60 protein-coding genes, 2 tRNA genes and 2 riboswitches (1 of these 64 running past the window's edge) are annotated in these 57,671 nt (G+C 32.5%); of the genes, 15 read left to right on the top strand and 47 right to left on the bottom strand.

The window, feature by feature from the left end:
- From CN946_RS05220 to CN946_RS05185, 8 genes are all read right to left on the bottom strand, one after another.
- A protein-coding gene (locus tag CN946_RS05220; protein WP_098860188.1) for a hypothetical protein crosses the window boundary here: on the bottom strand, positions 1–481 show its 5' portion. 503 nt of this gene lie to the left of the window's left edge; only the first 481 of its 984 coding nucleotides appear in the window; its start codon is at positions 479–481; its stop codon lies off the left edge, out of view.
- A 117-nt stretch (positions 482–598) separates the two neighbouring features.
- Complete coding sequence (locus tag CN946_RS05215; RefSeq protein ID WP_098860187.1) at positions 599–1,156, bottom strand: DUF4240 domain-containing protein; 558 nt, start codon at positions 1,154–1,156, stop codon at positions 599–601.
- A 196-nt stretch (positions 1,157–1,352) separates the two neighbouring features.
- Positions 1,353–1,426 (bottom strand) — tRNA-Arg (locus tag CN946_RS05210).
- A 3-nt stretch (positions 1,427–1,429) separates the two neighbouring features.
- Positions 1,430–1,503 (bottom strand) — tRNA-Gly (locus tag CN946_RS05205).
- A 235-nt stretch (positions 1,504–1,738) separates the two neighbouring features.
- Complete coding sequence (locus CN946_RS05200) at positions 1,739–2,242, bottom strand: metallophosphoesterase family protein (RefSeq protein WP_098860186.1); 504 nt, start codon at positions 2,240–2,242, stop codon at positions 1,739–1,741.
- Positions 2,242–2,862: an XTP/dITP diphosphatase gene (locus CN946_RS05195; protein ID WP_098860185.1), complete on the bottom strand. Its 621-nt coding sequence runs from the start codon at positions 2,860–2,862 to the stop codon at positions 2,242–2,244. Before CN946_RS05195 ends, CN946_RS05200 begins: the two co-directional genes overlap by 1 nt.
- A gap of 24 nt (positions 2,863–2,886) precedes the next feature.
- Entirely contained in the window at positions 2,887–3,627 is a 741-nt protein-coding gene (rph, locus tag CN946_RS05190; protein ID WP_098860184.1) for a ribonuclease PH, read from the bottom strand.
- Positions 3,628–3,813: 186 nt separating this feature from the next.
- Positions 3,814–4,857, bottom strand: coding sequence for a GerMN domain-containing protein (locus CN946_RS05185; protein WP_098860183.1), 1,044 nt, complete (start codon positions 4,855–4,857; stop codon positions 3,814–3,816).
- A gap of 200 nt (positions 4,858–5,057) precedes the next feature.
- Between CN946_RS05185 and CN946_RS05180 the strand changes: the two genes are divergently transcribed.
- Entirely contained in the window at positions 5,058–5,282 is a 225-nt protein-coding gene (locus tag CN946_RS05180; RefSeq protein WP_056472461.1) for a helix-turn-helix domain-containing protein, read from the top strand.
- 302 nt (positions 5,283–5,584) lie between these two features.
- Here the strand turns inward: CN946_RS05180 and CN946_RS05175 are convergent, their stop codons facing one another.
- From CN946_RS05175 to CN946_RS05155, 5 genes are read right to left on the bottom strand one after another with little or no spacing between them, the layout of a single operon-like run.
- The gene (locus CN946_RS05175) at positions 5,585–6,352 is read right to left on the bottom strand and encodes a TatD family hydrolase (RefSeq protein WP_286133821.1); all 768 of its coding nucleotides are present in this window, start codon (positions 6,350–6,352) and stop codon (positions 5,585–5,587) included.
- Between the two features lie 4 nt (positions 6,353–6,356).
- Positions 6,357–7,088, bottom strand: a complete 732-nt coding sequence (locus tag CN946_RS05170; RefSeq protein WP_098860182.1) for an ABC transporter ATP-binding protein — start codon at positions 7,086–7,088, stop codon at positions 6,357–6,359.
- Positions 7,085–7,852 (bottom strand): ABC transporter permease, encoded by a 768-nt coding sequence (locus CN946_RS05165; protein ID WP_098860181.1) that lies wholly within the window; start codon positions 7,850–7,852, stop codon positions 7,085–7,087. Before CN946_RS05165 ends, CN946_RS05170 begins: the two co-directional genes overlap by 4 nt.
- Complete coding sequence (locus tag CN946_RS05160) at positions 7,852–8,142, bottom strand: thiamine-binding protein (protein WP_098428277.1); 291 nt, start codon at positions 8,140–8,142, stop codon at positions 7,852–7,854. The genes CN946_RS05165 and CN946_RS05160 overlap by 1 nt, the downstream gene beginning before the upstream one ends.
- A gap of 12 nt (positions 8,143–8,154) precedes the next feature.
- Positions 8,155–9,147 carry an ABC transporter substrate-binding protein gene (locus tag CN946_RS05155; RefSeq protein WP_098860180.1) on the bottom strand — a complete coding sequence of 331 codons (993 nt, stop codon included), beginning with the start codon at positions 9,145–9,147 and terminating at the stop codon, positions 8,155–8,157.
- A gap of 88 nt (positions 9,148–9,235) precedes the next feature.
- Positions 9,236–9,345: riboswitch (TPP riboswitch) on the bottom strand.
- A 228-nt stretch (positions 9,346–9,573) separates the two neighbouring features.
- Between CN946_RS05155 and racE the strand changes: the two genes are divergently transcribed.
- A complete protein-coding gene (gene racE / locus CN946_RS05150) occupies positions 9,574–10,365 on the top strand; it encodes a glutamate racemase (RefSeq protein ID WP_098428275.1) in 792 nt (263 codons plus the stop codon).
- Between the two features lie 97 nt (positions 10,366–10,462).
- Here the strand turns inward: racE and CN946_RS05145 are convergent, their stop codons facing one another.
- Positions 10,463–10,906, bottom strand: coding sequence for an RrF2 family transcriptional regulator (locus tag CN946_RS05145; protein ID WP_098428274.1), 444 nt, complete (start codon positions 10,904–10,906; stop codon positions 10,463–10,465).
- A 186-nt stretch (positions 10,907–11,092) separates the two neighbouring features.
- Between CN946_RS05145 and hmpA the strand changes: the two genes are divergently transcribed.
- Entirely contained in the window at positions 11,093–12,337 is a 1,245-nt protein-coding gene (hmpA, locus tag CN946_RS05140; protein ID WP_098860179.1) for an NO-inducible flavohemoprotein, read from the top strand.
- A 790-nt stretch (positions 12,338–13,127) separates the two neighbouring features.
- Here hmpA and CN946_RS05135 read toward each other — a convergent pair.
- The 8 genes from CN946_RS05135 to CN946_RS05100 all read right to left on the bottom strand — a co-directional run bounded on the left by CN946_RS05135 (position 13,128) and on the right by CN946_RS05100 (position 22,925).
- A complete protein-coding gene (locus tag CN946_RS05135; protein ID WP_098860178.1) occupies positions 13,128–13,634 on the bottom strand; it encodes a GNAT family N-acetyltransferase in 507 nt (168 codons plus the stop codon).
- A 17-nt stretch (positions 13,635–13,651) separates the two neighbouring features.
- Positions 13,652–15,331, bottom strand: coding sequence for a DUF2339 domain-containing protein (locus CN946_RS05130; protein WP_176547213.1), 1,680 nt, complete (start codon positions 15,329–15,331; stop codon positions 13,652–13,654).
- Between the two features lie 247 nt (positions 15,332–15,578).
- Positions 15,579–17,495 (bottom strand): threonine--tRNA ligase, encoded by a 1,917-nt coding sequence (gene thrS / locus CN946_RS05125; protein ID WP_098860176.1) that lies wholly within the window; start codon positions 17,493–17,495, stop codon positions 15,579–15,581.
- 407 nt (positions 17,496–17,902) lie between these two features.
- The gene (locus tag CN946_RS05120) at positions 17,903–18,376 is read right to left on the bottom strand and encodes an acyl-CoA thioesterase (RefSeq protein WP_098860175.1); all 474 of its coding nucleotides are present in this window, start codon (positions 18,374–18,376) and stop codon (positions 17,903–17,905) included.
- 223 nt (positions 18,377–18,599) lie between these two features.
- A complete protein-coding gene (locus CN946_RS05115; RefSeq protein ID WP_098860174.1) occupies positions 18,600–19,307 on the bottom strand; it encodes a hypothetical protein in 708 nt (235 codons plus the stop codon).
- 434 nt (positions 19,308–19,741) lie between these two features.
- Positions 19,742–20,503, bottom strand: a complete 762-nt coding sequence (sdhB, locus tag CN946_RS05110; protein ID WP_056473098.1) for a succinate dehydrogenase iron-sulfur subunit — start codon at positions 20,501–20,503, stop codon at positions 19,742–19,744.
- A gap of 7 nt (positions 20,504–20,510) precedes the next feature.
- The gene (sdhA, locus tag CN946_RS05105; protein ID WP_098860173.1) at positions 20,511–22,277 is read right to left on the bottom strand and encodes a succinate dehydrogenase flavoprotein subunit; all 1,767 of its coding nucleotides are present in this window, start codon (positions 22,275–22,277) and stop codon (positions 20,511–20,513) included.
- Between the two features lie 12 nt (positions 22,278–22,289).
- Positions 22,290–22,925, bottom strand: a complete 636-nt coding sequence (locus tag CN946_RS05100; protein ID WP_098429407.1) for a succinate dehydrogenase cytochrome b558 subunit — start codon at positions 22,923–22,925, stop codon at positions 22,290–22,292.
- Positions 22,926–23,221: 296 nt separating this feature from the next.
- Here CN946_RS05100 and CN946_RS05095 point away from each other — a divergent pair, with 296 nt between their 5' ends.
- Positions 23,222–23,668, top strand: a complete 447-nt coding sequence (locus tag CN946_RS05095) for a YslB family protein (RefSeq protein WP_098860172.1) — start codon at positions 23,222–23,224, stop codon at positions 23,666–23,668.
- 592 nt (positions 23,669–24,260) lie between these two features.
- Here the strand turns inward: CN946_RS05095 and CN946_RS05085 are convergent.
- Positions 24,261–25,502, bottom strand: coding sequence for an aspartate kinase (locus tag CN946_RS05085; protein WP_098860170.1), 1,242 nt, complete (start codon positions 25,500–25,502; stop codon positions 24,261–24,263).
- Positions 25,503–25,606: 104 nt separating this feature from the next.
- A riboswitch (Lysine riboswitch) is annotated at positions 25,607–25,788 on the bottom strand.
- Positions 25,789–25,862: 74 nt separating this feature from the next.
- The gene (uvrC, locus tag CN946_RS05080) at positions 25,863–27,638 is read right to left on the bottom strand and encodes an excinuclease ABC subunit UvrC (RefSeq protein WP_098860169.1); all 1,776 of its coding nucleotides are present in this window, start codon (positions 27,636–27,638) and stop codon (positions 25,863–25,865) included.
- A 147-nt stretch (positions 27,639–27,785) separates the two neighbouring features.
- Between uvrC and CN946_RS05075 the strand changes: the two genes are divergently transcribed.
- Positions 27,786–28,217 carry a PepSY domain-containing protein gene (locus CN946_RS05075; RefSeq protein WP_098860168.1) on the top strand — a complete coding sequence of 144 codons (432 nt, stop codon included), beginning with the start codon at positions 27,786–27,788 and terminating at the stop codon, positions 28,215–28,217.
- A 148-nt stretch (positions 28,218–28,365) separates the two neighbouring features.
- Here CN946_RS05075 and CN946_RS05070 read toward each other — a convergent pair.
- The 4 genes from CN946_RS05070 to trxA all read right to left on the bottom strand — a co-directional run bounded on the left by CN946_RS05070 (position 28,366) and on the right by trxA (position 32,564).
- A protein-coding gene (locus tag CN946_RS05070; RefSeq protein WP_098860167.1) for an IS3 family transposase occupies positions 28,366–29,717 on the bottom strand; the annotation gives its coding sequence in 2 pieces (ribosomal slippage) (positions 28,366–29,270 and positions 29,270–29,717; 1,353 coding nt in all).
- A 98-nt stretch (positions 29,718–29,815) separates the two neighbouring features.
- Positions 29,816–31,450, bottom strand: coding sequence for an MDR family MFS transporter (locus CN946_RS05065; protein ID WP_483295370.1), 1,635 nt, complete (start codon positions 31,448–31,450; stop codon positions 29,816–29,818).
- Positions 31,451–31,531: 81 nt separating this feature from the next.
- A complete protein-coding gene (locus tag CN946_RS05060; RefSeq protein ID WP_098860166.1) occupies positions 31,532–31,969 on the bottom strand; it encodes a MarR family winged helix-turn-helix transcriptional regulator in 438 nt (145 codons plus the stop codon).
- Between the two features lie 277 nt (positions 31,970–32,246).
- Positions 32,247–32,564, bottom strand: a complete 318-nt coding sequence (gene trxA, locus CN946_RS05055; RefSeq protein ID WP_056472391.1) for a thioredoxin — start codon at positions 32,562–32,564, stop codon at positions 32,247–32,249.
- A 170-nt stretch (positions 32,565–32,734) separates the two neighbouring features.
- Here trxA and CN946_RS05050 point away from each other — a divergent pair, with 170 nt between their 5' ends.
- The 3 genes from CN946_RS05050 to CN946_RS05040 all read left to right on the top strand — a co-directional run bounded on the left by CN946_RS05050 (position 32,735) and on the right by CN946_RS05040 (position 34,128).
- A complete protein-coding gene (locus CN946_RS05050; RefSeq protein ID WP_098860165.1) occupies positions 32,735–33,205 on the top strand; it encodes a GNAT family N-acetyltransferase in 471 nt (156 codons plus the stop codon).
- Between the two features lie 206 nt (positions 33,206–33,411).
- Entirely contained in the window at positions 33,412–33,570 is a 159-nt protein-coding gene (locus CN946_RS05045; RefSeq protein ID WP_098860164.1) for an FbpB family small basic protein, read from the top strand.
- 318 nt (positions 33,571–33,888) lie between these two features.
- Positions 33,889–34,128 (top strand): hypothetical protein, encoded by a 240-nt coding sequence (locus tag CN946_RS05040; protein ID WP_098860163.1) that lies wholly within the window; start codon positions 33,889–33,891, stop codon positions 34,126–34,128.
- Between the two features lie 154 nt (positions 34,129–34,282).
- Here the strand turns inward: CN946_RS05040 and CN946_RS05035 are convergent, their stop codons facing one another.
- From CN946_RS05035 to CN946_RS05010, 6 genes are all read right to left on the bottom strand, one after another.
- The gene (locus CN946_RS05035; RefSeq protein ID WP_098860162.1) at positions 34,283–35,260 is read right to left on the bottom strand and encodes an electron transfer flavoprotein subunit alpha/FixB family protein; all 978 of its coding nucleotides are present in this window, start codon (positions 35,258–35,260) and stop codon (positions 34,283–34,285) included.
- 66 nt (positions 35,261–35,326) lie between these two features.
- Complete coding sequence (locus CN946_RS05030; protein WP_098860161.1) at positions 35,327–36,100, bottom strand: electron transfer flavoprotein subunit beta/FixA family protein; 774 nt, start codon at positions 36,098–36,100, stop codon at positions 35,327–35,329.
- 56 nt (positions 36,101–36,156) lie between these two features.
- On the bottom strand, positions 36,157–36,927 hold the full coding sequence (locus CN946_RS05025) for an enoyl-CoA hydratase (protein ID WP_286133820.1): 771 nt from the start codon (positions 36,925–36,927) through the stop codon (positions 36,157–36,159).
- A 37-nt stretch (positions 36,928–36,964) separates the two neighbouring features.
- Positions 36,965–37,552 (bottom strand): fatty acid metabolism transcriptional regulator FadR, encoded by a 588-nt coding sequence (locus CN946_RS05020; RefSeq protein ID WP_056472373.1) that lies wholly within the window; start codon positions 37,550–37,552, stop codon positions 36,965–36,967.
- 266 nt (positions 37,553–37,818) lie between these two features.
- Positions 37,819–39,525: an AMP-binding protein gene (locus CN946_RS05015; protein ID WP_098860160.1), complete on the bottom strand. Its 1,707-nt coding sequence runs from the start codon at positions 39,523–39,525 to the stop codon at positions 37,819–37,821.
- 126 nt (positions 39,526–39,651) lie between these two features.
- The gene (locus CN946_RS05010; protein WP_176547212.1) at positions 39,652–40,461 is read right to left on the bottom strand and encodes a sugar nucleotide-binding protein; all 810 of its coding nucleotides are present in this window, start codon (positions 40,459–40,461) and stop codon (positions 39,652–39,654) included.
- A gap of 154 nt (positions 40,462–40,615) precedes the next feature.
- Here CN946_RS05010 and dat point away from each other — a divergent pair, with 154 nt between their 5' ends.
- The 3 genes from dat (at position 40,616) to CN946_RS04995 (ending at position 42,976) form a co-directional block, all read left to right on the top strand.
- Positions 40,616–41,500, top strand: a complete 885-nt coding sequence (gene dat, locus CN946_RS05005) for a D-amino-acid transaminase (RefSeq protein WP_176547211.1) — start codon at positions 40,616–40,618, stop codon at positions 41,498–41,500.
- Between the two features lie 69 nt (positions 41,501–41,569).
- Positions 41,570–41,869 (top strand): hypothetical protein, encoded by a 300-nt coding sequence (locus tag CN946_RS05000; RefSeq protein ID WP_098860157.1) that lies wholly within the window; start codon positions 41,570–41,572, stop codon positions 41,867–41,869.
- Between the two features lie 270 nt (positions 41,870–42,139).
- A complete protein-coding gene (locus CN946_RS04995) occupies positions 42,140–42,976 on the top strand; it encodes an SGNH/GDSL hydrolase family protein (RefSeq protein WP_098860156.1) in 837 nt (278 codons plus the stop codon).
- A 58-nt stretch (positions 42,977–43,034) separates the two neighbouring features.
- Here the strand turns inward: CN946_RS04995 and CN946_RS04990 are convergent, their stop codons facing one another.
- The 6 genes from CN946_RS04990 to CN946_RS04965 form a co-directional block, all read right to left on the bottom strand.
- Positions 43,035–44,264 (bottom strand): ABC transporter permease, encoded by a 1,230-nt coding sequence (locus tag CN946_RS04990; RefSeq protein WP_098860155.1) that lies wholly within the window; start codon positions 44,262–44,264, stop codon positions 43,035–43,037.
- Positions 44,265–45,149, bottom strand: coding sequence for an ABC transporter ATP-binding protein (locus tag CN946_RS04985; RefSeq protein WP_098860154.1), 885 nt, complete (start codon positions 45,147–45,149; stop codon positions 44,265–44,267).
- Positions 45,150–45,323: 174 nt separating this feature from the next.
- On the bottom strand, positions 45,324–45,725 hold the full coding sequence (locus tag CN946_RS04980; RefSeq protein ID WP_069034569.1) for a DUF350 domain-containing protein: 402 nt from the start codon (positions 45,723–45,725) through the stop codon (positions 45,324–45,326).
- 23 nt (positions 45,726–45,748) lie between these two features.
- Positions 45,749–46,993: a glutathionylspermidine synthase family protein gene (locus tag CN946_RS04975; RefSeq protein ID WP_098860153.1), complete on the bottom strand. Its 1,245-nt coding sequence runs from the start codon at positions 46,991–46,993 to the stop codon at positions 45,749–45,751.
- Positions 46,994–46,995: 2 nt separating this feature from the next.
- Complete coding sequence (locus CN946_RS04970; RefSeq protein ID WP_098860152.1) at positions 46,996–47,352, bottom strand: hypothetical protein; 357 nt, start codon at positions 47,350–47,352, stop codon at positions 46,996–46,998.
- Positions 47,353–47,458: 106 nt separating this feature from the next.
- On the bottom strand, positions 47,459–47,974 hold the full coding sequence (locus CN946_RS04965) for a hypothetical protein (RefSeq protein WP_098860151.1): 516 nt from the start codon (positions 47,972–47,974) through the stop codon (positions 47,459–47,461).
- A 94-nt stretch (positions 47,975–48,068) separates the two neighbouring features.
- Between CN946_RS04965 and CN946_RS04960 the strand changes: the two genes are divergently transcribed.
- A complete protein-coding gene (locus CN946_RS04960) occupies positions 48,069–48,509 on the top strand; it encodes a hypothetical protein (RefSeq protein WP_098860150.1) in 441 nt (146 codons plus the stop codon).
- 71 nt (positions 48,510–48,580) lie between these two features.
- Here the strand turns inward: CN946_RS04960 and CN946_RS04955 are convergent, their stop codons facing one another.
- The 6 genes from CN946_RS04955 to zapA form a co-directional block, all read right to left on the bottom strand.
- Positions 48,581–49,036, bottom strand: coding sequence for a GNAT family N-acetyltransferase (locus CN946_RS04955; RefSeq protein WP_098860149.1), 456 nt, complete (start codon positions 49,034–49,036; stop codon positions 48,581–48,583).
- A gap of 9 nt (positions 49,037–49,045) precedes the next feature.
- A complete protein-coding gene (locus tag CN946_RS04950; protein WP_176547210.1) occupies positions 49,046–49,915 on the bottom strand; it encodes an alpha/beta hydrolase in 870 nt (289 codons plus the stop codon).
- Positions 49,916–50,143: 228 nt separating this feature from the next.
- Positions 50,144–52,498: an endonuclease MutS2 gene (locus CN946_RS04945; RefSeq protein WP_098860147.1), complete on the bottom strand. Its 2,355-nt coding sequence runs from the start codon at positions 52,496–52,498 to the stop codon at positions 50,144–50,146.
- A 16-nt stretch (positions 52,499–52,514) separates the two neighbouring features.
- Positions 52,515–54,239, bottom strand: coding sequence for a DNA polymerase/3'-5' exonuclease PolX (gene polX / locus CN946_RS04940; RefSeq protein WP_098860146.1), 1,725 nt, complete (start codon positions 54,237–54,239; stop codon positions 52,515–52,517).
- Between the two features lie 49 nt (positions 54,240–54,288).
- Complete coding sequence (locus tag CN946_RS04935; RefSeq protein ID WP_098860145.1) at positions 54,289–54,822, bottom strand: CvpA family protein; 534 nt, start codon at positions 54,820–54,822, stop codon at positions 54,289–54,291.
- On the bottom strand, positions 54,815–55,105 hold the full coding sequence (gene zapA / locus CN946_RS04930) for a cell division protein ZapA (protein ID WP_056472333.1): 291 nt from the start codon (positions 55,103–55,105) through the stop codon (positions 54,815–54,817). The genes CN946_RS04935 and zapA overlap by 8 nt, the downstream gene beginning before the upstream one ends.
- Positions 55,106–55,202: 97 nt before the next feature.
- On the opposite strand from zapA, the gene rnhC reads away from it, so the two are divergent.
- A complete protein-coding gene (rnhC, locus tag CN946_RS04925) occupies positions 55,203–56,135 on the top strand; it encodes a ribonuclease HIII (protein WP_098860144.1) in 933 nt (310 codons plus the stop codon).
- 34 nt (positions 56,136–56,169) lie between these two features.
- Here rnhC and CN946_RS04920 read toward each other — a convergent pair whose 3' ends face one another.
- Entirely contained in the window at positions 56,170–56,442 is a 273-nt protein-coding gene (locus tag CN946_RS04920; RefSeq protein WP_098860143.1) for a hypothetical protein, read from the bottom strand.
- A 119-nt stretch (positions 56,443–56,561) separates the two neighbouring features.
- On the opposite strand from CN946_RS04920, the gene CN946_RS04915 reads away from it, so the two are divergent.
- Positions 56,562–57,002 carry a DinB family protein gene (locus CN946_RS04915; protein WP_098860142.1) on the top strand — a complete coding sequence of 147 codons (441 nt, stop codon included), beginning with the start codon at positions 56,562–56,564 and terminating at the stop codon, positions 57,000–57,002.
- Between the two features lie 15 nt (positions 57,003–57,017).
- Positions 57,018–57,485, top strand: coding sequence for a PH domain-containing protein (locus tag CN946_RS04910; protein WP_098860141.1), 468 nt, complete (start codon positions 57,018–57,020; stop codon positions 57,483–57,485).
- Positions 57,486–57,671 lie beyond the last annotated feature (186 nt).

Raw genomic sequence — 57,671 nt, 5'->3', positions numbered from 1 at the left:
TTAATTCAAGTTGCTTATCAATCGGCTCAGAATTTTCAACGATCATATGTAAATTAAGAATTTCACCCTTGATGCCTTCACGATCTGAAATTACTTTCTTTGATAATGAGAGCATCGCCTGAAACTTATCCATCTGATTTTCATCAATCCGTTTTTGGGTGAGTAGTCTTTTTATATTTTTTTGTAATTCTTCATATTCTTTTAATTGAAATAAAATGCTTATGTATACTTCAATTGCTTCATCACTCTCAAATGGCCCGAAAACTAAATCCTCACATCTTTCCTTAGCTTCCCTGGCCCGATTCCCTTCTAAAAGACACGCGACTGCAGCAAGCTCTGTTTGAGAATTATGCTCATTCATTTCTTTTAATTGATCACATAACATTAAAGCTTTACTAAAATTTTTTTCTTCTAATGCTTTTTTACCTAAATTTATTATCCGATCCTTCAGTTTAGGAAAAAAGACAATATTGTCTTCCATGTTACTCTCCCCTAACATTTGTTATTTCCTGCACAAACTAGTTATGAAAAAGTGTATCATGAATTAAAATTAATTAAAATATTAAAGATACAAGTATGCATGAAACAGTTTTTAACTTTAGCACCCTAATGGTTTATTACCAAATCTTTTCCATAGCTTTGGAAACTTAGGTTTTAATTCGTCTTTTGACTTCCAATCGATCGTTAATTGTTGTTCAGGATAATCATAGCCTTTGCTTTCAATTAGTGAATTGAACTCATTCCACAACTGATCATCCCAATCATCATCGCCCTTACGCTTGATTGTATACGCTTGTAAAGCTAGATCTAACATATCTTCCAATTCTGGCGTAAGTCCTTCTTCTTCATAAATAGGAAAGATGTATTCAGCTAAATAATCTGGGTCATTTAACGTTTTCTTGTAAACTTGTTCTCCTTGACCGATTAACCAAGCTCTAAAATGTGCAAATGAATCCTCAGAACAGCCATCCATAATGATCCATGCAGCTCCTAAAAGATTTGCGGTATACGCTTTGGAAAAAAAAGTTTCAAAATGAATTTCAAAACTAGCTATCTCTTCCTCTGATTGTTTTGCTAAATGATTTATTACCCATTCATACGGTTCTTCAACAATATGCATTTTAGATATTAAGCTCCAAAATTCTTTTTCGTTCATTTATATCACTCCACTCTTTTATTTATATTAGAATAACATATCTAGTATAAATTTTATGATGATCTAAGATTTCTATTAAATGATAGGAATCCATCCTAATTTATATAGTAAACGTAATTCATCATTTTATTTCTAAGTAGTTAAAACACAAAAAAAGACACTTATTTTACATTTCGTAAAACAAGTGTCTTTTGGACGTCCTGAGAGGGATTCGAACCCCCGACCGACGGCTTAGAAGGCCGTTGCTCTATCCTGCTGAGCTACCAGGACATATGGAGCGGGTGATGGGAATCGAACCCACGACCGAAGCTTGGAAGGCTTCTATTTTACCATTAAACTACACCCGCATATTTGTTATTTTTTTATTTCTTTGCGACATCACCCTGTCGACATATTTTATTATAGTCACTATACAAATTAAAGTCAACACTATTTTAAAACTTTTTTTCCAAAATAAAGGAAAAAATTTAAAAGTTGTATAATTACCTTAGTTTATTAGGGTTTTCCGGCTTTTAGTACTCCAAATTTTTTTGTTTTTAGATAAGGTTAGTAGCATATAAGCTACTAACCTCCTGTTATTCATTATAATTCAAATGAAGTTGTTATAAGCTCCGTTCCATCTGTATTATAAAAAGTAACATTAGCTTTCTTACCAAATATTTCAAGAATAGCATAAGTCTTTTCTTTTCGCATTCTCGGTAATAAAATGCTGCCAGGGTTAATAAAAAGCACACCATCAATTACTTCGGCTCCTAATACATGTGAGTGACCGAAACAAGCAATTGTTGCTCCAACTTCTTTACAACGATAATACAGCTTTTGTAATGACTGTTTTATTCCATGTAAATGACCATGTGTTGCATAGATTGTATATTCATTCCCACGGTGAATAAATTCTTCAGGGAATTCTCCTCTGAAATCACAATTTCCTCTTACAACATTATAATCCTCTAGTTCCTTAGCATTCACTTCTAATTCTGAATCTCCACAGTGAATCATTAAATCTACACTGTCACGATATCGGTCGGCGATTTCTTGCAATGGTTTTGTCAATCCATGGCTATCACTTACAATTAGTACTTTCATTAATTTGATCCTCTTAGTAAAAAGTCTTTATCTTCTTTATTTATTACACTCATTAATGATTTAATTGCATTAGCGCGATGACTTAAGCCACCTTTTTCATCTGTTGTTAATTCAGCCATCGTTTTATCTAATTCTGGCAAAAAGAATATTGGATCGTAGCCAAAACCATTTGTTCCTCTTTTTTCATTGGCAATATACCCTTCAACTGTACCATAAACAGTGATTGTTTCTTTGCCTGGAACCGCTAAAGCTAAAGCACAATAAAATCGCGCAGTTCTTTTTCCAGGAAAAACTCCTACTAGTTCACTTAAAACTTTTTGTAAATTATCTTCATCACTTTTATGTAATCCGGCATATCGAGCAGAATAAACACCTGGTCTACCTTCAAGTGCATCCACTATTAAACCAGAGTCATCTGCAATGACTGGCGTATGTAACTCACTCGCTAAATACTCAGCTTTTAAAATCGCATTTTCTTCAAATGTAGTTCCTGTTTCTTCAACTTCTTGAATATCAGGAAAGTCTTTTAAAGACTTAATTTGAAATCCCATCGGGTTAAAAAGTGCTTCAAAATCCTTCACTTTACCTTGATTATTTGTCGCAATAATGATTGTTTCCATCCTTAAAGTCTCTCCTCGAAATGATTATTGAAATTTAATACCTTCTTGTAATAACACTTCTTTTTGTTTTTCAATTAGAGATTTAATTCCTAATTCACCTAAAGATAGTAACTCATTTAATTCTTCTCTTGAAAATGTTGCTTCTTCACCAGTTCCTTGAAGTTCAACAAACTGTCCTTTTCCAGTCATAATAATATTCATATCAACACTTGCAGCAGAATCTTCTACATAATATAAATCTAGTACTGGTCCAAGGTCATCTAAAATACCAACCGAAGTTGCTGCTAAATAATCTTTTACAGGATACGATTTCAATTTATCCATTTTAATTAATTTATCAAAAGCAAGCATCATCGCAACAAATGCACCAGTAATTGAAGTAGTTCTTGTTCCTCCATCTGCTTGAATTACATCACAATCGATCCAAATTGTCTTTTCACCAAGTGCTTCTAAATCAACTACTGCTCTTAACGCTCTTCCTATTAAACGTTGAATTTCCATTGTTCGACCAGTAACTTTACCTTTAGATGATTCACGTATTGTACGCTCTTGAGTAGCCCTAGGTAACATTGAATATTCAGCTGAAATCCAACCTTTTCCACTATTTCTCAAAAATGGCGGTACACGGTCCTCAACTGTTGCATTACAAATTACCTTCGTATCACCAATACTGATCAGCACAGAACCTTCTGCATGCTTTGTATAGTGAGTAATAATCTCTATGGGTCTAAGTTCATTATTTAATCTTCCATCTGTTCTTTTCATGATCGTTCCTCCTACAAAATCTTCCAAATACTAGTATAGACAAAAATGTGATTTCATTTCTACTTATTAAGTGTAATTTATAGATAAAATTAAAAACCTTGTACAAAAATCATCACAATTTTTGTACAAGGTTTAAATTTAAAACATTTTTTTAAAGTTAAATATTATCTTTCCCTAACCACTGGCTTACAATTTTTTTGTATTTACATCCTTAGGTCTAGAAACAGGTTGGCTTAAAGGCTTGCCTTGTTGGTCTAGCGCAGTTAATTTTCCATTGATTTGAATTTCAATAGACTTAACTCCTTTTTGCTCAGTTAAAGAAAGTACAAGTGGCTGTAGTACATCATTATTGATCATATTTTTTGCAATATTTCCATAGATACCATCGTTAAAATTAAGTACTAGTTTACCGCCTTTGAAAACAGGTTGACTAACTAGTTTCGTATCAGTTCCAAAATCGGAAACTAAATTCGAATATTCAGATGGACCTTTTACAAGTTCATTTACGATTGCTGAATATGAATCTGTTTCAGCATTTGAAATCCTAGTCGTTACAGGTACATAATAAGTGTCTCCCATTTCCCCTTGAGAAACATAATATAACGTAACTGGTCTGGAGTTCATAATATCTACAATATCACCTTTATCAAAGTTAATTCCATCATCTCTTGTTAACCCATCACCAATTTGAGCTTTATTTACTGGCATCGATGCAAGCTCTTTTCCGTTTACTCGAATTTTCACCTTTGTCACATTATCAAATTGAGTTAACGTCCAAGTAACAGCTTGAAACACTTTTAATTCATCTTCAGCACGGTATTGCTTAAATTCTGGTGAAAAATCAGCAATAATCGTACCATCCTTTTGAGTTTGAACACCTAAAACTTCAGTATTCGGAGGTAAAACTGCTTGGAAACCATTCGGTAATTCATCTGTAACAGGACCATCTTTTACTAAGTACTCTAACGCTTGTTTAGCCAAGCTAGTAGACTTAGGTAATTGGAACGTTTGCGGTACAATATACCCGTTACGATCAATTAAATATAATTCCCTTTTTACAGTTTCCTCTTTCTTTGCTACTTCTTTTGAAGGTTGATCACTTTTATAAACTACAGTTTTAGGTGGATCAATGTCAGTTGAAGATTTCGTTGGAAGTAAACTACATCCACTCATTGTTGCAATTCCACATACCGCTGCCGCTGTTACTAACAATCTTTTTTTCATCACCATACTCCCCCCACGCTTTTTTACTATTTATACGAGCCTGTACATTTTTTAGAACAAGCTAAATAGAAAAAAATAAATAATTTAAATCTAGCTCTAAATTTACTGGAAATATTCACCTAAAAGACCTATCGTTCATATGATAAAAAGACTAAATGAATACCCATCCGAAGAACAGCTCGGTCAAGCAAGGAGGGTTAGCACAGTTGAAGGATAGAGACTATCAAACAAAGCACACACTCACAAAGCGTGAAAAAGAAGTATTCGAGCTTCTTGTTCAAGATAAGACTACAAGAGAAATTGCTGAAGAACTTTTTATAAGTGAAAAAACTGTGAGAAATCATATTTCAAATGCAATGCAGAAGCTTGGGGTTAAGGGGCGATCACAAGCAGTTATAGAGCTTCTTCGTATGGGAGAGCTTGAACTGTAGTTATTTTGTAGAAACACTTCTACAAACCAACATACTGCCGGCATTCTAATCACATGCCGGTTTTGGTATTTACATTGAAACTTAAGTTTTACATTTCACTATTTTCTTGCTTGTAAAGAATCTGATTATCTAAATTGAAAGTTTAACTTTATATCCTACTTATAGTAGATAAAAAAGCCTATCCGTAAATTAGGATAGATGCTCTGCTATAGGGGGATTTTATTTTAGCTCTTTTTACCTACCTAAAACTAAACTAATTAAAATAAAAAAATCGTTTCCTGTTGGATAACGATTTTCTTATTTTATATACTATAAAATTTCTTAGTATTTTCATATAAAGTTTTATATGCATTTGATAGATCTATCTCTTTTAACTCAGCTATCTTTGCAACCGATTGATGCATAAATTTTGGATGTGTCCACTCATTCTCAAAAGGCCCTTCAAATGGCCAAGGACCATCTGTTTCTATCATCATTAATTCTAAAGGATACTTTTTTACTAAGTCTTGAATCTCATTTTCATATAATACATCTGGTGTAATTGAGATAAAATACTCATTTTGCATCATCCGTTTAATTGTAAGTTCGTCCCCTTTAAACCAATGAAAATGGGCTTTTTTAATAAAATATTTTTCTAATAGATTACAGACGGTTTCGGCGTCCTCATACACCGCATGTAATATAATCGGTTTATTTAACTCTTTTGCAAGTGAGATAAATTTTTCTAGTAATTGAATATAAGGTACGTAATCAATCTGTTCTTCTAAATTCTTATAATATGGTAAACCAACTTCCCCAATTGCGACCATTTCATCCTGATTATTCTTAATCCATTCAATTAATTGATTAACCTCTTCATCAGATGGGATTTGTTGTTCAGGATGAAATCCGAATGCTGGATATACACTATTATTTTGATTTTTTAACTCTAAATTTTTCTTACTAGATTTTAAATCCATCGATACCGAAATGAGCGCCTCGATTTCGTGTGTTTCTAAATTAGCTAATATTTCTTCTCTTTGACTAATATCATAAGAATCTAAATGAATATGAGCATCTATCATTTTCATCGTATTACTCCTTCTCTAAAGCCAAATAGATTTTTCTTTTATATTCCGTAAATTCATCACTCAATAATAATTCTTTTTTACGTGGTCTTGGAAATGGAACAATGATTTCTTCTTTGATTTTTGCGGGTTTGTCAGAAAATATATATATTCGATCAGACATTAACAACGCTTCATCAATATTATGCGTTACTAATAAAATTGATCGTCGTTGCTCCTCCCATATTGATAAGAGCCATTGTTGCATTTCAAGTCTAGTGAACTCATCTAAAGCTGAAAAAGGCTCATCCATACACATGAACGACTGCGGTGCTAGTAGAGACCTTAAAAATGAAACTCTTTGTTTCATACCACCAGATAATTCATGAGGGTAAGCATTCTCATAGTTTTCTAAACCAGTTTTTTTAAGCCAGTCTCTTGCCAACTTTTCATCAGGTTTATGCTTTAATTCTTGTGACAAAACAATATTTTTTAATACTGTTCTCCAAGGTAGTAATGAATGATCTTGAGGCATAAAACTAACATGACCAAGTTCTCCATTTATTATCGACCCATTTAACTTTACTTCTCCGGAATCAGGTTTTAGTAAACCACCTATAAGATGAAACAACGTACTTTTCCCGCTACCAGATGGGCCTAAAATTGAAACAAATTCTCCCTCGTTTACATAAAGAGAAATATTCTCTAGAACTTGATGACCGCTATAACTCTTTGATAATTGTTCCACTTGTAATGTCATTTCCGTTTCTCCCCTTTAACTTTCCATTTAACAGTAAAACGTTCAATTACGACTATTAGGAAGAAGAAAAGCATACTTAAAAACATAATGATAAAAATTGAAACAAATACTCGATCTGTTCTAAATGAAGATGAAGCTAAAGTCATATACACCCCAATTCCAGATTTCGCTCCGAGCCATTCAGATATAACTGCCCCCATAACACTATAAGTTGCAGAAATCTTTAAGCCTGAAAAAATGGAAGGTAGAGAAAAAGGCAATTCAACTTTCCAAAAAATTTGTGATTTGGATGCTCCCGCCATTTTCATATAATTTATTAGTTCACTTGGTGTTTGTCGGAAACCATCTAAAGCTGAAACTGTAACTGGGAAAAAACAAACAAGAGAAATAATAATTAATTTAGGTAATACACCAAATCCAAACCAAATAATTAAAAGCGGTGCCAATACGATAATTGGTACATTTTGCGAAAGAATTAATAATGGGTAAAAAGCTTCCCTAACACCTGGAATTAAATGCAATAGAAATGCGATTAAAAATCCTAATAAACTACCAATTAACAATCCAATAATCGTTAATTGAATTGTAGAAGAAATATGAGGAAGTAGTGAATCAGATGACTTCATTCCTTCTTTAAAGATTGCGATCGGTCCTGGCAATAACCAAGATTCGATTTTCCAAATTTTAATACTTAGCTGCCAACAGATTAAAAAAAGCAGGATGACAACGATTGGTTGCCATCCTTTAATATTTTTTGATTTCATTAACGGTACTTCTCCGTTAACACATCCATCGTAATACCTTGTGGTTGATAAAGTATTTTCATTTGAGTTATAACATTGTGGCAACCTATTTCAATCATTCTTTCATTCATTTTTTGAACAACCATTAATAATTGATTCAAGTCGCCTTCCATAGTTGTTTCCAATGGTTGAACTTGATATTTTACACCTGATTCATCAATAATTTTAATTGCTTCATCAACTGCTGGAATAACATCCTCAATATTATTTGTTTTCGGTATAATTTGGACACTCATTAAAGTAGATTGCATTTTTGCTCCTCCTTATTTCGCTGGTAAGAAATCATTCGTAAATGCTTCTTTCGGCTTAAAGTTTCCTTCTAATAATTTATTTTCAGCTAAGAAATCAGCATAGTTTTTCCAAACTGATAACTTTTGCTCACCCCAACGGTCTGCATCATCTTTATATTTAGATGCTAACCATTCTTGGCTTTTTTCCACTAATTTTTTATCTAAATCTGGATTATCCTTTATTAAAATCGATGCAGCTTCTTTTGGGTTATCAATCGCAAAATTATATCCTTTTGATGCTGCAGCCACAAACGCTTTTACTATTTTAGGGTTTTTACTAATCATTTTTTCGTTTGTAGCTAAAACTGGAGTATAGTAATCTAGCTTTTTACTATAATCAGTTAAATAAATCATGTTTAATTTTTCTCCACGTAGCTCTGCTTCAATCCCTGTCCATCCTTGATAAATCCACGCAAAATCGATATCTCTCTTTACCGCTGTAAAGAAATCAGCATCACCCATATTAACGATATTTAACTTATTAACATTAGCATTTTCTTCTGACATAAGTGATTTTAAAATAGCCTTTTCAACCGGTGAACCCCATCCACCATATGTTTTTCCAACGAAATCTTTTGGAGACTTAATTTCTTTTTTCACTGGTGAAGCAAACCCAGAAGTATTATGTTGAATAATTGCTGCAATTGATACAATCGGTACATTTTGAACTCTTGCTTGTGTAATTGACTCTTGATAAGAAACTCCAAAATCTGCTTTACCTGATGCCACCAATTGGTCTGCACCTGTTTCTCCTGGGCTGATTATATCTACATCAAGTCCTTGTTCCTTAAAATAACCTTTTTCCTTTGCAACAAATAGCCCAGTATGATTTGTATTTGGCGTCCAGTCTAGTACGACTGTCACCTTTTTTAATTTCTTTGTCTTTTTAGTAGTAGCAGTTTTGTTTTGACCACACCCGGTTAACATTAAACAAATAGCTACTAAAAATACTACTAGTTTTTTCATTATCTATATCTCCTTTTTGTTTTTTGTTTATACAAAAAGAAAACGTCCGGATACTAACCCGGACGTAAATGCGCTGTAAAAAACATATCTAAAAAGAGATACTGTTCCCTACGCTGGCATCACCCAGATCAGGTTCTAAGAGTCAACACCTTAAGGATGCTATCTCAGCCAGCAACACTGGCTCCTCCACATTTTTCTCATATAAACTTCCCTCATTAATATAACAGATAATGATTGAATTTACGAATTATTTTTAACTTGTGTTTAAATGTTTTAATACTCTGTTAATAAGCACAATAAAACTATGAAATTTTAACATTTTTAAAAAGAGAATGATAAACAAAAATATCATTTCTTATAGTAAAATCTTAAATGAATAAAGAATATACTACATCAACAAATTATTAAGTAAAATGAGGGGATTTTTTGAATAAGCCAATCGGAGTCATTGACTCAGGTGTTGGGGGCTTAACAGTTGCCAAACAAATTATAAGACAATTACCTAAAGAGGACATTTTATATTTAGGCGATACAGCAAGATGTCCATACGGATCACGACCATATACGGAAATTAGAGAATTCACTTGGGAAATGACTAATTTTCTATTGGAGAAAGATATTAAAATGTTAGTCATCGCCTGTAATACAGCAACTTCAGTAGTCTTAAATGAAATGCGAGAAAAACTTCAAATCCCAGTCATTGGAGTTGTCCGCCCAGGTGCTAGAGCAGCAATAAAATTAACACAAAATGACCAAATCGGTGTCATAGGAACGAATGCTACTATTAATAGTAAAGCATATCATTCTGCACTAAAGCGAATTAATGACAAAGTTATAATTGAAGGTTTGGCATGCCCAGAGTTTGCTGGAATTGTTGAAAATGGGGACTACAATAAACCTGAAATATTTGAGATTGTTAAACACACTCTTGCACCGCTTATTGATTCAAATATTGATACCCTAATACTAGGTTGCACGCATTACCCATTATTAAGTCCAATCATCCAAAAAGTGATGGGACCATCAATCCAACTGATCAGCTCTGGTGATGAAACAGCTTTAGAAGTAAGTGCAATTCTGGATCAACAAAATATTTTATCTAACTCTGAAATCACTTCACATGAATTTTTTACAACTGGGGATCCAACCATTTTTAGTAAAATAGCTTCATCCTTATTCCAAGAACCGATGGAAAACGTAAAGTATATTAAACTATAAAAGTCAATAAACCACATTAAATGAAAAAAACCAACAAAGGCTTACTTTGTTGGTTTTTTTGTTTTTAAATTGGGGACGCTCTTCTATTTCAAAAAAACTATTCTTTTGTATTACTTGAAAAATAATCTTTAAGCATCGCATTGTTTTTTACAATATCATCTAATGTATATTGATCTAAAACTTTTAAAAATTGTTCTAATGCATTATTAAATATATGTTTTAAAGAACAAACAGGTGTAATAACACAAGTATTGCCGTGCTCAAAACATTCTACAATATTAAAGTCTTCTTCAGTTTTACGAATAATTTCACCGATATTTATTTCTGATGGTAATTTAGCTAAACGGATTCCACCGTTTCTACCACGGATCGTTTCGATATAGCCCATCTTTCCTAAATTATAAATTATTTTCATTAAATGGTTTTTAGAAATATCATAAGCTTCAGCGATGTCCTTAATATTAACTAATTTTTCACCTGGCTCAGAGCTTAGAAATATTAGTACACGAAGAGAGTAATCCGAATAAGTTGTTAAACGCATAACTTGTCCTCACTGTTTTATTTAAGATTAATCATAGCATAATTGTGAACTTTTTTTAAACTTTTATGTATTTTTGCGAAAAAATTCACAAAAGATGTATTTTACATATTGCTTTAAATAAATTCTAGGTCTAAGATAAAGATGTATTTATAATACTACTTTAAAACGTGATTAGGGGGATTTTTCATGCTATCTCAAAAAACAATTGATATTATTAAGTCAACAGTTCCAGTCTTAGAAGTAAAGGGTACAGATATAACTAAAGTATTCTATAAAAATTTATTTACTAATCATCCTGAACTATTAAATGTATTTAATCATACAAATCAACAACAAGGTAGACAACAAACTGCACTTGCAAATACTGTTTTAGCTGCTGCACAGAACATTGATAAACTAGCAACAATTATTCCTGTTGTAAAACAAATTGCGCAAAAGCACCGCAGTCTTCAAGTTAAAGCTGAGCACTATCCAATCGTAGGGCAACATTTACTAGGGGCAATAAAAGAAGTACTTGGTGATGCTGCAACTGATGAAATACTAGGTGCTTGGGCGGAAGCATATGGAATTATTGCACAAGTATTTATCGATATCGAAAAAGAAATGTATGAGGAAGCATCTTCTCAAGAAGGCGGATGGTCTGAATTTAAAGAGTTTAAAGTCATCGAAAAAGTGGAAGAAAGCGATGTAATTACTTCATTCTACTTAGTTCCTAAAGATGGTTCTTCAGTTCCTACTTTCTTATCTGGTCAATATATTACTGTTCGTTCACAAATTCCTGGTGAAGAATATTTATCAAACAGACAATATAGTTTATCTGATGCACCAGGTAAAAATCACTTTAGAATATCAGTAAAAAGAGAAGCTGAAGAAAACCAACCACTTGGTAAATTCTCAAACTACCTACACAATCAAGTAAATGTTGGTGATACACTGGAAATTACTGCTCCAGCAGGTGAATTTACTTTAAATACTGAAATTGATTCAGATGTTGTTTTCTTAAGCGGTGGTGTTGGAATTACTCCATTAATTAGTATGGCTAAGTCAATTGCAAGTAATCAACCAAACCGTCAAGTCAACTTCATAAGCGCTTCAAGAAATGGTAAATTACAAGCATTTGAAAATGAACTTAACCAATTAAAAGAGCAATTAACAAATTATAATTTATCATTTGTTTATGAAAATCCATCTGAGGAAGATCTTAAAAATAATAACTTTAAAAAGCAAGGTTATATTGATGCAGAATGGTTAAATAACAATGTTAAATCAGACAATGCAGATTATTACGTATGTGGACCAGTACCATTTTTAAAGGCCATTATTACAAGCTTAAAAGAATTAGGAATTAAGGATACACAAATTCATTTCGAATTCTTCGGACCAGCAATGAATTTAGATACTGAACCTAAAAGCCCTGTAAATCAAGGCTAATATTTAAAAGGATGCTCAATTAAGAGCATCCTTTTTCACGCAGTTGAAATACAAACTTCTCAATTAATGACCAAATTTTCGTAAAAGGGGTAGAGTGATGTTGATTTCCACTACAGGGTGCTCGCTTTCCATGGGGNNTCCCATAGGAGTCGAGCACCCTTTCGTTCCAATCAACTTATCCATCTAAAAAAGTCTGCAATAAATTCTCATCAAATAGCCTTTACTTAGAGTATACTAACAGTTGTTTATTAATAAAATCGGTTTGTAGGTCTATTAATATCGAACATTATTTTATTATAATAATCATTTGAACTTCCTTTTCTAAAATCAGCTCTTAATTTCTTTAACTTCTCAGGAATAAACAATATCTACTAGAGTTTGTTACTGTATTTAAATTATTGAAACTCATAATAATCATTAATAAGGCTTTAAAAATGAATATTAACCTCAATAATGTTCCACTAATATTGTTCCCTTTCCGTTTAATATTTCAAAACTCTGAGAAAAGATACTCAAAGAGCACTCTTTTTTATTTCTTTTCTAATAATACAGCCACTCTTTTTAAAACTGTCGGTATTGTAAAGCTACCCAAAATTGCGATTAGGGTACTTGAGTAGTATTTTTTTAAAGTGCCATATACTAAACTACTTATCATAAGATCGTACAAAAAGAATCGACCAAATTCACGTTTAGTTATGACCATAAAGATGATAGATGCATTTCTAGTTGTAAGAATAAGCCCACCTTCTTCTAGAAAAATTAATCATTCTAATCAATGAAAATCACAAATTTATTTTTTATCTAACATCCAATAATACTTTTCAATTTCTTCTTTTACTTTTATCATGCCAATTTTCTCTAAAACTCTAATAGAGGCATGATTATAAATGGAACAAATTGCAGATATTCTTGTAACATGATTTTGCTTTAATCCCCACTCACAAAAAGCACTACCCATTTCAGTTGCATATCCTTTACCTTGATAACTAGGTGCAATACTATAACCTATTTCCATAATCCCAGTTTCATCAGGACCACCTTTAAATCCCATGTCCCCAATAATTACTCGATCTTTTTTATGAATAATAATCCCTTCATATTTTTCCTCAGTAGGATGCGTTTGAAAACGAGAAATCTTATAAGGGAAAAGATTTTTATATACGAGAATTGGCCATCCTTGAGCGAATCTATAAATTTGATTTTCAAATTCTAACTCTTTATTTCCACTTAAAACAGAAACCATCGCTTCTGCTGTAAAAGTCATTAATAGTAAGTTTTTAGTTTCAGTGATTAGCATTAACTGACTCCTGTATACTAAATTTTATAGTTTTTTTGACTACCGCTTCCTTTAAAAAATATTCTAGAAATTAGTAATCCAATCAAGCCAAGCAGTATAAATAAACCGGCTCTAACCATCAATGTAATATTTGGTAAATCTATTAATACAAGCTTTCCTAGCGTCAATAATAATAAACCTATCCCAGTATATGTCCAAACTTTAAACTTCTTAATGTTACCAAGTATCATAGTTAAAATTGAAAGCAAGATCCAACTTATATTAATTAATAATCGAATCATATTATCAGACTGATCTACCGCAATTATTTGAACAATTTGTGTTATAAAAGCAATCAATATAACTGTAATTAATAAAGAACTGCTTAATAAGATGAATTGTTTTTCATCTTCATTTTTATAAGCCATAATTCCTATCGTAATTAGAGCTACAATTAACATAAGCCAATTCATCGTTTCAAAAGACCAAAAAGAATCTATTCCAACTGACAAAATGGATATTCCTACAGGAATAAATGTAAGGGCAGCTATAATTAATTTCAGTAGGTCTCGATATCTTAAATAAAATAAATAAGTTGATACTGCTTGAATTATTAATACAGTACAAAGTAAGTTTTCTGAAACACTGTCCAAACATATGAATGAAATGGCTAATATAAAATTAGTCGAAAATCCAAAGAAAAAATCCGATTTCTTTTTATAATAAAAGGTCAGGAATAAATATCCTACACATAAAAAGATTAAAATCATTGTTCTAGTCTGATCTTCAAATGCACTAAAGATCCAACCAATTGTTAAAATAAAACTAGTGTGAAGAATTAATACTTGCTTTTTAATAGCAAGCTTAGATTTGATCAATATAGCTAGCAAACTAATGTGTTGAACGATAATACTTAGTGCGAAATATTCAATTCCATTCGTATTAAAATTAACTAAGGCTACAATTAAATAAGATAAATGCAATAATATTGCAGACGAAAGGTAGATGAATTTATATTTCTTAAATGCTGCATAAAACATAAAGCATAAGTAAATTACTGTTTCATAGACAGAGAAAAATAAATAGTTTGGCGAATTACTTTTAACTAGGTATGGTACAAAAACGGCTCCTATTATACTTATTAATCCAATTACTTCTGATTTGTATCTATTCATAGAATAAAAACCAAAACATACCCAAATAATTAAAAGCGAAAATGCAATCGTTGATCCAAACATGTGATATAAATGATGCATAGCAAACGTAGTTAAAAATAATACGGGTAACACGCCACCAATTAATGATTGGCCAAGCGTTGATCGTTTAGCTTTCATTTGACGATTACCGTACCAGAATAAAGCAATGGCTATAACAAATCCAATTCCTACTTTTGCATACTTATTTAATACCCCATAATCTGATGCCGCTTTAAATCCCCACATTACGCCAAGAATAAATATAAATATAAAAAATCTAGGTAACCACTTTTGGAAAATAAGCGCTTCATAGTCAACCTTTTCATTTTCAACTGTTACTTTAACCTGTCTACTAACTGTTTTTGGGGGTTTAGGATTATTTTCTTTAGTTTGAGTTATTTGTTTAATCTCGTTCGAAGTTTCTTTCTTGATTAAGAGAAATTCAATTTGTTTCTTCATTTCTCTAACTTCTTCTTCAAGCTTTTCTACCTTTTTTTGAAGATCTTGATTCTGATTATCCAACTGCATCACCTCTTATCATAACTATGTATTTTATTAAGACTAAATAACTGAAAAGACATCCTTCATATAAGTTCGATATTTTTGAGATTAATCCTATATAAAAAAAAATTTATGAAGTATGTTTTTGGCAAATTTCGTCATATTTCCCGGAAAATAAAGACAATCAGTTCTACTGGAAAACAATCGTCGTTAATTATATCGGTCAAATAAAAAAATCCTCTATTATAAAAATAGAGGATTTTTAAAATTAAGATAGAACTTTTTCTAATTTTTGTTGTTTAACCATTTCTAAGAAGCTCTCGAATGGTTGTGTACCAACGTCACCTTCGCCACGTTTACGAATAGCTACAGTATTATTTTCAACCTCTTGATCACCAACTACTAACATATAAGGTAATTTTTGAAGTTGTGCTTCACGGATTTTATATCCAATTTTTTCGCCACGCAAATCAGTTTCAACACGGATTCCTGCAGCTTTTAATTGATCAGCAAGTTTTTGTGCATATTCATTATGAACACTTGAAATTGGTAATACTGCTACTTGAACTGGTGCTAACCATAATGGGAATGCTCCAGCAAAATGTTCAGTTAAGATTCCTAAGAAACGGTCAATTGAACCATAAATTGCACGGTGGATAACAACTGGACGTTCTTTTTGGTTATCTTCATTAACATAAGTTAAATCAAATTTCTCAGGCATTTGGAAATCTAATTGAATTGTAGCACATTGCCAGCTACGTTTTAATGCATCTTGAATATGGAAATCGATTTTCGGACCATAGAATGCGCCATCGCCTGGGTTTAATTTAAAGTCTAAGTTCTCAGACTTTAGAACATTTTCTAACGCCTGCTCAGCTGAATTCCATAACTCTTCTGAACCCATTGAATCTTCTGGACGAGTTGATAATTCTACTTTGTAAGTGAATCCGAATACACCGTAAATTTCTTTAATTAAGTTAATTACTTCAATAATTTCGCCTTCAATTTGGTCTGGACGACAGAAGATATGTGCATCATCTTGAGTAAAAGTACGAACACGCATCATTCCATTTAAAGCACCAGAATATTCATGACGGTGAACTTGACCATTTTCACACATACGAACCGGTAGATCACGGTATGAATGTAATTTATTTTTATAAACTAACATATGACCTGGGCAGTTCATCGGTTTTAATGCGAATTTTGTATCATCAACCTCAGTAAAGTACATGTTCTCATGGTAATGATGCCAGTGACCTGATTGCTCCCATAATCTTTGATTCATAATGAATGGTGTACGAACTTCTTTGTAATCTTTTGAAGTTTGTAATCCGCGCTCATATTGTTCTAATTCATTACGGATAATAGTACCTTTTGGTAAGAAGAATGGCATACCAGGTGCTTCTTCAGAGAACATGAATAATTCAAGCTCTTTACCTAATTTACGGTGATCACGTTTTTTAGCTTCTTCTAATAAGTGTAAATGCTCTTCTAATTCCTTCTTACTTGGGAAAGCAGTACCATAAACTCGTTGAAGCATTTTATTATTTGCATCGCCTCTCCAATAAGCTCCAGCAACTGATAATAATTTAATCGCTTTTACACGGCCAGTTGTAGGAACATGTGGTCCACGGCAAAGGTCTACGAATTCACCTTGAGTATACATTGAAATAACTGCATCTTCCGGTAAGTCACGGATTAATTCTAGTTTAAACTCATCGTCTAATTCAGTGAAGAATTTAATTGCCTCTTCACGACTAACCTCTGAACGAGTAATCGGTAAGTTTTCTTTAATAATTTTTTCCATTTCTTTTTCAATTTTCGGTAGGTCTTCTACTTTAATTGAAACAGGAAGATCAATATCATAATAGAAACCATCAGCAGTTACTGGTCCAACTCCAAATGCAGCTTTTTCGCCTTTATAAAGACGTTTTACTGCTTGAGCTAAAATATGCGCTGAACTATGACGCATCATTTCTAATCCATCTTGATCATCTTGAGTAATTATTTGAACTTCACAATCTTCAGTAATAGGTGTATTTAAATCCACTAATTTACCATTAATTTTTCCACCAAGCGCTTTTTTCTTTAAGCTAATGGAGATTGAACCCGCGAAATCTTCAACTGTTGTATTTTGTTCCACCTCGCGAATTGATCCATCTGGTAATTTAATTGAAATCATTTAAGTTCACTCCTTTTTCAAATTAATTTTGACAATAAAAAAAGAGCACACTCGTAGGGACGAATGTGCTCGTGGTTCCACCCTAATTTAATGTACACAAAAATAAGTATACAAAATCTCAACGTTTTAACGGTCTACACCGATAGTAGTTAATTGTAATAAAATTACGTTCCCCACTATAGCTACAAGGTGGTAAGTCATTCAACGTATAGAGAATTCTCGCACCAAATGAATTCCTCTCTTACTATCGTCTTGAACGCTCGTGTCCTTGATCTTTGCTTTTCCTTATTCGTATAAAAGTATTATATAGAATGTCATTGAATTCTTCAAGTACTCTTCTGAAGATAAATTTAATTGTTTTATCATTCTATTCAATCTTTATTCAGTATGCGACAACATTACTTATTTTAAACACTTAATATCGAATTCTTTATTTCATTTAATAATTTTTCTTTCCATTCATTTTTCCATTGTTCACTACGCCCTGTATGACGATTTATATTTACTAAGGAATTTCGTCCAGTAAAGCAAATTTCATTTTGAGGATTAATCCCCATATAGTGTAAATCGATTGATGAATTTCCTACATTTGCAATTTTTACGTACACATCGATGATTTCATTAAAAAATACTTGTCGTAAGTAATCACATTGCAAATCAGCAACAACTGGAATAAATTCACTATGATTTGCCGTCCATTCTTGCATAAGTCCTAAATATTTTAAATACTCAATTCGTGCTTCTTCAAAATAAACGAATGGAACTGTATTATTCATATGTCCAAACATATCCGTTTCACTAAATCGAACTTTAATAGTTATCTTAAATGAAAACTCTGATTGCCACTCCTGTATATTAGATACATAATTCATTTTTCCCATCGAATTTGCCCCCTTACTATCTATATTATAGCATTAATTTCTTTAAAGAATGAATATTCATTCAGTTTTAAACAGGGCCAGGATGAAGGAAATAAGGGACTTATAAAATAGTAAAGATGTCTTATAGAGTATAGTTTAATATCTCCTCTACTAGCTTTTCTATCTACTGCTCTCCCTTTCTTTAACCTACCCCTGTTTAGTTATTAAAAAACATCCTTAACATTCAATAATTTTGATGAATATAATTTGCATGTTTGAATGTGACTCTTTTGAAATGATTATTTCGCATCCAAGCATCTACACGTTTTTCAAAAAGCTCTCCCCCATATATTGGGTATCTTTCTGATATAGGATTTTTTTCATTATATATCTTATTTTTAAAATCATTTGTTCTGATTAAGTAACATTGATCTGAAAATCCATAACCAATATAGAAGTTTTCATCTTCATCTATTGATTCTTGTTTTGCCTCAAAAATATTTCCATTCCATACTGGATTTGCTACTTTGATTCTTTCATCATCTTGAAGTTTTAATATTGATAAATCAATCCAATTAAAAGGCTTTTCTAAAATGGAATCACTTGAAAAATGAAGTAAAAACTCTGTATTGCAAAGGTAAATACTAACAAGTTCTGAGATTGAATAGTAATAACCACCTTTGAAGCTTTCCTTAGTAACCTCAAAATAATTAAGGGCTTCATTTGAATAATCATCAACAATTATATATGACGATAAGACATCCCTCGCGACAAGTTTGTCTGCATGACGACTGACTTCACTTACATCTTGTACGTTATTAATATATAAAATTTTTTCTTTAAATTGAAATTGATTAAACTCAATCATTTTTTCGATCCGGTCTGTCTTTAAAAGTATTTCCCAATCTTTTTCATAGCATTTCGTCTCAAATGTCACTTCAAACTGTTGCATTCAGGTCAACCTCCGTTCGAGTGGGGTAAGACACCGCACATCCCTTTGCTGCCTTTACTATTGATATGATTTAAAAGGGGAGTTTATTAGAAATTTATCTAAAACCATCCAAAATGATAATTTCATCATTAAATAAAATGTTCATTTAATGTCCGTTTTCCCAGTTGGGATACAACAAACGCACTTTTACTTTTAGCTACAGTTATATAATGTAAGATTTGTATTCAAAATATAATCTGTTTGGTCCTAATCTTTTTATCTTCCCGTATTTAATTGCCTTATTCTATACTTCTTATTTTCGCACTATTTTTCCGTTCACTTTGAATAGATGTTTTACTTGTTGTTCTAGGGAATTTTTTTGATAATCAGTTAATTGATCTTATGTTCTAACAATAAAAAAAAGCATGTCCCGAAAGGACATGCTTTTATGTTTATTAAATTTCGTCGCTTCCAAAGAAGTCTTTGAAAGATTGGATTGTAGTTGCACGGTTTAACGCTGCAATTGAAGTTGTTAAAGGAATACCTTTTGGACAAGATTGTACACAGTTTTGTGAGTTACCACAGTTTGATAGTCCACCGTCTCCCATAATTGCATGTAGACGTTCTTCCTTATTCATTTCTCCAGTTGGATGAGCATTAAATAAACGTACTTGTGAAAGTGGTGCAGGCCCAATAAAGTTAGATTTACTATTAACGTTTGGACAAGCTTCTAAACATACACCACAAGTCATACATTTTGATAATTCATAAGCCCATTGACGTTTTCTTTCAGGCATTCTTGGTCCAGGACCTAAGTCATGCGTTCCATCAATTGGAATCCAAGCTTTAACGCGTTTTAAAGAATCGAACATTCGGCTACGATCAACTTGTAAGTCACGTACTACAGGGAATGTGCTCATTGGCTCAAGACGAATTGGTTGTTCCAATTTGTCAATAAGCGCAGAACATGATTGTCTTGGTTTGCCATTGATCACCATAGAACATGCTCCACAAACTTCTTCAAGACAGTTCATATCCCAAGAAATTGCAGTCGTTTCTTTTCCATTTGAATTAACTGGATTTTTACGAATTTCCATTAACGCCGAGATTACGTTCATATTCGGACGATAAGGGACAGTAAATGTTTCTTCATATGGCGCAGTATTTGGTGAATCTTGACGTTTAACAATTACAGTAATTGTCTTTTCAGCAGTCATTGTTCCATTATGCATTTGCTTTGTCCTCCTTCTTCTTAGAATAATCTCGTTTTCTTGGTTCAATTAATGATGTATCAACATCTTCGTAATGGAATAATGGTGAATGTGATTTCTCATCAAATTTAGCCATTGTAGTTTTTAAGAATTCCTCGTCATTACGGTCTGGGAATTCAGGTTTATAGTGAGCTCCACGGCTTTCATTACGGTTATAAGCACCTAATGTGATAACACGTGATAAGTGAAGCATGTTTTCAAGTTGACGAGTAAATGAAGCACCTTGGTTACTCCATTTAGCTGTATCATTAATATTAATGTTTTGATAGCGCTCATAAAGTTCTTGAATTTTTTCATCAGTTTTTAATAAGCGATCATTGAATCGAACTACAGTAACGTTGTCTGTCATCCACTCTCCAAGCTCTTTATGAAGAAGGTATGCATTTTCTTTACCGTCCATTTTATAAATACGATTCATTTTTTCTTTTTCTTCATTAGCATTTGATTCAAATACAGAAGTTGAAACATCATCTGAAGATTTAGCTAAACCATTTACGTATCTTACAGCATTTGGTCCAGCAACCATTCCACCATAAATAGCAGAAAGTAATGAGTTAGCTCCTAAACGGTTAGCTCCGTGCATTGAGTAATCACACTCACCTGCAGCAAATAAACCAGGAATTGTAGTCATTTGGTCATAGTCAACCCATAATCCACCCATTGAGTAGTGAACTGCTGGGAAAATCTTCATTGGAACTTTTTTCGGATCATCACCTGTGAATTTTTCATAAATCTCGATTATTCCACCAAGTTTTACATCAAGTTCATGTGGATCTTTATGTGAAAGATCTAAATAAACCATGTTTTCACCATTGATACCAAGCTTGTGGTCAACACATACAGAGAAAATCTCACGCGTAGCAATATCCCTTGGTACAAGATTTCCATATGCAGGATATTTCTCTTCTAAGAAATACCATGGTTTACCATCTTTATACGTCCAAACTCGTCCACCTTCACCACGAGCACTTTCACTCATTAAACGGTTTTTATCATCTCCAGGAATTGCAGTTGGATGGATTTGAATAAATTCACCATTTGAATAAACTGCACCTTGACGATATACAGCTGCAGCAGCTGAACCAGTGTTGATAATTGAATTTGTAGTTTTACCAAAGATAATACCAGGGCCACCAGATGCCATAATTACAGCATCCGCAGGGAAACTTACGATTTCCATTGATGTTAAGTTTTGTCCAACGATCCCACGACAAACTCCTTCTTCATCAACAATAGCTCTTAAAAATTCCCAGCCTTCATACTTTTGAACAAGACCTTCAGATTCGTAACGACGAACTTGCTCATCTAATGCGTATAATAATTGTTGCCCAGTCGTTGCACCAGCAAATGCTGTACGGTGATGTTGCGTTCCACCGAAACGACGGAAGTCTAATAGTCCTTCAGGCGTACGGTTGAACATTACACCCATACGGTCCATCATATGAATGATGCCAGGTGCTGCTTCTGCCATTGCCTTTACAGGTGGTTGGTTTGCTAAGAAATCTCCACCATAAATTGTATCATCAAAGTGCTCCCAAGGAGAGTCACCTTCACCTTTTGTATTAACCGCACCATTAATTCCACCTTGAGCACATACTGAATGTGATCGTTTTACGGGAACTAATGAAAATAAATCTACTTTTGTGCCAGCTTCTGCGGCTTTAATTGTTGCCATAAGACCAGCTAATCCGCCACCGACGATAATTATTTTCCCACTCATGACTCTCTCTCCTTACAAATTCGCTAGTTGTGGATCAATGAATGCAAAGATAGCAGTTAATCCAACGAATGATAATACTACGAAAATTCCTAATGTAACGTATGTTGAAATACGTTGTGATCTAGGTGTTACAGTAATTCCCCAAGATACGAAGAATGACCATAATCCATTAGCAAAGTGGAAAATTGTTGAAATTACACCTACTATATAGAAAACTAACATAAATTTTGAAGTGAAAATATCAGCCATCATATTATAATCAACCGTTGCTCCCATTTGAGCAGCGATACGTGTTTGCCATACGTGCCAAGTAATAAAAATTAAAGTAACTACACCAGAAATACGTTGGAATAAATATAACCAGTTACGTAAGTATCCATAATTTTTAACATTGCTAGTTCCTGTGAACGCAATGTATAGTCCGTAAATTGCATGGTATAAAATTGGTAAGAAAATGACAAAAACTTCTAAAAAATAGCGGAATGGTAAATTCGCCATAAATTCAGCAGCTTTGTTGAACGATGTTGCTCCATTTGTCGCAAAATGATTGACAACTAAGTGCTGTGTTAAAAAGATCCCAACCGGAATAACTCCTAGCAATGAATGAAGTTTTCTAAAGAAAAACTCCCTTCCATTCTTGTTGCTCATGTAAACCCCTGCCCCCTTTAGTTTGTGCACATGAAAATTTCCTCTATTATTCTAAAAAAATAGAATAAATAAGCAATTCGCATAAAAAGTCGAAATTTTTATGACATTTATCTACAACCCATTTTACTCCTGATAATATAGCAGGTCAAGAAAACGCGTACATTTTTCTTTACTGAAAAAACTTCTCATTTAGATTGGTAATCCTTGTAATCTACATATGTCGAATTATTGTTTTTACTATTAAATATTGTATATAATAAAAACATGTTTTTTAGGAAAGGGAGAGTTATCCGACCATGACGAACGGCATTGAAAATTTAAATATTCCGGGAAATATTTCTGGTTTTGGCTATGAGCTATTACGTAACGATCTATTAAATGATTTATTAGGAAAAGAGCAAAATGATATTTTATATTGGGCGGGTAAAATGATTGCCAGAAAATATCCTTTAGCAACCTTTGAAGAAATTATAGAATTTTTTGATCAAGCTGGTTGGGGTACTCTTGCTGTTGAAGAAGAAAAGAAGCAAGAAGTTCATTTAACACTATCTTCTGAATTAATTACATACAGAAATCAACAAAAAAAGAACGTATCTTACCAATTAGAAGCTGGATTTCTAGCAATGCAAATTCAACAGCAAATCGATGTTATAGCTGAAACGTATGAAGAGCAAAGCAAAAGAGCCGACAAAGTAAAGTTCCAAGTAAAATGGGATTTAAAGGATCCAATTACAAGAAGATAAAACGTAAAACACCACCAGGAATTTAGGTCCTTGTGGTGTTTTTTTCTTGAAATATTGATATATAAATTCAAATACAGGTACAACAATGAGTATTAACAAATAAATCATTAAGTCAAAATTTTTACTTTAATTTAAGAAAAAGATCAGTTAGAGACTTATTATTCAACTTCCCTACCCCTTCTCTTCCCTATCCTTACTTTGATCCTGCCTTCTAATTACCTCAAAATTTTTGTTTCTTTTAACTCCTTTAATAATTGAATTTAACAAGAATAAACAAATACAAACAAAAAACAAAATGGCGAGTATTAATAGAACGAACTGTAGCACTATTTCTCCATATCCGTAGGCAAGTATACTATGCCTCATTATTAATACCTCCTTCTTTTATTTACCATTTAGCCGTTCGCCTTACTCATTTTAAATTTACAGAATCTTTATATAATTTATTCGCCTAACGAATAAAAAACCCTTTTAAGCGCTATCTCTATACTATACGGCTCGGGATATCTGAACGTGATGAATATTGATAAAATCAATATTTCAAAGCCTATATATATAAGAATTGGTACGCCTAAAAGGGTTTATTTTAAATTTAGTTTTCTACTACTACTTCTTCATTAATACGATCTAATTCATATCCTTTATGAAGAGCATGAACTGCTTCTTGTAATTTTGCTTTCGGTACAACTGTTGATACTTTAATTTCAGAAGTGCTTACCATTTTTACAGGGATTTCACTTTCAGCTAAAAATTTAAACATTTTTGCAGCAACACCTGGATTAGAAACCATTCCACTACCTACAATTGAAACTTTAGCAAGTTCACTTTCAAAATCAAATGAGCGGTAACCTAAAAATTCTTTCTTTGATTCTAGAACCGTTATTGCTTCCAACATATTTTCAGATTTGATCGAGAATGAAAGATTTACTAAGTTATCTGATGTTACGCTTTGGATAATTATATCAACATCAATACCTTCACTTGCTAATAAAGTAAAGATTTTAGGTAATAAATCTACATGATTATTTAAACCATTTAAAGTCATCCTTGTTACATTTGATTCGAATGCGATTCCTCTTACGACTGATTGTTGTTCCATTTGTGTTTCCTCCCCAATAAATGTACCGATTTCATCATGTTGACTTGAACGAACTTGAATAATTAAATTATAATTTTTTGCAAATTCTACTGCTCTTGGATGTAAAACCGCTGCTCCTAAAGCTGCAAGCTCTAGCATTTCATCATAAGAGACATGGCTTAGTTTAGATGCATTTGGTTCAACTCTTGGATCCGTAGTATAAACACCTAATACGTCAGTATAAATATCACAACGTTCTGCATTTAAAGCTGCTGCCAATGCAACAGCTGTTGTATCTGAACCACCACGACCTAATGTCGTAATTTCATTGTTGTCACTTAAACCTTGGAAACCAGCAACAATTACGATATACCCTTCATCAAGTAATTGTTGAATTCGATCAGTATGAATTATTTCTATACGCGCATTACCATGGACAGATTCAGTTTGAATTCCAGCTTGCCAACCAGTTAGTGAAATAGCTTTAAAACCTTTTGCTTGGATTGCCATTGCAAGTAATGAAATCGAAACTTGTTCCCCTGTAGTAAGTAACATATCTAATTCACGTTTACTGTTTTGTGGACTAATTTGAGCTGCTAAACTAACTAGTTCGTCTGTATGATGCCCCATCGCAGATACAACTGTAACTACTTGGTTTCCTTCTTTATATGATTTGGTTACTGTTTCAGCAACATGCTGAATTCGTTCAATTGAGCCTACTGAAGTACCACCGAATTTCTGAACAATAATTCCCATTTTTCTCATCCTCACTTTTTACTTAAAAAAGAATACAAAAAAGCGCGTGAAGCAATGTTCACGCGCCTAATTTACAAATAATAAAATAGACAAATCATCAACATCTCTTCAATAGCTCCCCGCATAATCATTATTATTATGCGACAGTACTACATTTCTTAAATGCAGTCCCAACAAAATGAATTGTGGATTCATTTTATTTCGGCAAAACTTCCTTTCAACTGTCCATTACAACGCCACACGTCTATGACAGAATACTTTTAAGTTTTGCACCTCTATTACGAGAGAAAATCATTTAATTTTAACTAAAATATAAATTATTTTGAAAATAGTGTCAAGATAAAAATTTTGGTAACGATATCACTCTTTATGGAAATGTTGAAAAATTTCCTCTGCAACATTTTTTGGCATTTTAGCTTCTATTAACTCTTCAATTGATGCCTCTTTTATTTTTTTGACTGATCCAAAATGTTTAAGAAGGGCTTTCTTTCTTGTTCCCCCAACACCTGCTATGCCATCTAAAGCAGATTGAACCATTGATTTACTATGAAGCTGACGATAGAATTCAATTGCAAATCTGTGTACCTCGTCTTGAATTCTTTGTAATAAAAAGAATTCTTGGCTTTGTCTACCAAGTTGGACAATTTGAGGTGGTTGTCCTATTAATAACTCTGAAGTACGGTGCTTTTCGTCTTTAACAAGTCCAGCTGTTGGAATGAATAGACCTAACTCATTTTGGAGTACATCTTCAACTGCAGCTAGATGTCCTTTCCCACCATCAACAATTATTAAGTTTGGTAATGGTAAATTATCTTTTAATGCTCTAGAATATCTTCTACGTACTACCTCACGCATTGAATCATAATCATCAGGTCCTACGACAGTTTTGATTTTATATTTGCGGTAATCTTTTTTTGAAGGTTTTCCGTCTATAAACACAACCATAGCTGAAACAGGATTTGTTCCTTGAATATTTGAATTATCAAATGCTTCGATTCGATACGGAGTTTCAATATTTAAAATATCTCCTAGTTTTTCTATTGCTTTAACCGTTCTTTCTTCATCTCGCTCAATTAATTTAAATTTCTCACCGAGTCCAATTTTGGCATTTTTGTTTGCTAATACAACAAGTTCCTTTTTTTGGCCTCTTTTTGGTTGGAATACAGGAATTTTTAATAAATCTTTTAAAATTTCAGTATCAACTTTATCTGGTACAAAGATTTCTTTTGGTTTTATATTGTGTGGTTTTTCATAAAATTGCCCAATAAATGATAGGAACTCTTCTTCTGGCTCATCGTAAATTGGAAAATAGGATACATCTCTTTCAATTAATTTTCCTCTTCGAACAAAGAATACTTGAACACACATCCATCCCTTATCAACCGCATATCCAAATACATCTCGATCAACTAAATCACTACTCATCATTTTCTGCTTTTCCATGGTCGCTTCAATTGATACAATTTGGTCTCGATACTCTTTCGCGCGCTCGAAATCTAATTGTTCAGATGCAGCAAGCATTTTTGCCTCTAACTCTTTTCGTATTTGGTCTTCCCCACCGTTTAGAAAACGGGCAATTTCATTAACTATTTCCTGATTTTGTTGATCAGTTACTTCTTTTACACAAGGCGCAAGACACTGACCAATATGATAATATAAACAAACTTTGTCTGGTAATGAAGAACATTTTCGTAATGGATATAGACGATCTAATAATTTTTTTGTTTCATTAGCGGCTGTAGCATTAGGGAATGGTCCAAAATATTTTCCTTTATCTTTTTTTACATTTCGCGTAATCAATAAGCGAGGATGTTTTTCAGCAGTTATTTTAATAAAAGGGTATGATTTATCATCCTTCAGCATGATGTTATATTTCGGGTCATATTTCTTAATTAAATTCATCTCAAGAATTAAAGCTTCCATATTTGAAGAAGTAACAATATATTCAAAATCAGTTATCTCTTGAACTAATCGATATGTCTTACCATCATGGGATCCCGTGAAATAAGATCTAACCCTATTTTTTAAAACTTTAGCTTTTCCTACGTAAATGATCGTCCCTTGAATATCTTTCATCAAATAGCAACCAGGCTGATCAGGTAGAAGCGCTAATTTTTCTTTTAAGTGATTGTCCATTTCCTCTCACCTCTTTCGTGCAATTGTACACTTAATATTATAATCTCCACATTAAAAAACTGAAAATACTTTAATGATATTAAGTAAAAATTAAGTTTTCTATTGTAACTTTAATTTCATCAAGAAAAGAAAAGGAGAAATATTAAGATGAAAAAAGTAAGAGTAGTTCATTTTTGGATTGGTGTTATTGCTTCGGTTTTCCTACTAATCGAATCTACTACAGGGATTATTCTGTATTTCAATAAAGCTGGCGAAGAAAAAGGAAGATTTTCTATGCAAGGTCAGTTTCCATCGGATGGGCAGTTTAATGGAAATCAACAATCTCAAAATAGCGATCAAAACACTACACTTCAAAATGGACAAAGTGGTGATAATACGCAAACCCCATTTCAAAATTTCGGAAAGAGACCTGAGCAGTCTGCATTTTCAGTGAAAAGCCTACATACCGGCATAATTGGTTTAATTAGTGGAATCGGTCTTTTTATACTTACTGGAACAGGATTAGCTTTATCTTGGATCTTGTGGAGTAATAAACGAAAAATGAGAAAAAGAAAAGAAAAAATATCAATGGCAATATAACAAAGAGAGTGTCCCTGAAAAGTAAATCTTTTATGGGATCTCTCTTTTTTCTTCAAATTATAAATCAGTGGTCAATTGACATTTTTAATTTAAACTAAAAACCATCCAAATTTGTAGTGACCCCATAAAGTTAGACTGGTTACTTCAATTAGGCAGCTTGTTGGGCATGAACTCGGTATTTTACTGGGCTCATGCCTTTTAATTTTGTCTTAATTCGCTTGTTATTGTAGTAATCTATATATTTTGCTAGTTCTTGTTTAAAGTGTTCGACACTGTTAAATTCTTTAAGATAGAGTAGTTCAGATTTCATGATACTAAAGAAACTTTCTATTACTGCGTTATCGTAACAGTTTCCTTTTCGTGACATACTCTGAGTGATTCCACGTTTAATACGAGCACTACGATATTTTTTCATTTGATAGTGCCACCCTTGGTCTGTATGAATAAGTAGGGTATCGGAATCTGTTAAACGTTCAAAAGACTGTTCTAACATATTTGATACAAGTGAATAAGTTGGACGTGAACCAATTGTATAAGCAATTATTTCACCATTATATAAGTCCAGCATAGGTGAAAAATATAGCTTTTCTCCAAATAATTTAAATTCAGTTATATCTGTAACCCATTTCTCATTTGGTTTTTCAGCTTGAAAATTTCGATTTAAACTATTTAGGGCAATCTTACCCACTTCACCTTTGTAAGAGCGATATTTCTTTACTTTCACAAGTGATTTTATCCCTAGTTCTTTCATGAGTCGTTGAACTTTTTTATGATTTACTTTATAACCACGATTAGTAAGCTCGTCTCGAATTTTACGATAGCCATAACGACTTTCATGTTCCTCATAAATATCTTTTATCAGCATCTTTATCTCTGCGTCTGAATCAGGACAATTTAGATTTTTCATCCAATAATAGTACGTACTACGCGGAATACTGGCGAGCAGTAGAAGTTCTTTTAACGAAAACTCATGCCTTAATTCATAGACAACTTTTACTTTGTCTTGTTTCGTGATTTTTCCTTGTTTTGAACTAAGGCATTCAACTTTTTTAGATATGTATTTTCCATGCGTAAACGTTCTATTTCAGCCTGAAGTTCTTTAATTGATCCTTCAACGGGTGTAGTTTTCTTAGTTTCTTTTTTCATGGAAAGTCGCCCCTTTTTCTTTGATTCTAGGGCGTCTTGTCCTTGTGTTTCAAATTGAGTCCTCCATTTTCGAATCGTTCTAGGGGAAGGAATATTGAAAATTGTAGCTGCTTCATTCGGTGACGTCCCGTGGTCATTCATATACTTTAATACGTCTAGTTTAAACTGTACCGAATAACTTGTATATGACTTTTTAAGCAAGCCATTAATCCCATTTTGCTTATATTGAGCTACCCAGTTTCTCACTTCAGCATGGGACGTACCAAATAACTTACCAATAGAACGAAAACTTTCCTTACCTTCTAAATAACGATTAACTACCGCTAATTTATGTTCAGTAGTAAATTTAGTCATAAAAAATGCACCTCCAAATGTTAGACTGTGTCTAACATTTGGGGTGCACTACAATTTTCTGGATGGTTTTTACTTTTATTACTATAAAGCTTGAGAAATTAAGAAGTCGCAGTTTCCACTTCTACTTGTTCTTGCTCATTACCTTCTTTATCTCCAGCTTTTCTATTCGTTAATTTAATTGGTGTTAGGAAAAATGTTACGATTGCACCAATTATGATGAATCCTAAACCAACAAAGAATACTTGGTGTAATGAATCCATTAATGATGTTTTAATGATTGGTAACATACCTTCTAAAATTGGCTTAGGAATTAGCTTCTTAGCATCCGCATTAAATAACATTGTAAATACAGATTGAGGAGTTGTATTAATCATGTCTTTAAATTTGTCTACTAATGGTGCAGCTTGTGCTGGTAATTTATTTAAAAATGGAACTAAATCATTGTTTAGAAGTGTTCCTGATTTACTATTCATTACAGCACCTAAAACAGTTGCACCAAAAGTACCACCGATTGAACGGAAGAATTGGCTAGAAGATGTTACAATCCCTAATTCCTTCTTATCAAATACTTCTTGAAGAGCTAGTGTAATTGTCGGCATTACTAAACCAATACCTAGACCCATAACTCCCATAAAGATTGTTGCAATTGTTTTACTTGAATCCATATCTAGAGTTGTTAATAAGTATAAACCTAATGCGATTACGAACATTCCCGTAATAATTTGTGGTTTAATACCAACTTTAAATACAACCTGACCTCCAATAATACTTGCAATAATCATTGTGATCATCATTGGCGTCATTATTGTCCCCGATTGTGTTGCACTTACTCCAACAATACCTTGCATGAAGAATGGTACAAACATAATTGCGCCAAACATCGCTATTGTCATAAAGAAACCAATTAAGTTTAATGTTACGAAAGTTCTATTTTTGAATAAATGCATTGGTAGAATTGGCTCTTTAGCTTTATTTTCTGCGATAACGAAGCTAATGATTCCAACTACAGCTAATACAAATAAACCAATGATTTGCCAAGAATTCCAATCATATTTAACTCCACCTAAACTTAAAGCAAGAAGTAAGCTTACAACACCGACAATCATAGTCACCATACCAGCGATATCGAAATTGATAGGGCCTGTATTTTTTCTACCTTTTAAACCTAATGCAATAAAAATTGTTGCGATAATACCTACAGGAAGATTAATGTAGAATACCCATTTCCAGTTTAATGAGTCAACAATCCATCCACCAATTTGTGGTCCGATTACCGAAGCTAAACCATAAATACCACCAAAAACCCCTTGGAATTTCGCACGTTCTTTACCAGTAAACATATCCCCGATAACAATCATCGCCATCGGCATCATTACACCGCCACCGATACCTTGAATACCACGGTAAATAATTAATTCTGTCATGTTATGGGCAATACCACATAATGCAGAAGCTGCCATAAAGATAACTAAACCAGCAATATATACACTTCTACGACCTAATAAGTCTGCTAATTTACCTGCGATCGGTACAACTGTAGTTGAAGTTAATAAGTATGCTGTTGTAAGCCAAGTCATCATACTTAAACCACCAAGGTCTCCAACAATTTTAGGCATTGCCGTACCAACTATCGTACCATCTAATGCCGAGAAAAACATTGCTATAATTAGACCAATTAGCAATAGTTTACGATTGCCTTCTTTTTGAATAACTGTATTTGTATTTGTACTCAAAATATATTTCTCCCTTCTCTCTCTACCATATCTTTTTTCTTTTTATAATTACTAATACAAAAAATTATTTTGTAAAAATTTCTATAAATCAGCTGCAGCATTTGCAAGCTTTTCAGTAATCTTTGCAAATTGTAATAACTCATCGTCAGAAAGGTTAAACAAGAAACTTTCAAAAATTTCTTTCCGATCTTTTATCACTGATTCTAATTTTTTAATACCTTCCTCAGTTAACATAATATTTACAACTCTTCGGTCCTTTTTATCATGTTCTCTATATACAAAGTCATTATGTTCAAGTCGATCAATCATAAATGATACCGCACTTGGTTTTACACCCATCATCTCTGCTATTTCAGATATTTTACAGCTTTCTTTTTTTCGTAAGTACATTAAAACAAAAAATTGAGTAGCTGTTACACCATGACTATTCATACTTTCTGTCACCTTTGGTTGCATTTTATGAATAGTACTTTGAAGTGCAATCTGAATCCGTTCAATGTACTCATTTTTGTTACCCAAGAAAGTTAACCTCCTTTAAAAATTAATCCGAGTAAATATTTAATGCCTGTTAAATATTAATGCTTATTAAATATAAAACGTGACAGAAAAATAGTCAATCTTATTTACATTAGAAATTTTTAACATTACTCTAATCGATCATTTTGCTAATGATAATGAAAACATTTACAATGGCTTAAGCTATTGATTTTATAAATATTGTACTAGCCAGTTTTAGTTAAAAATGCAAAAAAAAGAAATGCACTCATATTATGAGTGCATTTCTTACAAATTATAATTAACCAATATGTGGAGTAATTAATTCTTCTAAAGCTTCTTTAGGTTTGAAACCTAAAGTTTTTTCAACTACTTCGCCGTCTTTAAGAACGAATAATGATGGAATGCTCATAACTTCAAATTTAGCTGCTGTTTCTTGGTTTTCATCAACATCAACTTTAACAATTTTAACTTTTTCTCCGTATTCAGAAGCTAATTCTTCTAATACAGGAGCAATCATTTTACAAGGACCACACCAAGTTGCCCAAAAATCAACTAATACTACACCTTCTTTTGTTTCTTCTGCAAACGTTGCGTTTGTTGCATTAACAATTGCCATTTATTTTTCCTCCTACCTGCGCAAGCTACATAAGTAAAATATGTAGATTGACATAATTTGTTATAATTTTAAAGAAAGTATACCATATGAGAATTAGCATTTTCTATTTATTTGCTCAAACTTACTATTTCCAAACAAATAGTTGATATATCAATGAAAGGACTAAAAAAGTGATAACATTTGAAAGAATTACAACTGACTTAATTGATGTAATTGAAGAAATTACAAATTCGAATCAAAATTACAATTTAATGGAGAATGGTCGTTTAACTAGATCAAATGAAGAACTAATGAAGGAATATTTTTCTTCTTCACACCAAACGGAAACTTATTTTATTAAATTAGATGATACCTATATAGGATTAATTGATTTTTTAGCGTTAAATCCTAAAGATGGTTCCCCGTGGCTAGGTCTTTTAATGATTCATCATGATTACCATGGTTATGGATTTGGAACAAACGCATTTATTTTATTTGAAGAACTACTTATAAAAAGAAATATTCACAGTTTACGATTAGGTATATTAATTAATAACCAAAAAGCAAAATCTTTTTGGAAATCTCAAGGTTTTAACTATATTGAAAATAAAACGAATGCAGATGGTATTGAAGTAGCGGTTTATGAAAAGATTTTTTCATAAAATTTTCATATTTAAATGTTAAATTAGTGAATATCTGATACCTGGGACATCACGATTATTAATATAGTCCATGAGTAACGATTCAATTCACTACTTTTGTCACAAATTCGTAAAATCTTACTCGAATTAATTCAGATTTTTATGTTAATATATTGTTGAATATAATAAAAATATTCAAAAAATTTAACCCGATAGGAGTGGCATTTATGAGAAAACCTTTACGTAAATCGTTTAATCAATTAGTTCATGAGAACAAACAATCTTTATTAGGAAACAAAGAAGAAATAGAAAAAATTGAAAGAAAAATTGAAAAGCGCCACGAATTATTATCTGAAAAAAACAAACTAAACAAAGCTATATCATAAATTTTAAGTAATCCTTTAGAGGGATTACTTTTTTTGTGTTTTTCTTAAAAAGATTTAAACCTTTTCCCTTGAATCAACCTATTTGTCAAAGTTCAACTTCCCCATATAAGCAAACACTAGTTGTAAAAAATCAATTCTTTCTTATATATAGGGTGCAATCATCTTCACAAAAATTCATTAAAACGAATTGAAATTTGACTATAAACTTCTCTCATATTTATAAGTAGCAATAATTACTGGATCATCTAAAATAGGCGAACTCTTATAATAATAAGACGTACTATATAGTACATTGGTCTAGAAATTGGAGGTAAAAGTATGCATCATCCATTTTGGAATTCACATCCGCTTCATCCCCAACATCCTATGAGAAACGGTGTTCAAGGTCATGTACAAACAGATCATCAATCAATCATGCAAATGTTCATGAATCTTGAAAATCAAATTACTAACCTTGTAAAAGCAATCGAGGCAAATAATGAATTACTTAGACAACTTGAACAAAAACAAAATCAAGTTGTAACAAGTGGCGGTGGATCAGTCATTGTTAGGATGTAATGACAATGGCTTGTAAACGAATAGAAGAAAGATAAAGGAGGTGTAACAAAAGTTAAAGTACTTTTGGACCCCTCTTTTTTATATAACGAACACTTGAAAAAATATAAAAAACCCACAAGATTGTTCTTGTGGGCTATCATTTATAGCTTCTATATTAAGAGTTAACTAATACAGCTTTAAATTCTTCTGTTAATAAAGGTAATACTTCGAATAAGTCACCAACGATTCCGTAGTCAGCTACTTTGAAGATATTAGCTTCTGGATCTTTGTTAATTGCAACGATTACTTTAGAGTTTGACATACCAGCTAAATGTTGAATAGCTCCTGAAATACCACATGCAATATATAAATCAGGTGTTACAACTTTACCAGTTTGACCAATTTGTAAAGAGTAGTCACAATAGTTAGCATCACATGCACCACGAGAAGCACCCACAGCAGCACCTAATACTGAAGCTAATTCTTTTAATGGATTAAAGCCTTCTTCACTCTTAACTCCACGGCCACCAGCAACGACCACTTTCGCTTCTGAAAGGTCTACACCTTCACTCGCTTTACGCACAACATCTTTGACGATTGAACGTAAGTCTTTAATTTCAACTGAAACAGTTGACACATCACCAGTGCGAGTAGCATCTTTTTCTAAAGCTGAAATGTTATTTGGACGGATTGTCACAAAAATAAATGGATCTACCATAACTTTTTTCTCGAATGCTTTACCTGAGTAAATCGGACGAGTGAAAACAATATTTCCACCAGCTACTTCGATTGCAGTAACATCTGAAATAAGACCACTTTGCATACGAGCAGCAAGTTTAGGAGATAAATCCTTACCTAAAGCTGTATGACCGAATACTAGACCTTCTGGTTTTTCTTGGTCAATAACTGCTAAAAGTGCTTGAGAATATCCATCAGAAGTATATGATGCTAATTTTTCATCTTCAACAACGATTGCACGATCTGCACCGTATTGAATCATTTCAGTAGCTAATGAACTAACTGATTTACCTACTAATACAGCAACTACTTCTCCGCCCTCAGCAACTGTTTTAGCCGTACTTACTGCCTCAAATGAAACATTACGTAGTGATCCTTCACGAACTTCGCCTAATACTAATACTTTACGTGACATGTTATTTCCCTCCAAAATTTTCTATTACGATCTTAATCTATTATTCTGTTCTAATATTCAATAAAATTAGATTACTTTTGCTTCAGAACGTAGTAACGAAACCAATTCTTTTACTTGATCCTTTAATTCACCAGTTAAAACTTTGCCCGCTTCTTTCTTCGCAGGTAGGTAAATTTCAATTGTTTTCGTTTTTGCTTGAACTTCATCTTCTTCTAAATCTAGATCATCTAATTCTAATTCATCTAAAGGCTTTTTCTTAGCTTTCATAATACCAGGTAAAGAAGGATATCTTGGTTCATTTAAGCCTTGTTGAGCAGTGATTAATAATGGTAAAGATGTTTCGATGATTTCTGTATCACCCTCTACATCTCGTTCGATTGTTGCTGTTGTACCATTAATGTCAATTTTAGTAATTGTTGTCACGTAAGGAATATTTAGTAATTCAGCAACGCGTGGACCTACTTGACCAGTACCTCCATCAATTGCAACATTACCTGCTAAAATAATTGAAGGATCTTTATCTTCTAAGTATTTAGCAATAAGTTTAGAAGTTGTATATTGATCAGCATTTGTAACGTCATCTTCAACGTTAATTAATACAGCCTTATCAGCACCCATAGCTAGTGCTGTACGAAGTTCTTTTTCACTATCTTCGTTACCAATTGTTATAACAGTTACTTCGCCACTATGAGCGTCACGAATTTGAATCGCTTCTTCAACTGCATACTCATCGTATGGATTTATAATAAATTCAGCGCCATCCTCTTGGATTGCACCATTTGAAATTGTAATTTTCTCTTCAGTGTCAAATGTTCTTTTTAATAGTACATAAATGTTCATTGTTATACCCTCCCAGGAAATGTAACTACATCTATTTTTTTAAAATATTAAACTACTTATTTATTAAACACTGGTTTTCTTTTTTCTAAAAATGCCGAAATACCCTCTTTTGCATTTTCAGTTGTAAAAATTTCTCCAAATAATTTAGACTCTTCTTCCACCGCTTCATGATATGAATTAGTTCTAGTAGAAGATAGTAGTTGTAGAATATATTGAATTGATTGCATACTTTTATTAGCAATTTTCGCTGCTAATGCATTAGCTTCATCTAATAAAGTTTCTTCTGGCACTACAATTGTAGCTAATCCAATTTTCCCAGCTTCAACACCAGAAATTGGTTCAGAAGTCGCAAGCATAACTAACGCTTTATCTTTACCTACATAACGTGGTAATCGTTGTGTCCCAGCAAACCCAGGAATAATTCCTAAGTTTAATTCAGGTAAACCAAGTTTTGCGTTTTCTGCAACAACTCGAATATGGCAGCTCATTGCAAATTCTAGTCCGCCACCTAATGCAGCTCCGTGAATTGCTGCGATGATCGGCTTAGAAAAATTTTCAACACGATCAAAAACTAGTTGACCTCTTCTTGCAACAACTGCTGCATCTTCAGCATTTTTGAAAGAAGTAAATTCTTTAATATCTGCACCTGCAGAGAAAAATCTACCTTCTCCATGAACAACTAAAACGCTTACATCATTGTTATTTTCTAATTCATCTAAACGCTTAACTAAATCAGCAAATACAACCGAAGACATTGCATTTGCTGGTGGATTTTGAATTGTTAATAATGCAATACCATCGGATATTTTACATTGAATTAAACTCACAACTATTCCTCCCTATTTTTCAAAATGTACTAGAACGTTAATTTTGGTACCCGCATCCTCTTATTAATAATTGGTGAACTTTATCGGCTTTTGACTCTAAATCTTGTTTTTGACCGGTCATTACCCAATGGGTCATCACTTCATCAATCGTGCCGAAGATCATTTGTCTAGCTGTACGAATATCCAATTGTTTGTCGAACAAACCACTATTGATTCCTTCATTTAAAATTGAATCAATGATATGTAGATACTCTTTTAGTACCTCATTTATTCTTAATCTCAGGTCAATATTTGTTTGTCTTACTTCCAATTGCATAACGATTGCTAAATGAGAATCTTTAGACATTTCATAAAAGTGAGTTTTTACCAACATTAATAATTTCGATATCGCGTCCGGTTTACCTTCAATTTTTTCACGAATTTTTTCAGTAAAATTTCCCATCTTCTCTTCAAACAGTGAAATTAAGATGGATTCTTTATTTTTAAAATACAAATAGATTGTTCCGTCAGCTACACCAGCCTGTTTTGCAATTTTAGAAACTTGCGCCTGATGGTAACCATTTTCAGCAATTACAACAACTGCAGCATCAATTATTTGTTTATATTTTGGTTTATCTCTTTTCATTTTTATTAACCCCTTCTTACAGTGAATGAATAATCATTCATATTCTCATAATACAAATTTATCAGAAAATTGTCAATTGTCCTGTAATATTTTTATGTATAAAGTTTCTTTACAAATGCTTTTAATATTCATTTTAATCTTTGTACTTTCATTCAATTTTATCAGGTTTCTTTTCTAATCAATCTTTAAATTTATTTTAGCATAGTATTTTGATAACAGTTCGTAAAATAAAGAGGGATGCTTATGTTATCATCCCCCATATACTATTATATTAAATTTTCATCAGAATCCTCAGGTTTCGTATTCTTTTGTTTTTCTTCTTCTAGCAATGTTCTTCTTAAGATTTTACCAATCATTGTTTTTGGTAATTCATTCCTAAATTCATAAATTCTCGGAACCTTATAGGCTGCTAAATATTTCCGACAAAAATCATCTAGTTCAGCCTCAGTCACTGATTTCCCTTCTTTTAATACAATGTAAGCTTTTACTGTTTCTCCACGATATGCATCAGGAATACCAACTATAACTGCTTCTTTAATAGCCTCGTGTTCATATAATACTTCCTCAATATCTCTAGGGTAAACGTTAAACCCTCCCGCATTAATCATATCTTTCTTACGGTCAACGATATAAAAGAAGCCTTCTTCATCCATATAGCCTAAATCTCCTGTATATAACCAGCCATTTTTTAACGTGGTTGCGGTTTCCTCTGGTCGATTCCAATACCCCTTCATTACTTGTGGTCCTGAAACGATTAATTCACCAATTTCACGATAAGGTAATTCTTCGTCAGTTTCTAGAGATACTATTTTAGCATCTGTACTTGGCCAAGGAACTCCAATGCTGCCCGTTACTCGCTTATCCCATAGGAAATTACTATGTGTAACTGGAGAAGCTTCTGATAAACCATAGCCCTCTACTAATTTTCCGCCTGTCACCTTTTCAAATTGCTCTTGAACTTCAACAGGTAATGCTGCAGAACCACTTAAGCAAGCATGAATGCATGAGATATCGTTATTCTTTAAATCAGGATGATTTAATAATGCAATATACATTGTTGGTGCACCCGGGAACAATGTAGGTCGGTATTTATTGATCGCCTCAAGCATTTGAGTTGCATCAAATCTCGGAACGATAATCATTTCATACGCACACATGATTGATAAATTCATACATGTCGTCATTCCATATACATGAAAAAATGGTAAGACAGTCAAAATCTTTTCTTGGCCCTTCTTACTTTTATATAACCATTTCTCTGCCATTAAAGTATTTGATGCTAAATTTTTATGTGTAAGCATGACACCTTTAGGAAATCCAGTAGTTCCTCCTGTATATTGAAGTATTGCTACATCTTCTACACTACTACTTGAGAGATCCTGTTCAATCGGTGCAGATATTTGCATAATAAAACTAAATTGATGAATCGAGTGATCATTAGGAATCTCAGGTGCCTTTGGCTGTTTTGAATAAGGATATAACAGCTTTTTAAAAAATGGTAAATAGTCCTTAATCCCAGTAACAAAAATATGTTGAAGATTAGTAGATTTTTTTACTTCGTACACTCTATTAATTAATAAATCTAAACAAATAATAGCTGTTGCACCACTATCATTCATTTGATATTCAAGCTCACGCTCAGTATATAGCGGATTTGTTTGGACGATAATTGCTTCTGCAAAAAGAATCCCGTAATAAGCAATCACTGCCTGAGGGCAATTAGGAAGCATAATTGCAACTCGATCGCCTTTTTTAATTCCTAAATTCCTTAAAAAATTGGCAAATCTTAAAGACTGAATATAAATTTCATTAAAGGTCATCGATTTCCCTAGAAAATTAAGCGCTTTCTTAGCTGGATATTTTGAAGCTGTTTGCTTTAAATATGTTGGTAATAAATCAAACTGTTCGTCTAATGTAGCTGGTATTTGCTCTGGATACTGACTCACCCAAGGCCTTAATCTTGGTTCCTCCATACCATTCACCACCAGTATTTTAAAAGTATGTTCATACTAAAATTAGTATATGTTACAAATTTCAGCTATACAATCAAAATATTAAGAATATTTAATCACTAGTGGATTTTGAATTTGTTTTGGAATTTAATGAACTAATTGATCAATTACTTCATCGCTATCATAGTAAAAATTAGGTGACAAATCGGCACGATTAGTCAATAATCCAAAATTGTATTCATCAAAGTTTTCTAAAGTAAGAGATTTAACTTTCCCCTCATTTGATAATCTTTTTACAAGATTAAAAATAAATGAGTATTGCGAGTCAATATCAGTTGTTGCAAGGTGAAAAATCCCTTTTAAATCATTTTCAATAATTTTTCTTACTTGCTTAGCAATTCCTGTATCAATTGCATGATTTAAAAAAATATTATCATACGCATCAATTTCTTGACCTTTTTCTATTTTATCCTTTATTTCATTTAATCTTGGTGATTGTTTTCCCCAAACCATTGGCAACCTTAAAACGATCCCATTATCGCCAATCTCATTCTTAATTAATTCTTCACATTTTATTTTAAATTGTCCATAATCTGATTCGGCAACCGGAAGATCGTTTTCAGCGTGATGCTTTGAAACTTCTCCATCAAAAACATTTGTTGTAGAACAAAATAAAAATTTCGTTGAAGTTGATTTTATTTTTTCTACTATTCTAGAATGCGCCTCAAATTGAACATTAAAATCACCACGTAAACAAGAAACGATTACATCTGGACAAATATGATCAATCCAGTTCAAAATTTTCTCTGAATCATTAATATCCCATTGTAATTGATGATCATTTTTCAAATCTAATTTTGTTTGATTAAACGTTACATAAACGTCATAATCTGGAGAAAATTCTTTTATTAAAGCCTTCCCAACTAGTCCGCTAGCACCTAAAATTAATAATTTCATTGTCTCTCTCCTTTTTACAAAATATTTAATAAACTTGTGATATATTGAATGTATCATAATAAACAGTGTTTACAAAGGTCATAAATTTAAAGTCCAAACTAGTTGAATGCTTTTAATCTAACAGACTTAAATGATAATAGGGAGTGGGGTTCATATGAAAGCAAAGGTTCTTTTAAACAACCGTATTGTCGATTTAAAATCTGCAAATGTAAATATTTTAGATCGAGGTTATCAATTTGGAGATGGAGTTTATGAGGTTATTCGTTTTTTCAATAAGTCATATTTTGAACTCGATGCACATTTAATTCGCTTGAAAGAAAGCTGTGAAAAAATATTAATACCTTTTAAAATGCACCTGAAAAAGCTTGAAAGTGATTTAGTTTATTTAATGAATACTTGCGATTATGATAACGGATATGTTTATATCCAAATTAGTAGAGGTGTAATGAATCGCAATCATATTTACCAAGACGAAGCTAATTTAAAGCCTCAACTGATTGCTTATACAGTAAGAGAAGATCATAGACCATTACAGCAAATGGAAAAAGGAATAACTGCTTATATAACGAATGATATTCGTTGGCTACGCTGTGATATAAAAAGTTTAAACTTATTAGGTAGTGTTTTAGTAAAAAATGAGGCTTACGCAAAAGGAGCGAAAGAAGCAATTTTGCATAGAGATGGGATCATTACAGAAGGATCAGCAACAAACGTCTTTATCGTAAAAAACTCTACTCTATTCACTCATCCTGCCAATCACTTAATTCTAAATGGCATTACTCGAAAAGTGGTACTTGAAATTGCAAAAAAAGAAAGACTCGAAGTAAAAGAGATTCCATTTTCAATTGATGAACTTTTAAATGCAGATGAAGCTTTTACAACAGCATCAGTTTCTGACATCCTACCTGTTACTTCAGTTTTAATTGATGAAAAATCATATTCTATCGGTTTAGGAAAGCGTGGAGAAATAACAAAGAAAATTCAAGATTCATACACTAATTTAATTGATAAAATTCCGCAGGATCAGTCAACAAACTAGACATCACTATATAGCATTATAAAACCGCATGAAAATCTGTTGGTTTACCTTAGTGAGGAGTGACTTGACTTGGCAATTTTTATAGCAATTTTGATCGCCTTATTTGGAGCAACTCTTGCTCTCGTTTTTACTATTGGGCAATCTAGAAAACGAAATTTCATCATATGGGGTATCACGAATATGATAGCCATTGGGCCATTTTTGTCATTTGCCATTGGAATTACCTACGCTATTATCAAAGGAGATGGCTTTGCAGGGATGTTGATGTGGGTATTATATCCAATCATATTTATTATTGGTCTCATTCAGTTAATTATTGGGATATTCATGAAAAAAAGCTCCGATAAAAATAGTTATAAGTACCATTAGTTACCTAAAAGTATAGCCTGTATCTTAGACTAATATTATAAGATACAGGCTTTTTGTTGTATTGCTAACGATCGAAGTGCAACTTTAAAAACAGATTTAACAATTGATTTAAGGTTTGTTAAGTTGATTTTGTTTGAATAAATGTAATATAGAATAATTTTTATCTATAAAATGTTACATGCGAAAAAATCCTGTACTGTCATTGTAATTTCATTTTTAGAAAATAGGCATTACATGTTTATGAAGTAATATGTAAAAAGGGTGATTGCTATGCCAAGACTAACATCGTATGTAAAACGTATTTTTAATTCATTATTTACAAATATAGCTGAGGCAAAAGGAAAAAAAATAACTGGTTACAAATCAAAACAATGGATTAGTTACGGAGATAGTATCACTTCGTCTAACGGATGGCAGCCTGCTGTAGCAGAAAAGTTAGGCCTGACTCATGTTAATAGAGGGATTGGCGGAACAACCATAGCTGAAAATGGTTCTATTGCTTGGATTGATAAGAATGGAAATTACAAAGGTCAACCACCTAAACCCCAGCCAAATGGAACGATAGAAATTTTATCAAGTATGTGTAACAGTCAAAGGATCAATGCTACGATTCCACTTAATACTCAACTTTTAACAATAATGGGTGGAACAAATGACTTTGGTAGAGGTATTCCTTTAGGAAAAGGGTTCCCAACAAATGAACGACCCAATTTAGACGAATCGACATTTATCGGTGCTTTGTGTTCAATGATTGAAAAAATACAAACAAGGTTACCAAATTGTAGGATTATTCTTATGACGCCTGTACCTAGATATCACAACGGAAAATATGAAGATAAAAATAAAGCTGGTTATTTAACATCTGATTATGCTAAAGCTGTAAAAGATGTAGCTATTTTTTACGCATTGCCATGCATCGACCTATACTCTAATGTTGGTTGGAATAGAATGAACGGTGAATATTATTTAATTGATAGTATGCATCCAAATAAAACTAGAGGATATAAACGTGTTTCGGAGATTGTAATTGGAGAGTTAGAAGTTCTGCAGCAGGATGTTAAAAGTAGTATAGAAGAAGATGATAATGATCATACAACAGAAAATTAAAAACTGCTAAAAAATAGATCTCAAGAGTCAGCAATTTGACCTATGAGATCTATTTTTTTTATTGTCTTTTTAATAATCTAGCTACATCTTTCCACTTTACTTTTTCACTGTAATACATTACCCCATTAACATAAATACGGCTAGCAACACGAGTTAAAATCATTATTGAAACGATTAAAATTAATATACTAGCACTTATTTCTATAAAATTCATTTCTCCACTTACAAATCTAGAAAATGCTACAAGTGGAGCAAAAAATGGAATATATGAGCTAATTTGAACAAATGTACCACCTGGATTTACTAATGCATTGATACTAATAAAAAATGCCGCTACGACTAAAATAGTAATTGGCATAAGAACCATTTGAAGCTCTTCTGTTCTTGAAACAACTGACCCAATTGCAGCGTAAAGTAATCCATAAAGTAAATAGCCTAATAAGAAATAAACTACAAATGCAATGATTGTTGTAGTATCTAATGCCTCTAAATCTATTTTCATTCCGAAAAAAGATATCGCATTAGTATTAACCCAACCTAATAAATTGGCAAAAAGAAATGCTATTCCTAATACAATTAATTGTGCACAAGCTACAAAAAATACCGCAATGACTCTTCCGTATAAAGTCACGACCGGACTTACTTTTGGTAGTAATACCTCCATTACCCTAGAAGACTTCTCAGCAACAATTCCCGTTGCAATTGAGTTTCCATAAATTAATAGAAACATATACAATAAGAAACCGAAAAAGTAAGCAATTCCGAATGTAGCCATTGGATTTTTTAGAACATTTTCATTTACTTCTACTTTTTGCAATAACTTTGTTGCAGATTGAGGAGATAGCTTTAAATCTTGAGCAGTTTTATTTAAGTAATTTTGCTGTAAAGTCATATTTACGACTGAAAGCAATTCACTATTTGAAAACTTTTTATACGTATATTGAATTGACGGGACGTTGTTCTTTTCGGAAAGAATAAGCAGTCCATCTTTTGAACCATCTTCAATTTGATTTTTTAACTCTTTTTCTTTCGATGCATCGCTCTGCTCGATCTTTGCAGATTTAATCGTTTTGTTTAAACTAGCAACATCTACTGAATAATTTTTCGAGTTATCGATTAATACAATTTTATCTTTATCCTTATTACTCTTTTCTGTGCCAGCAAAATATTTTTGTACTCCAAATAACCCAACGACTAATACAAATAAAATAACACTCATAATCATCGTTGCTCTCGCCAAAAGACCTTCACGTAAATGAAATAAAAAGACCGTACGAAACTTTTTCATTTATTTCGCCCTCTCTATAAAGATATCATTTAGTGTAGGCTCTAATAATTGGAACTTCTTAATAGATCCCAAGTCTGACTTAATACGGTTTAAAATCGTAAAAGCCTCCTCATCACTTTTTACCTTTACGTAAATTCCTAATTGCTTTTGTACATAACTAACATTATTGGAATCTAGTATTTGTTTAATTGATGTTATATCTTCTAAAATTAAATTTCTATACCCATAGTCTTCCTTTAAGCTACTTAAACTACCTTCCGCGACTACATTACCGTTCTTAAGTATACAAACATGTTCACAAAAAGCCTCCACTTGATCCATACGGTGGCTTGATAATATAACCGTTTTCCCTTTCTGAATTTGTTCGGTAATAATTGAAGCCATTAACTCGGCATTAACTGGATCTAGTCCACTAAATGGCTCATCTAAAATAATCAATTCAGGGTTATGTAATAAAGTTACAATTAGTTGAATTTTTTGTTGGTTTCCTTTTGAAAGTTCCCCTGCTTTTTTATTTCGATAATGTGGTATTTCTAGACGGTCCAGCCAATATGTTATTGCCACATCAACTTCTTTATTAGACATACCTTCTAATTTCCCGAAGTATTTAAGCTGATCAACAACCTTGCTTTTGGTAAATAATCCTCTTTCTTCAGGTAAATACCCTACCTTAACTTTATCGGATTTAAATGGGCTCCCTTTCCAAGTTATTTCTCCTTTTGTAGGTGTAAGGAGACCTATTAACATTTTAATGGTGGTCGTTTTACCTGCTCCATTTCTACCTAATAAACCTAATACTCTTCCTTTAGGCAAAGTCAATGACAATTCGTTAACGGCAATCGTATCTCCAAAATTTTTAGAAAGCTGTTTTATTTCTAAAGTCAACGCTCTTCCCCCTTTTTGAAGTTTAAGTAAAAATATACTTAAATTTAATTCCTATACATTAAGCATACATTTAAAAGAAATTTAATAAAAGGTGAAAATTGGAATTTAAACTTGTTTATACTAAATGCAAAAATGAGAATACTGACCTAGCATTCTCATTTTTATTTGTAGACATTAATATGAAATACTACCTGAAATTAATAATCCGACTGTTACACTTAAAGTAAACAATAAAGCTGCTACTGCAATATTTCCTTCTTCAACCTTTTTAGCAAACGAAATTTTTGGAAATAATACAAATTCTGCAATCCAATATGTAACCATTTGAGCTATAATACCAACTAAGCTCCAAATAATGAAATCACCATAGTTAACTGAATACTTTGCTGCTGACATAATAACAATTGCTAACCCTACTAATTTTCCCGCTAATTTTAGTGCAACGGCAATATTACCATCCTCTAAAATTAATTTTTGTTCACTCATCTTAGTGGTAAAAGTAAAAGCTAAAAATCCAATAAATAAAAGAATAAGTCCTGATCCTAAATACATCAAAGTACTAACAATACTATCCATTTATCTTCTCATCCCCTCATTAATTAATTTTTTTCTTCAACGATCCCTACTGGTAAAAAACAACTTTCGTTTCCGGTAATAATATTCCCGGCACGTACACCAATTGCACCGTATTCTTCTTTAATTAAAAAACTGCCTATTAATACATGCAAATCTAGTATTCCATCAGGAGTCATAACCTTTCTCATAGGTAAAGGTGAATATTGCTGAAACACCATAACTTGATCATGATAGTTATTTTGTATACTTTGTTGACGGTTTTCTCCGTTAATAATCTTAATTGAATTTCCTTCACGGCCAAATGCAGGTTTCTCAACATATGGAAGATTGTTTTCTATAAAGAAATCTGGCTCTAAAAATGTTGGTAGAAAATGTTTTCTAATGACATCATGTTCTTCTACAGTAAAAACATCTGATTGCTCTATATGTAAATTCCAAATTAATGCTTGAACAGCCTTGGACTGAAGTAAGAAAGAAGATAATGGATTGAAAATAATCAATTTACCGTCTTTTACAAGTTCTAATAGTGCCAGGCCAATTTTTGTTCCATCTGAAGATTGATCAAGCTCTAGATGTTCAATTGGATAGGTTTGTCGGTAAAGAATGTGTATTCTTTCCCCTTTAGGTGTATAAAGTCCATCGTTTTCAATAATCTGTAAATCTTCTAGCGATATTAATTGACTCTTACCATTGTATAGGGATTGGATATATTTAGCTGTCTTCCAATCTTCTTCATGATCACCATGAGCTGTAAAAACAATAATTGGTTTATCTAACCCTTTTATGCTTTTATTGACAACATGATTTATGACATTAGAAAGTTTCATTTCACTATCAGCATTAGGATTCTTCAAGTTAAAATAATCCGTAATGTACCCATTGACATGATGGGTCTCCATAATAAAAGTTGGGGTGTCACTATTGCATTCATAATGTTTCCAACCATCTACTGTATGAACAAGGTCAATTCTTCTAATGACTCCTTCACTTTCAATCGTTTTATGACGTAAAAATGGTACGATTTCCTTTGAATAACCAAGCATATCAAAAATATCATCTGGTAACTGTCTCATTAACCGAGCAGTCTTATCATAGATTTTTCCAATTTGTTCCGTAATTGAATGAATTTCATCAACTTCACTTTTAGTCAATGGATAATAGTCTAATAAAGCATAATATGAATCTTGTAGTTCCGCCCAAAAATCTGGAAGTTTTTGATAAACTTCTTTACGTTTTCGTCTGTGATTCTGTAAATTCGCATTATCCATTATTAACCACCAAATCCTCCAGATGAACCTTTTCCAAAACCACTTTTACTTGAAGACGAAGTATGCCCTGCATATTTACTAGAAGATTTATAGCTCTTATAAGAACTACTTGCATGAAGTGCAGTTCTTGTAGGATAAAATATTCCGCCATGATAATAACTATGGTAGTAATGACTCGTGTTATCATCACAAACCCAAACACCTTCGTCATCATCAAACTCCCAATCACGGCAATCGTCATTTTTCGGTTTATCTGGTCGGTCAGCATTTTGAGAACCACAGCCAGCTAATGCACTTACTGCTAATCCACTCGTTAATGCGATACTAACTTTTTTCATTAATAATGATGTTTTTGACATTGGGATCTCCTTTCACGTATTGAATTATTCTAATCTATACTAAACTATCCCCTCTATTAAAGTATATAGAAATTAACATTAGCTATTACTCTTGTTATCTTTAAAACTAACCTCCAAATCCTCCAGAAACCCCACTCCCAAAACCACTTTTTTTAACCGAGGAATTTGTTCCTTTAATAATGCCTGAGGATTTATATTGATTAAAATCATTGTTGCTATATAACATACTTTTTGTTGTAAAGAATGAGCCTAAAAAGAAGAAATTTCGGTAAAATGAGCTTGAACTGTCATCACAAATCCAAATATTATCTTCATAGTCAAATTCCCAATCACTACAATTTTCGTCATCAGGCATTTCAGAATCTGTATACGCAAATTCTGTTTCCTCACTATCAGTATAATCAGTCTCATCTAAACTATCTTCAGTCGTAATCCCCTCATCAACCTCATTTAATTGCTTTGTATTTTCATAGACCGGTTGACTTGATTCATAATAATCTTGAGAATTATCAGTTGTCTCAATCGACTCTGATTCAGATCCACACCCGGTTAATGAACTTATTACAATACCACTTGTTAAGGCAATACTCACTTTTTTCATTAATTTTGATGTTTTTGACATTGTATTCTCCTAGTTCAATATATAAATACATACATTTCTATCCTAAACTGTGTTATATACTAATGTATATACAATTATTAAAGGAGTTTGAACAATGTTTAATACAGACAACATCTTTGTTCTTGAATATCGATTACTTGATGGAGAATTTACACGACCTATTTATCACTTTCCATTTTTATCAAAGGTCCAAATCTTTACAAGAAGATATTGCGATTACTTTATTTTAAATGGTTTCGTTTACGAGAATAGAGGTTCTTATATTGAAGAAGATCGATATGTAATTGAAGTAATTGAATCAGATATGGAAAATACTCCTTTTTACCATTTAAACAGACCGTTAGGCATTGAAATTAGAGATGTAGATTCATTTGATGAAATTCATTTCTATGAGAGCGGAGATGAATTGGATTTACTTTCTTGGCTTCAATCAACTTATATAACAATAAATCATCAAATTTACGAGCAAACTTCAAATGAAGTTGACCAAGACCGCAATACTTACGTGATGTATGTCAAACGGTATATTGAATAAACAAAAAGCTACCTAAATAATCTTAGGTAGCTTCAGACTGATAATCATCTTTTTAGTACTTTGTCTATACACTAAAGTTTTTGTTCAAGCTTGATTAAATCCTTACACTGTATACCATTTTCCCAAATTTCTTCATCATAATTATCAATAAAGAAATCGTGAAAAACAGTGCTGATTTGAAATCCACAATTTTTATATAATGCTAATTGGTATGTACTTGAGTTTCCGGTACAGATTGAAATTTTAGTAAAACCAAGTTTTTTAGATTCATTTATTCCATAGTGGATTAAATTTTTTCCAAATCCTTGTCCTTGGAAGGCCGGATCAATTGCAATATTTTTAATTTCAACCTCTTCACTTGAATTCTCCATTAATACTAATACACCGACGAGTAAATTTTGGTCTAGTACTTCATAAATATTACTCTTTTGAATATATTTATCTACCATTTCTTTTGATGGGTCAGCTAGTAACAATAGATTCCAATGCTCTTTTGTTAGAAATTGAATTTTATTAATATGATTCATTGATACTCCTTACTTTTTTAATCTTGCCTTTAAATAATTTATCGTATCATTGGTGGATTTTTGTACCGATAGATTTGTAAATCCATGGTTTCCATTTTTAAGTGCAATCAACGTAACCATTTTTGGATTTTTTTTAGCAAATCGCTTAGATTGGCTGAACGGAACAAGCTTATCTCCTGTGCCATGTACGATAAAGATTGGGACTTTTGTCTTTTCTACATATTGAATAGGACTCATTCGATTATACTCATCTGTCATTTGATCAACCGTACTATTCATATATTTATCTACGATTTCTGAACTTCTTGAAGAAGGCGATTGATTCATGGTCGTTAAGTCTGAAATTGGATACCAAGCAATAATATATTTTATTTTGTTTTGTATATCGGGCTGAAGACCAGTTAATAAGGCTAAGTGTCCACCAGCAGAAGCACCACCTATCCCGATTTGATTTCGATCAATTCCTAATTCAGTTGAATTTGTGTAAATAAAGTCGATTGCTGTTTTCACGTCACGAACTGGAAAGTTATATGAATAATTTTCTTTTGAATAAAGTGTGTAGTCTATACTAATTGCTGTATATCCATCTTTTACAATTTCATTAAAAATCGTACTCCAACGTTTATTTAACGCTTTACTTCCATATCTCCAAGAACCGCCATGAACAAATATCAACGTTGGTGATGGACCATGTGAATTTTTAGATCGGTATATATCAAAGGTTTGTGGAACTTGGGCTGGATTTGTGTAACGTACATCTTTTTGCACAATAATATCTTTACTTACATCATTTATCTTCTTTTGGTGTTTATGTTGAAAACCATTAAATCCAACAAAGACAATAACAAAGATGACTAATGCTAAAATGATTTTCTTCAAGCCAATTCACCTTTCTATAAAAAAAGAGACTAACTCAGGTTATGTCTTCTAAGTTCTTTTTTATGTAAGATTTTAACGTCTACATAAATTAATAGAAATACACTAATGATGCTAGTCTCAATTACTTTATTTAATAACTGTTACATACAAAATTCCCCAAAGTAAAAATACTGCACAAACCGCAAATAATATTTTTGCCAACTTTTCCATCTTAGAACCCCTATTACCTTATTTTAAATCGACAACAGTAACACCTATTCCGCCCTCGGAGGCTGCTCCATATCGATAGGATTTAACTGATCTGTGTTTTTTTAAGTATTCCTGTACCCCTTGTCTAAGTGCGCCAGTTCCTTTTCCATGAATGATATTAATTCGAGGATATCCGGCTAATAATGCATCATCGATATATTTTTCAACGCGAATTAGCGCATCTTCGTATCTTTCACCTCTAAGATCTAGCTCAAGATTAACATGAAAATCCTTACCTTTTACAGAAGTAACAGTTCGTTCTTTTACTTCTTTAGGTGAACTAATATATTCGATATCTTTTTCTTTAACTTTCATCTTAATAATTCCGAGCTGAACTTGCCATTCACCTTCACTAACTTGATCAAGTAGTGTCCCTTTTTGGTTAAAGCTAATCACTTTTACTTGGTCACCTTCACGAAGCTTTCTTTGTTTCTTCGGAGCGGCCTGAGGAATTGTTTTCTTTGGAGCATAAGGAATTGCCCCTTCCAAACGAGTTCTTGCCTCAATTAATTCATGATCTTTAATAGAAGCTAATTGGCTATTCTTTAAGGCTCTTAGTTCTTTAATAATTTCCTCAGCTTCTTGTTGAGCTACTCTGACACGCTTTTTCGCTTCATCCTGTGCTCCACGATATAATTCATCACGGTGCTCATAAAATTCCATCATTTGCTTTTGTAAGTCTTTGAATACACGTTCTGATTCTTTACGGAAAACTTCTGCTTCTTTCCATTCTGTTTCTGCACCTTTTCTACTCGTTTCTAAAGATGCAATCATATTTTCAACTTCATTACTTTCTTCACTTACATGATTTCTTGCTTTTTCAATTACACGATTTGAAAGTCCAAGTCTTCTAGAAATCTCAAATGCATTACTTCTACCTGGAACACCAATTAATAGTCGATAAGTCGGACTTAATGTTTCTACATCAAATTCAACACTAGCATTCATAACATGCTCTCGATTGTAACTATATGCTTTTAATTCTGGATAATGCGTTGTCGCTACTACTCTTGCACCATACTCACTTACCTCATCTAAAATTGAGATTGCTAAAGCCGCACCTTCCTGGGGGTCAGTTCCAGCTCCTAATTCATCAAATAATACAAGACTACTATGATTTACATGTTTTAAAATATCAACAATATTCACCATATGAGAAGAGAATGTACTTAAGCTCTGTTCGATAGATTGTTCATCACCGATATCGGCGAAAATTTGCTCGAACACACAGATTTCTGAACCGTCTAGTGCGGGAATTTGTAGACCAGACTGTGCCATTAAAACACAAATACCAATCGTTTTTAAAGTAACCGTCTTACCACCCGTATTTGGACCAGTTATGACAATCGTAGTAAAATCTTTACCTAATTCTATATCATTAGCTACTACTATATCCTTAGGAATTAGAGGATGACGTGCTTTTTTCAATTTAAAATATCGATCGTTATTTAAAGTTGGTTTACTTGCTTTAATTGAATGCGAATAGTTAGCTTTTGCAAATAAGAAATCCATTTCAGCTAAAATTTCAACATTTTGTAATAAATCCGCTGAAGCCTCAGCAACTTGACCTGTTAATGCCATTAAAATTTTCTCAATTTCTTGCTCTTCTTTAACCTTTGCTTCTTGTAAACTATTGTTTAATGTAACGACAGCTTGTGGCTCAATAAATAATGTTTGACCAGAAGAAGATTGATCATGAACAATACCACCATAAACATGTCGATATTCTTGTTTTACTGGAATAACGAAACGATCATTACGAATCGTTACGATTGAATCTGATAACATTTTTTGTGCATTTGTACCTCTAGTTAGACTCTCTAATTTTTCACGAATTCGAGCTTCAGCTGTTCGAACTTGTCCACGAATCGTTCGAAGTGTCACACTCGCGTCATCTAAAACTTCTCCATTATCACCAATAGCAGCCTTGATATTTTTATCTAATTCTAATAAAGGAATGATTTGCTCACTTAATGATTCTAAGTATGGAATTTCTACTTCACTCTCAATTAAGCCCTCAATAAATCGAATCATTTGACGCCCGGCATATGTAACACCCGAAATCGCAATAAGTTCAGAAGGAGATAGCATTCCTCCAATATCTGCCCTTTTAACTTGCATTCTTATATCTGATAATCCACCAAGAGGTACATTTCCTCGTAGACGAATAACTTTCACAGCTTCGTCGGTTGATTCATGTAGTTCTACAACTTCATCATAGCTAGTACTTGGTAAAAGGTTTTTAATACGTTCCTTACCTAGTGAAGATGAAGCGTGTTTAAGTAATTGTTCTTTTATTTTATCGTACTCTAAAACTCTTAACGTACGTTGCATACCCCGTCGTACCTCCTTACACTCGATTACGTTTCCTTTCAATCAAACTTAAAAGTTCATGTAATTCAAATGTATTTACAATATTTTCTCTTTTTAACCAAGCCTTCTTGGCCGCACTAACCCCAACAGTCATATGATCTAACATATCAATGTTATGTGCATCAGTATTAATAGATAGCATCACACCAGCTTCCGCGGCCATCATTAACATTTCTTTATTTAAATCTAATCGGTTTGGATTTGCATTTAATTCTAAAATTGTACCTGTTTCTTTTGCTACAGAAATTAATTCTTCTGCATTTACTTTGTACCCAGCTCTTCTTCCAATTTTACGTCCTGTTGGATGGCCAATCATGCTAACATAAGGATTTCTCATTGCATTTTTTAAACGCATCATGATTGTCTCTTCATCTTGACTAAAGCTAGAATGAATTGATGCAATAACAAAATCAAGTGAACGTAAGACATCATCTTCATAATCTAACGATCCATCAGGTAAAATATCCATTTCTACCCCATGTAGAATTGTAAAATCAGTATATTTTTCATTAACACGCTGAATCTCTTCTTTTTGTTTCCATAAGCGCTCAGGAGTTAAACCGTTCGCAACCTTTAAATATTGTGAATGGTCTGTGATGACAATATATTTATACCCCTTAGCACGACATGCATCTGCCATTTCTTCGATTGAATAGCCACCATCACTCCACGTAGAGTGCATATGTAAATCAGATTTCATATCTTCTAAACGAATTAATGGGTAATCGTTTGTAAAAGTTGAAACTTCCTTTCCATCCTCTCGAATTTCAGGTGGAAAACAAGGTAAATTAAAGTGTGCATAAAAATCTTCTTCATTTTCAAATGTTAAAACTTCTCCAGTATTAACGTTCTCAACACCGTACTCACTAACTTTTTCATCACGCTCTTTAGCCAATTGACGCATAGCTACATTATGATCCTTAGAACCAGTAAAATGATGCAGCGTTGTAGCAAACTCCTTTGGTTGAATAATTCTGAAGTCAACTGAAATCTCATATTCAACACCTTTTAAAACAAGAGAAACTTTTGTATCCCCTTGCGCAATTATTCGAACGATTTCCGGCATCGAGAGTAATTGTTCTTTAATGCTTTCTGGTTTATTTGATGCAACAATGAAGTCTAAATCTTTAACTGTTTCACGTACTCTTCGTAAGCTTCCTGCTCTTGAATACTTTTCAACATCCTTCATTCCTGCTAAATAAGCTTCAATTTTCTCAGCAATCGGTAATACATCTGCTAGTGGCAAGCGTTCGGGCTGCTTACCAAACTCCTCGATTGATTCTAAAATATTTTTCTCTGTCTTTTTACCGAATCCAGCTAACCCCTGTAACTTACCACTTAAGCATGCTTCTTTTAACTGCTCCATGCTCTCAATTTGTAATGATTGATAAAGCTTAGCTACTTTTTTCCCACCTAATCCTGGTAGTCTGAGTAAAGGAAGTAAAGTTTTAGGCAATGAATCTTGTAGTTCTTCCAATACCGTACTTTTACCCGTTTCGATATATTCTAAAATGACTGCAGAAGTCCCTTTTCCGATTCCTTTTATAGCAGTAAAGTCGTTGATTTGTTCAAGACTTCTTTCATCAGTTTCTAATGCATTTGCCGCTTTACGAAATGCTGATATTTTAAAAGCATTCTCACCTTTTAGTTCTAAATAAGTAGCAATTTGTTCTAACAGTTTAATTAACTCTTTTTTGTGCATTTTAAGTCACCTACTTAACATAGAAATTGTTTTTTCACTTAAACTCAGGTTAAAGTATTTCAGAACCTCCAGAAAATCCTTCGTTCCATAATTTCATTAATTGATTTGATATAAATGGTGTATTCTGTACCATAAAATGCGCAATATTTGATTTAAGTAATAAAACATGAAGTGTATCAATTGGAATGATTAAAGCTATAAAAAGCGCCAAAACCGCGAATAAATAAACCTCTATAAAACCAAAAATACCACCTAAGAAGGAGTTCATCTGCTTTAAAACAGGTAATTGGAAAACTCCATTTAATAACGAACCGATAAATGAAATAACTAGCCTTGTCCCAATAAATAGCAAAGCAAATGCTATAATTTCATATACAAACTGCTCTGCATTTACGACCTGACCACCGCTTATATGAATTGGAAATATTTTTTTAAGCGAAGTAGCGGTCTGCTCATAATAATGATAAGCTAGGTATATGGAAAGTAAAAAACCTAGTAATCGTACAAGGCTGCTAATAAATCCTCTTCTCCAACCTGTCAAAATTCCTAAAATAAAAATAATAAGTATAATTAAATCAATCATTTTCTTTCTGCTCACTTTTCGTTTGTTTTTCTAATAATTTTTCGAGCATTTCAGCTCTCTCTTTTAATTTTACATAATCACTTACAATATTTATTGCTGTCAATACAGCTAATTTATTAGTATCTAATAATGGATTTTTTTTATTTATTTCTTTCATTTTATCATCTACAATTGAGGCAACATGGCGAATATGATCTGTTGACTCGTCACCAGTAATTGCATAATGTTGCCCATAAATAGTTACATTTAGTTTTTGTTTCGATGAAGAATTGGACAACTTCATACCTCCATTCAGCTATAAACATTCTAACCTTAACTATAACATGAAATTCAATACAATCAAAAGTATTGGAAAATATCCATTTATAAAGGAGAAATTTATGTCAAACACTGTATTAACAGTTTCTGAGGATACTCTCTTAAAGATGAAAGCACACTACCAAAGTAGCCTTCAATCAAAAGTACCACAAGGTGGAGTATTTATGGCCAAACCAAGTGGCTGTACAATCACTGCATATAAATCTGGTAAAGTAATGTTTCAAGGCTCAAATTGTGATGCTGAAGTAAGTAAATGGCAAGGTAAATCGGCTAGCCAAACAACTAAAAAGGTAAACCCTACAAATACGAATTCAACTTTACCAAAAAACTTTTCAAGTCTTGCAGTAATAGGTAGTGATGAAGTTGGTACAGGCGACTACTTTGGACCGATGACAGTAGTAGCTTCCTTTGTAGAACCAAGTCAATTTGAATTATTAAAAGAATTAGGCGTAAAAGATTCCAAAGAACTAACTGACGATGCCATATGCAGCATAGCAAAAAAAATTGTTCATGTCGTAACCTACAGCCTCTTAGTACTAAACAATGAGAAATACAATGCTATGCAAGAAAAAGGCTATAATATGAATAAACTAAAGGCTCTTTTACATAACCAAGCAATTCGAAATACTATTTCAAAATTGGAAGAAAAAAAATATGATGCAATCTTAATTGATCAATTTACTCCTCCAAATCTGTACTATGGATATTTAAAAGGAACAAAAGAAGTTATTCGTGATAAAGTTCAATTTGCTACAAAAGCAGAAGGTTTGCATCTCTCAGTTGCAGTTTCTTCTATTTTAGCCCGCTATGCTTTCCTACAACAAATGGATCAATTAAGTGAAAAAGCTGGCATGACCTTACCTAAAGGTGCTGGGGCAAAAGTTGATCAAGCCGCTGCAAAACTTATTAAATTAAAGGGTTTTGAAGCTTTAAGAAGTATAACAAAGTTACACTTTGCTAATACCGAAAAGGCATTAAAGATTTCAAAGAAATAAAATAAAAAAGCTTTATTCTAAATGAAAAAATCATTTAGAATAAAGCATCTACTATAAATACAATGAAACCTAATAGGCTAGCAACTTGTTTTTGTTTTTTATATCGAAGCATCGGTTTAGATAATAAAAATAAACAAATCAAAAATCCAAAAGGGATCGGTAACCAAAATAACCTAAATGGTAAAGAAGCTAGTACATAATAACCGATCATTTGAAACCCAAGATTATTAACATCCCGCTTAATGGCATCTTTATAAACTGCTAACACTCCAACTAACAATCCGACATAAAGTAAAAAGATTAACATCAAGCCACCTCCAAGATTGTCCTACTAATAACCTATTCACCTATGGCTTGTCTAAAGACTCATAAAGAAAAATGTTTAAACATATTCATAACATGTAGAAACGAAGGAGGAATATTTAGATGAATAATTTAATAAACGAATTTAGCAGTCTAATCCAATCCGTTCCAAAAATCATCAGAGCCTTATCGAATACAGATTATAAACCAAGTCCTTCAAAATGGTCTAAAAAAGAAATCCTTGGACATCTTTGCGATTCTGCGACTATGAATCATAAAAGATTTATAGATAGATTGTCCTCTAATGATGAACTAGTTTTGGAGCTATATAAACAAAATTCATGGGTAGAATTAAATGATTATCAAAATAGCTATACAATTGAAGAAATTCTTACTTTATGGACTGCTCTAAATTCACGTTTCATGAATGTGCTCGCAAACATTTCAGAAGACCAATGGAAACTGCAATATATTAGTCAAAATGATGAATCTGTTACGCTAAGTTGGTTATTTACTGACTACATTGACCATATGAAGCATCATTTAAATCAAATTTTAGGATAGGATCAAGGTGTCGTCATGAAATTTAAAGTGAAGAAAAATCCTCTATTAGTCGTCCTAATTCTGAGCTTAATTCCCATCATTATTTCAGTTCCCATCATCAGCTTTATTGAAGCTGATAGCACAGGAATCATCATAAGTTTAGTAGTCTTTGTCTTCTTATTACCAATATTGATTGTTCTAGTTTGGGCATTATTCAACACATACCATGAATTAACCGACAGTGAAATCAAATCAAAATTTGGATTTATAACAATTCTAATTCCATATAGTGAAATCAGAACAGTTAATTTCTCCAATAATCCAGTTTCATCACCTGCATGGACCTTCAAACGTTTAAAAATCGAATACAAAAAGTACGGATATGCCTTACTTTCACTTCCTAAAGACGAAGAAATTTTTTTACAAGAAATAAAAAAACGCTGTCCAAATGCTACAATTTTAAATCGTCAAAGAACAGAAGTTTTAATTAATTACGATCTTTAAACAAAGAAAACTCACAAGNNCTTGTGAGTTTTCTTTGTTTATTCTTGAATTGGTAAACTGATTACTCCGAAAATAATAGGAGATTTCACTAATGAACCCTTTATGAGTTACTATATTTCAGCTTTTTCCTTTTTTACTTACTTATGAACCCCTTATGAGTTACTACATTCCAGCTTTTTGCTTTTT

It is taken from the genome of Bacillus sp. AFS053548 (genome assembly GCF_002575105.1).
Lineage (GTDB): Bacteria > Bacillota > Bacilli > Bacillales > Bacillaceae_G > Gottfriedia.
The sequence above is the reverse complement of the archived record's forward strand: the minus strand, read 5'-3'. Positions and strand labels throughout refer to the sequence as shown.

What these genes read in the sequence shown, in the direction of transcription:
- CN946_RS04995 (WP_098860156.1), top strand. Translation starts at nt 42,140, where the DNA reads ATGCCAAGACTAACATCGTATGTAAAACGTATTTTTAATTCATTATTT.
- CN946_RS05160 (WP_098428277.1), bottom strand. Translation starts at nt 8,142, where the DNA reads ATGCAATCTACTTTAATGAGTGTCCAAATTATACCGAAAACAAATAAT.
- CN946_RS05120 (WP_098860175.1), bottom strand. Translation starts at nt 18,376, where the DNA reads ATGGGAAAAATGAATTATGTATCTAATATACAGGAGTGGCAATCAGAG.
- CN946_RS05075 (WP_098860168.1), top strand. Translation starts at nt 27,786, where the DNA reads ATGAAAAAAGTAAGAGTAGTTCATTTTTGGATTGGTGTTATTGCTTCG.
- CN946_RS05185 (WP_098860183.1), bottom strand. Translation starts at nt 4,857, where the DNA reads ATGGTGATGAAAAAAAGATTGTTAGTAACAGCGGCAGCGGTATGTGGA.
- CN946_RS05085 (WP_098860170.1), bottom strand. Translation starts at nt 25,502, where the DNA reads ATGGGAATTATTGTTCAGAAATTCGGTGGTACTTCAGTAGGCTCAATT.
- zapA (WP_056472333.1), bottom strand. Translation starts at nt 55,105, where the DNA reads ATGAAGTTGTCCAATTCTTCATCGAAACAAAAACTAAATGTAACTATT.
- rnhC (WP_098860144.1), top strand. Translation starts at nt 55,203, where the DNA reads ATGTCAAACACTGTATTAACAGTTTCTGAGGATACTCTCTTAAAGATG.
- CN946_RS04915 (WP_098860142.1), top strand. Translation starts at nt 56,562, where the DNA reads ATGAATAATTTAATAAACGAATTTAGCAGTCTAATCCAATCCGTTCCA.
- CN946_RS04920 (WP_098860143.1), bottom strand. Translation starts at nt 56,442, where the DNA reads ATGTTAATCTTTTTACTTTATGTCGGATTGTTAGTTGGAGTGTTAGCA.
- CN946_RS04960 (WP_098860150.1), top strand. Translation starts at nt 48,069, where the DNA reads ATGTTTAATACAGACAACATCTTTGTTCTTGAATATCGATTACTTGAT.
- CN946_RS05155 (WP_098860180.1), bottom strand. Translation starts at nt 9,147, where the DNA reads ATGAAAAAACTAGTAGTATTTTTAGTAGCTATTTGTTTAATGTTAACC.
- CN946_RS04945 (WP_098860147.1), bottom strand. Translation starts at nt 52,498, where the DNA reads ATGCAACGTACGTTAAGAGTTTTAGAGTACGATAAAATAAAAGAACAA.
- thrS (WP_098860176.1), bottom strand. Translation starts at nt 17,495, where the DNA reads ATGATTTCAATTAAATTACCAGATGGATCAATTCGCGAGGTGGAACAA.
- CN946_RS05100 (WP_098429407.1), bottom strand. Translation starts at nt 22,925, where the DNA reads ATGAGCAACAAGAATGGAAGGGAGTTTTTCTTTAGAAAACTTCATTCA.
- CN946_RS05020 (WP_056472373.1), bottom strand. Translation starts at nt 37,552, where the DNA reads ATGAAAAGAGATAAACCAAAATATAAACAAATAATTGATGCTGCAGTT.
- CN946_RS05195 (WP_098860185.1), bottom strand. Translation starts at nt 2,862, where the DNA reads ATGGAAACAATCATTATTGCGACAAATAATCAAGGTAAAGTGAAGGAT.
- rph (WP_098860184.1), bottom strand. Translation starts at nt 3,627, where the DNA reads ATGAAAAGAACAGATGGAAGATTAAATAATGAACTTAGACCCATAGAG.
- hmpA (WP_098860179.1), top strand. Translation starts at nt 11,093, where the DNA reads ATGCTATCTCAAAAAACAATTGATATTATTAAGTCAACAGTTCCAGTC.
- CN946_RS05030 (WP_098860161.1), bottom strand. Translation starts at nt 36,100, where the DNA reads ATGAACATTTATGTACTATTAAAAAGAACATTTGACACTGAAGAGAAA.
- CN946_RS05040 (WP_098860163.1), top strand. Translation starts at nt 33,889, where the DNA reads ATGCATCATCCATTTTGGAATTCACATCCGCTTCATCCCCAACATCCT.
- CN946_RS05165 (WP_098860181.1), bottom strand. Translation starts at nt 7,852, where the DNA reads ATGAAATCAAAAAATATTAAAGGATGGCAACCAATCGTTGTCATCCTG.
- dat (WP_176547211.1), top strand. Translation starts at nt 40,616, where the DNA reads ATGAAAGCAAAGGTTCTTTTAAACAACCGTATTGTCGATTTAAAATCT.
- CN946_RS05095 (WP_098860172.1), top strand. Translation starts at nt 23,222, where the DNA reads ATGACGAACGGCATTGAAAATTTAAATATTCCGGGAAATATTTCTGGT.
- CN946_RS05015 (WP_098860160.1), bottom strand. Translation starts at nt 39,525, where the DNA reads ATGGAGGAACCAAGATTAAGGCCTTGGGTGAGTCAGTATCCAGAGCAA.
- CN946_RS05010 (WP_176547212.1), bottom strand. Translation starts at nt 40,461, where the DNA reads ATGAAATTATTAATTTTAGGTGCTAGCGGACTAGTTGGGAAGGCTTTA.
- CN946_RS05200 (WP_098860186.1), bottom strand. Translation starts at nt 2,242, where the DNA reads ATGAAAGTACTAATTGTAAGTGATAGCCATGGATTGACAAAACCATTG.
- CN946_RS04970 (WP_098860152.1), bottom strand. Translation starts at nt 47,352, where the DNA reads ATGTCAAAAACATCATTATTAATGAAAAAAGTTAGTATCGCATTAACG.
- CN946_RS05115 (WP_098860174.1), bottom strand. Translation starts at nt 19,307, where the DNA reads ATGCAACAGTTTGAAGTGACATTTGAGACGAAATGCTATGAAAAAGAT.
- CN946_RS05045 (WP_098860164.1), top strand. Translation starts at nt 33,412, where the DNA reads ATGAGAAAACCTTTACGTAAATCGTTTAATCAATTAGTTCATGAGAAC.
- CN946_RS05035 (WP_098860162.1), bottom strand. Translation starts at nt 35,260, where the DNA reads ATGTCACGTAAAGTATTAGTATTAGGCGAAGTTCGTGAAGGATCACTA.
- uvrC (WP_098860169.1), bottom strand. Translation starts at nt 27,638, where the DNA reads ATGGACAATCACTTAAAAGAAAAATTAGCGCTTCTACCTGATCAGCCT.
- sdhA (WP_098860173.1), bottom strand. Translation starts at nt 22,277, where the DNA reads ATGAGTGGGAAAATAATTATCGTCGGTGGCGGATTAGCTGGTCTTATG.
- CN946_RS05170 (WP_098860182.1), bottom strand. Translation starts at nt 7,088, where the DNA reads ATGACATTACAAGTGGAACAATTATCAAAGAGTTATAGCGGTCATCAA.
- CN946_RS05175 (WP_286133821.1), bottom strand. Translation starts at nt 6,352, where the DNA reads ATGAAAATGATAGATGCTCATATTCATTTAGATTCTTATGATATTAGT.
- CN946_RS04980 (WP_069034569.1), bottom strand. Translation starts at nt 45,725, where the DNA reads ATGGATAGTATTGTTAGTACTTTGATGTATTTAGGATCAGGACTTATT.
- CN946_RS05135 (WP_098860178.1), bottom strand. Translation starts at nt 13,634, where the DNA reads ATGCTAATCACTGAAACTAAAAACTTACTATTAATGACTTTTACAGCA.
- sdhB (WP_056473098.1), bottom strand. Translation starts at nt 20,503, where the DNA reads ATGACTGCTGAAAAGACAATTACTGTAATTGTTAAACGTCAAGATTCA.
- trxA (WP_056472391.1), bottom strand. Translation starts at nt 32,564, where the DNA reads ATGGCAATTGTTAATGCAACAAACGCAACGTTTGCAGAAGAAACAAAA.
- CN946_RS05145 (WP_098428274.1), bottom strand. Translation starts at nt 10,906, where the DNA reads ATGCGTTTAACAACTTATTCGGATTACTCTCTTCGTGTACTAATATTT.
- CN946_RS04910 (WP_098860141.1), top strand. Translation starts at nt 57,018, where the DNA reads ATGAAATTTAAAGTGAAGAAAAATCCTCTATTAGTCGTCCTAATTCTG.
- CN946_RS05215 (WP_098860187.1), bottom strand. Translation starts at nt 1,156, where the DNA reads ATGAACGAAAAAGAATTTTGGAGCTTAATATCTAAAATGCATATTGTT.
- CN946_RS04975 (WP_098860153.1), bottom strand. Translation starts at nt 46,993, where the DNA reads ATGGATAATGCGAATTTACAGAATCACAGACGAAAACGTAAAGAAGTT.
- CN946_RS04955 (WP_098860149.1), bottom strand. Translation starts at nt 49,036, where the DNA reads ATGAATCATATTAATAAAATTCAATTTCTAACAAAAGAGCATTGGAAT.
- polX (WP_098860146.1), bottom strand. Translation starts at nt 54,239, where the DNA reads ATGCACAAAAAAGAGTTAATTAAACTGTTAGAACAAATTGCTACTTAT.
- CN946_RS04935 (WP_098860145.1), bottom strand. Translation starts at nt 54,822, where the DNA reads ATGATTGATTTAATTATACTTATTATTTTTATTTTAGGAATTTTGACA.
- CN946_RS04990 (WP_098860155.1), bottom strand. Translation starts at nt 44,264, where the DNA reads ATGAAAAAGTTTCGTACGGTCTTTTTATTTCATTTACGTGAAGGTCTT.
- CN946_RS04965 (WP_098860151.1), bottom strand. Translation starts at nt 47,974, where the DNA reads ATGTCAAAAACATCAAAATTAATGAAAAAAGTGAGTATTGCCTTAACA.